This is a genomic window from Streptococcus caecimuris (assembly GCF_943193075.1).
GTDB lineage: Bacteria > Bacillota > Bacilli > Lactobacillales > Streptococcaceae > Streptococcus > Streptococcus caecimuris.
Window position 1 is genome coordinate 1 of sequence record NZ_CALPCT010000019.1, and the last position, 46353, is coordinate 46353.

46 protein-coding genes and 2 tRNA genes are annotated in these 46353 nt (G+C 41.5%); 45 read left to right on the forward strand and 3 right to left on the reverse strand.

What is annotated here, in order from left to right; translation table 11 throughout:
* Positions 1-148: 148 nt before the first annotated feature.
* The 31 genes from NFR56_RS07865 (at position 149) to NFR56_RS08015 (ending at position 25428) form a co-directional block, all read left to right on the forward strand.
* The gene (locus NFR56_RS07865; RefSeq protein ID WP_070674888.1) at positions 149-844 is read left to right on the forward strand and encodes a B3/B4 domain-containing protein; all 696 of its coding nucleotides are present in this window, start codon (positions 149-151) and stop codon (positions 842-844) included.
* A 173-nt stretch (positions 845-1017) separates the two neighbouring features.
* Positions 1018-2631 carry a CTP synthase gene (locus NFR56_RS07870; RefSeq protein ID WP_003004055.1) on the forward strand — a complete coding sequence of 538 codons (1614 nt, stop codon included), beginning with the start codon at positions 1018-1020 and terminating at the stop codon, positions 2629-2631.
* Positions 2632-2755: 124 nt separating this feature from the next.
* A tRNA-Leu gene (locus NFR56_RS07875) sits at positions 2756-2841 on the forward strand.
* 80 nt (positions 2842-2921) lie between these two features.
* Positions 2922-3374, forward strand: coding sequence for a hypothetical protein (locus tag NFR56_RS07880; protein ID WP_251458527.1), 453 nt, complete (start codon positions 2922-2924; stop codon positions 3372-3374).
* A gap of 191 nt (positions 3375-3565) precedes the next feature.
* Complete coding sequence (locus NFR56_RS07885; RefSeq protein ID WP_003004573.1) at positions 3566-4447, forward strand: class II fructose-bisphosphate aldolase; 882 nt, start codon at positions 3566-3568, stop codon at positions 4445-4447.
* 345 nt (positions 4448-4792) lie between these two features.
* A complete protein-coding gene (locus NFR56_RS07890; RefSeq protein ID WP_065426829.1) occupies positions 4793-5578 on the forward strand; it encodes a hypothetical protein in 786 nt (261 codons plus the stop codon).
* A 142-nt stretch (positions 5579-5720) separates the two neighbouring features.
* Complete coding sequence (locus NFR56_RS07895) at positions 5721-6653, forward strand: alpha/beta fold hydrolase (RefSeq protein ID WP_201090165.1); 933 nt, start codon at positions 5721-5723, stop codon at positions 6651-6653.
* Between the two features lie 359 nt (positions 6654-7012).
* Entirely contained in the window at positions 7013-8005 is a 993-nt protein-coding gene (locus NFR56_RS07900; RefSeq protein ID WP_195623693.1) for an ABC transporter ATP-binding protein, read from the forward strand.
* A gap of 1 nt (position 8006) precedes the next feature.
* The gene (locus NFR56_RS07905) at positions 8007-8825 is read left to right on the forward strand and encodes an ABC transporter permease (RefSeq protein WP_049490444.1); all 819 of its coding nucleotides are present in this window, start codon (positions 8007-8009) and stop codon (positions 8823-8825) included.
* A 1-nt stretch (position 8826) separates the two neighbouring features.
* A complete protein-coding gene (locus NFR56_RS07910) occupies positions 8827-9612 on the forward strand; it encodes an ABC transporter permease (RefSeq protein WP_023919332.1) in 786 nt (261 codons plus the stop codon).
* 38 nt (positions 9613-9650) lie between these two features.
* Positions 9651-10112: a GNAT family N-acetyltransferase gene (locus NFR56_RS07915; protein ID WP_251458539.1), complete on the forward strand. Its 462-nt coding sequence runs from the start codon at positions 9651-9653 to the stop codon at positions 10110-10112.
* Between the two features lie 46 nt (positions 10113-10158).
* Positions 10159-10231 (forward strand) — tRNA-Thr (locus NFR56_RS07920).
* 196 nt (positions 10232-10427) lie between these two features.
* A complete protein-coding gene (locus NFR56_RS07925) occupies positions 10428-10739 on the forward strand; it encodes a LiaF transmembrane domain-containing protein (RefSeq protein WP_251458542.1) in 312 nt (103 codons plus the stop codon).
* Positions 10740-11035: 296 nt separating this feature from the next.
* Positions 11036-11482, forward strand: coding sequence for a LytTR family DNA-binding domain-containing protein (locus NFR56_RS07930; protein WP_003004160.1), 447 nt, complete (start codon positions 11036-11038; stop codon positions 11480-11482).
* A 4-nt stretch (positions 11483-11486) separates the two neighbouring features.
* Positions 11487-12182 (forward strand): LiaF transmembrane domain-containing protein, encoded by a 696-nt coding sequence (locus NFR56_RS07935; RefSeq protein WP_013904689.1) that lies wholly within the window; start codon positions 11487-11489, stop codon positions 12180-12182.
* A 118-nt stretch (positions 12183-12300) separates the two neighbouring features.
* Complete coding sequence (gene rpmB, locus NFR56_RS07940; protein WP_001140948.1) at positions 12301-12489, forward strand: 50S ribosomal protein L28; 189 nt, start codon at positions 12301-12303, stop codon at positions 12487-12489.
* Positions 12490-12631: 142 nt separating this feature from the next.
* Positions 12632-12997: an Asp23/Gls24 family envelope stress response protein gene (locus tag NFR56_RS07945; RefSeq protein WP_003004393.1), complete on the forward strand. Its 366-nt coding sequence runs from the start codon at positions 12632-12634 to the stop codon at positions 12995-12997.
* A 2-nt stretch (positions 12998-12999) separates the two neighbouring features.
* On the forward strand, positions 13000-14664 hold the full coding sequence (locus tag NFR56_RS07950) for a DAK2 domain-containing protein (RefSeq protein ID WP_251458530.1): 1665 nt from the start codon (positions 13000-13002) through the stop codon (positions 14662-14664).
* 283 nt (positions 14665-14947) lie between these two features.
* On the forward strand, positions 14948-15502 hold the full coding sequence (locus tag NFR56_RS07955; protein ID WP_023919327.1) for an SP0191 family lipoprotein: 555 nt from the start codon (positions 14948-14950) through the stop codon (positions 15500-15502).
* 135 nt (positions 15503-15637) lie between these two features.
* A complete protein-coding gene (locus tag NFR56_RS07960) occupies positions 15638-15829 on the forward strand; it encodes a hypothetical protein (RefSeq protein WP_014712940.1) in 192 nt (63 codons plus the stop codon).
* Entirely contained in the window at positions 15826-16023 is a 198-nt protein-coding gene (locus tag NFR56_RS07965) for a hypothetical protein (protein WP_118095856.1), read from the forward strand. Before NFR56_RS07960 ends, NFR56_RS07965 begins: the two co-directional genes overlap by 4 nt.
* The gene (locus tag NFR56_RS07970) at positions 16010-16927 is read left to right on the forward strand and encodes an ABC transporter ATP-binding protein (protein WP_118095855.1); all 918 of its coding nucleotides are present in this window, start codon (positions 16010-16012) and stop codon (positions 16925-16927) included. The genes NFR56_RS07965 and NFR56_RS07970 overlap by 14 nt, the downstream gene beginning before the upstream one ends.
* Entirely contained in the window at positions 16896-17636 is a 741-nt protein-coding gene (locus NFR56_RS07975) for an ABC transporter permease (protein WP_118095854.1), read from the forward strand. Before NFR56_RS07970 ends, NFR56_RS07975 begins: the two co-directional genes overlap by 32 nt.
* On the forward strand, positions 17633-18730 hold the full coding sequence (locus NFR56_RS07980) for a sensor histidine kinase (RefSeq protein ID WP_118095853.1): 1098 nt from the start codon (positions 17633-17635) through the stop codon (positions 18728-18730). The genes NFR56_RS07975 and NFR56_RS07980 overlap by 4 nt, the downstream gene beginning before the upstream one ends.
* 1 nt (position 18731) lies before the next feature.
* Positions 18732-19331 carry a response regulator transcription factor gene (locus NFR56_RS07985; RefSeq protein ID WP_118095852.1) on the forward strand — a complete coding sequence of 200 codons (600 nt, stop codon included), beginning with the start codon at positions 18732-18734 and terminating at the stop codon, positions 19329-19331.
* Between the two features lie 187 nt (positions 19332-19518).
* Positions 19519-21219 (forward strand): acetolactate synthase large subunit, encoded by a 1701-nt coding sequence (locus NFR56_RS07990; protein WP_118095851.1) that lies wholly within the window; start codon positions 19519-19521, stop codon positions 21217-21219.
* Positions 21212-21688 carry an acetolactate synthase small subunit gene (gene ilvN / locus NFR56_RS07995; RefSeq protein WP_023919316.1) on the forward strand — a complete coding sequence of 159 codons (477 nt, stop codon included), beginning with the start codon at positions 21212-21214 and terminating at the stop codon, positions 21686-21688. Before NFR56_RS07990 ends, ilvN begins: the two co-directional genes overlap by 8 nt.
* A 68-nt stretch (positions 21689-21756) precedes the next feature.
* Positions 21757-22779 (forward strand): ketol-acid reductoisomerase, encoded by a 1023-nt coding sequence (gene ilvC / locus NFR56_RS08000; protein WP_003010246.1) that lies wholly within the window; start codon positions 21757-21759, stop codon positions 22777-22779.
* A gap of 71 nt (positions 22780-22850) precedes the next feature.
* A complete protein-coding gene (gene ilvA / locus NFR56_RS08005; protein ID WP_070590525.1) occupies positions 22851-24101 on the forward strand; it encodes a threonine ammonia-lyase IlvA in 1251 nt (416 codons plus the stop codon).
* 109 nt (positions 24102-24210) lie between these two features.
* Positions 24211-25104, forward strand: coding sequence for an SPFH domain-containing protein (locus NFR56_RS08010; protein WP_003010253.1), 894 nt, complete (start codon positions 24211-24213; stop codon positions 25102-25104).
* Between the two features lie 108 nt (positions 25105-25212).
* Positions 25213-25428, forward strand: coding sequence for a capsule biosynthesis transcriptional regulator (locus tag NFR56_RS08015; protein WP_003004771.1), 216 nt, complete (start codon positions 25213-25215; stop codon positions 25426-25428).
* Positions 25429-25547: 119 nt separating this feature from the next.
* Here NFR56_RS08015 and NFR56_RS08020 read toward each other — a convergent pair whose 3' ends face one another.
* Both NFR56_RS08020 and NFR56_RS08025 read right to left on the reverse strand, forming a co-directional pair.
* Complete coding sequence (locus tag NFR56_RS08020; RefSeq protein WP_003010256.1) at positions 25548-26288, reverse strand: amino acid ABC transporter ATP-binding protein; 741 nt, start codon at positions 26286-26288, stop codon at positions 25548-25550.
* Complete coding sequence (locus NFR56_RS08025; protein WP_049490465.1) at positions 26288-27850, reverse strand: ABC transporter substrate-binding protein/permease; 1563 nt, start codon at positions 27848-27850, stop codon at positions 26288-26290. The genes NFR56_RS08020 and NFR56_RS08025 overlap by 1 nt, the downstream gene beginning before the upstream one ends.
* Positions 27851-27966: 116 nt before the next feature.
* Here NFR56_RS08025 and NFR56_RS08030 point away from each other — a divergent pair, with 116 nt between their 5' ends.
* The 9 genes from NFR56_RS08030 (at position 27967) to sufB (ending at position 38182) form a co-directional block, all read left to right on the forward strand.
* On the forward strand, positions 27967-29874 hold the full coding sequence (locus NFR56_RS08030) for a DUF2207 domain-containing protein (protein WP_134974733.1): 1908 nt from the start codon (positions 27967-27969) through the stop codon (positions 29872-29874).
* A 108-nt stretch (positions 29875-29982) separates the two neighbouring features.
* Positions 29983-30819, forward strand: a complete 837-nt coding sequence (locus tag NFR56_RS08035; protein WP_251458533.1) for an undecaprenyl-diphosphate phosphatase — start codon at positions 29983-29985, stop codon at positions 30817-30819.
* A 135-nt stretch (positions 30820-30954) separates the two neighbouring features.
* Complete coding sequence (gene mecA, locus NFR56_RS08040) at positions 30955-31692, forward strand: adaptor protein MecA (RefSeq protein ID WP_003013950.1); 738 nt, start codon at positions 30955-30957, stop codon at positions 31690-31692.
* On the forward strand, positions 31689-32846 hold the full coding sequence (locus tag NFR56_RS08045; protein WP_134974734.1) for a glycosyltransferase family 4 protein: 1158 nt from the start codon (positions 31689-31691) through the stop codon (positions 32844-32846). The genes mecA and NFR56_RS08045 overlap by 4 nt, the downstream gene beginning before the upstream one ends.
* 134 nt (positions 32847-32980) lie before the next feature.
* The gene (gene sufC / locus NFR56_RS08050) at positions 32981-33751 is read left to right on the forward strand and encodes a Fe-S cluster assembly ATPase SufC (protein WP_003004238.1); all 771 of its coding nucleotides are present in this window, start codon (positions 32981-32983) and stop codon (positions 33749-33751) included.
* A 66-nt stretch (positions 33752-33817) separates the two neighbouring features.
* A complete protein-coding gene (gene sufD / locus NFR56_RS08055) occupies positions 33818-35080 on the forward strand; it encodes a Fe-S cluster assembly protein SufD (RefSeq protein WP_251458536.1) in 1263 nt (420 codons plus the stop codon).
* 9 nt (positions 35081-35089) lie between these two features.
* Positions 35090-36316 (forward strand): cysteine desulfurase, encoded by a 1227-nt coding sequence (locus NFR56_RS08060; RefSeq protein WP_003010274.1) that lies wholly within the window; start codon positions 35090-35092, stop codon positions 36314-36316.
* Positions 36303-36737, forward strand: coding sequence for a Fe-S cluster assembly sulfur transfer protein SufU (gene sufU / locus NFR56_RS08065; protein WP_003010276.1), 435 nt, complete (start codon positions 36303-36305; stop codon positions 36735-36737). Before NFR56_RS08060 ends, sufU begins: the two co-directional genes overlap by 14 nt.
* A 32-nt stretch (positions 36738-36769) precedes the next feature.
* Entirely contained in the window at positions 36770-38182 is a 1413-nt protein-coding gene (sufB, locus tag NFR56_RS08070; protein ID WP_003010279.1) for a Fe-S cluster assembly protein SufB, read from the forward strand.
* A 56-nt stretch (positions 38183-38238) separates the two neighbouring features.
* Here sufB and NFR56_RS08075 read toward each other — a convergent pair whose 3' ends face one another.
* Positions 38239-39480, reverse strand: coding sequence for a serine hydrolase (locus tag NFR56_RS08075; protein WP_023919305.1), 1242 nt, complete (start codon positions 39478-39480; stop codon positions 38239-38241).
* A 205-nt stretch (positions 39481-39685) separates the two neighbouring features.
* On the opposite strand from NFR56_RS08075, the gene NFR56_RS08080 reads away from it, so the two are divergent.
* From NFR56_RS08080 to NFR56_RS08100, 5 genes are all read left to right on the forward strand, one after another.
* The gene (locus NFR56_RS08080; RefSeq protein WP_023919304.1) at positions 39686-41671 is read left to right on the forward strand and encodes a peptide ABC transporter substrate-binding protein; all 1986 of its coding nucleotides are present in this window, start codon (positions 39686-39688) and stop codon (positions 41669-41671) included.
* A gap of 72 nt (positions 41672-41743) precedes the next feature.
* Positions 41744-43243: an ABC transporter permease gene (locus NFR56_RS08085; protein WP_023919303.1), complete on the forward strand. Its 1500-nt coding sequence runs from the start codon at positions 41744-41746 to the stop codon at positions 43241-43243.
* Positions 43243-44169, forward strand: a complete 927-nt coding sequence (gene oppC, locus NFR56_RS08090) for an oligopeptide ABC transporter permease OppC (protein WP_023919302.1) — start codon at positions 43243-43245, stop codon at positions 44167-44169. Before NFR56_RS08085 ends, oppC begins: the two co-directional genes overlap by 1 nt.
* Positions 44170-44180: 11 nt before the next feature.
* Positions 44181-45248 carry an ABC transporter ATP-binding protein gene (locus NFR56_RS08095; protein ID WP_070665174.1) on the forward strand — a complete coding sequence of 356 codons (1068 nt, stop codon included), beginning with the start codon at positions 44181-44183 and terminating at the stop codon, positions 45246-45248.
* A gap of 10 nt (positions 45249-45258) precedes the next feature.
* On the forward strand, positions 45259-46185 hold the full coding sequence (locus NFR56_RS08100; RefSeq protein ID WP_003010296.1) for an ATP-binding cassette domain-containing protein: 927 nt from the start codon (positions 45259-45261) through the stop codon (positions 46183-46185).
* Positions 46186-46353 lie beyond the last annotated feature (168 nt).

Here is a 46353-nt window from a genome sequence, read left to right on the forward strand (position 1 = left end):
CCCTACTCAACTGTGCGGAGGTGGGACGACGAAATCGAATTCTAACGAATTACCGATTTCTGTCCCACTCTCTTTTTGTTTGCATTGAAAAAAGTGATGAAATGTCGTATGATAAACGTGTAAGGTTTCCCAATAGGAGGTGTTCCAGATGGACTTTCGTTTAGATCAAAGTTTAGTAGCTCTTGGTATTGATACAGTTGTGGTCGGAATTGCTAGAAATGTGGATCCTCAAGCAGTTTTGCTCCCTTCTTTTCTTGAAAAGAAGAAAGAGCTTGAACAATGGGCGCTCCAGTGTCAGACAGAAGAAGTAGGGGCATCTCCTGTCATTAAAGGGTATACAGACCTTTTGCAAAAAGTAGGGCGTAGCATCAAGAAAAATCCACCAACAGTCCTAGCTCTTATCCGAAACATCCAGCATCGAGGAGCTCTTCCTCAGATCAATAGCATCATCGATATCTATAATGTCGAATCGCTGAAGTCTTTTCTCGCGATCGGAGGACATGACCTAGATAAGATTGAGGGACCGATTGAATTTACAGTGAGTCAAAGAGACGATCTCTTTCTCCCTATCCTTTCTAGTGAAAAACATGTCGCACCGACAGATCCTGTCTACCGGGATCAAAAAGGAGTTCTGGCTTGGTTGGATGTACGCGATAGTGACCATTACAAATTTGAGGAGACTACGCAAAACGCCCTCTTTGTCATCCAAGGAAATACCGAGACGTCAGTCGAGATGCGTTTAGAAGCGCTAGAACGAATCCACAAGGACCTTGCTCTTTGCATGCCTCAGCTTCAATTTGAGAAATTTCTCGTCACACAAAATGGAGTGGAAAAGGTCGTGTAAACAGCGAAAATCATTTTCATGAAATTTTCAATTTGACAAAGTAATCCATTTGCGGTAAGATATTGTTCGGGCACCTCATTTTGAGGTCGGAGCTCCCTAAGGATTAGGGAGCTATTTTTGTTTTTTCTGCAAAGAGGAATGGCCTCTACAACAATAGAAGAAGAGGAAAGCACATGTCAACAAAATATATTTTTGTCACGGGTGGTGTCGTATCATCCATCGGGAAAGGGATTGTCGCAGCAAGTCTTGGTCGCTTGCTCAAAAATCGTGGATTGAAAGTGACGATCCAAAAATTTGACCCTTATATCAATATTGACCCAGGGACGATGAGTCCTTACCAACACGGGGAAGTATTTGTCACAGACGATGGCGCAGAGACAGACTTGGACCTTGGTCACTATGAACGCTTCATTGATATCAATCTGAATAAGTACTCAAATGTGACAACAGGGAAAATTTATAGCGAAGTCCTTCGCAAGGAACGTCGTGGAGAATACTTGGGCGCGACTGTACAGGTGATTCCTCATATTACAGATGCCTTGAAAGAAAAGATCAAACGAGCAGCGACGACGACGGATTCAGATGTCATCATCACAGAAGTCGGGGGAACAGTTGGAGACATTGAGTCCCTTCCTTTCCTTGAAGCTCTTCGTCAAATGAAGGCAGATGTTGGTGCTGAAAACGTTATGTACATCCACACCACTCTTCTACCTTACTTGAAGGCTGCGGGAGAAATGAAAACCAAGCCGACCCAACACTCTGTGAAAGAATTGCGTGGTCTTGGAATTCAACCAAATATGTTGGTCATCCGTACAGAAAAACCAGCTGGTCAAGGAATTAAGAACAAGTTGGCTCAATTCTGTGATGTGGCACCAGAAGCTGTCATCGAGTCACTTGATGTGGAACATTTGTACCAAATCCCATTGAACTTGCAAGCACAAAATATGGACCAAATCGTTTGTGACCATTTGAAATTGGATGTTCCTGCAGCAGATATGACAGAATGGTCTGCGATGGTCGACAAGGTCATGAACCTCAAGAAGCAGGTCAAGATTTCCTTGGTTGGAAAATACGTAGAATTGCAAGATGCCTACATTTCTGTCGTTGAGGCCTTGAAGCACTCAGGGTATGCCAATGATGCAGAGGTCAAGATTAATTGGGTCAATGCCAATGATGTGACAGCTGAAAATGTGGCAGAACTCCTTGGAGATGCGGATGGGATCATCGTCCCAGGTGGTTTTGGTCAACGGGGGACAGAAGGAAAAATTCAAGCCATCAAGTATGCGCGTGAACAAGACGTCCCAATGTTGGGTGTCTGCTTGGGTATGCAGTTAACCTGTATCGAATTTGCCCGTCACGTTTTAGGCTTGGAAGGGGCCAATTCATCCGAATTGGATCCAGAAACCAAGTATCCAATTATCGATATCATGCGGGACCAAATTGATGTGGAAGACATGGGAGGAACGCTCCGTCTCGGTCTTTACCCATCTAAACTCAAACGAGGATCAAAAGCAGCCGCTGCCTATGATAATCAAGAAGTGGTACAACGTCGCCACCGTCACCGTTATGAGTTTAACAATGCTTTCCGTGAACAGTTCGAAGAAGCAGGATTTGTCTTCTCAGGCGTTTCACCAGACAACCGTTTGGTCGAAATCGTTGAAATCCCAGAAAACAAATTCTTTGTTGCTTGCCAATACCACCCAGAATTGTCAAGCCGTCCAAACCGCCCAGAAGGACTTTACACAGCCTTTATCACAGCGGCAGTTGAAAACCACGATAGCAAATAAAAATCAAGGGAGCAGGTCGAAGGACCTGCTCCCTTTTTGTGAAAAAATGACAAACTCTGAAAAAAGTTTGAAAAAAATCTTGACAAAAAAGTCGTTGATTGATATACTAGTAAAGTACTCAATCGCGGGGATGGCGGAATTGGCAGACGCGCAGGACTAAGGATCCTGTGACCGCTTTAGGTCGTGAGGGTTCAAGTCCCTCTCTCCGCATCGGATCAAGATAGCTTCGGCTATCTTTTTTTGTTTTCAAATTTCTTTGTGGTAGAATAGGTGTGAGATGAGGTGAGAACATGAAGAAAAAGGATCTGGTATTGGCCGATGGCCTTTTTGCACTATTGGGAAGTGCCATTAATTTTTTCAGTCCTATCCTGATTTTAGCGATGGGGATAGGCGCATACAAGGATACTTTTAGATATTTTATCGCCTTAAACATATGGAATGTTTTCATTTTTTTAGTGGCGATTGCTTCTAAGTATCTGCTCAGAGATGAAAAAAGAATCAAAAAATGGATTCTTCATCTTTTTCTGATAGCAGGCAGTATACTCTTTCTTGCGTCAATCCTTGCAGTGTGTGAGAATATTCCCTTTCTTGAGGGAGTGCTAAACGGACTTCTTGGAAAAATATTTACCGACAGTCAGTTATTTGCTGCTTATTTCTATTCTCAATGGGTTGCAGCGGTATCCCTTGTGATTTGCGGGATTGCCTTTCTCCTTTCACTAAAAAAATTTAAAGAAGAGAATTGAAGGGGGTGTAAGTCCCCTTCTTTTACTTGTTTGCTAGGATGAGAGTCTTAGGAGATAGGAGATTCCGTCCTATTTATCGGAAGAAATCGCTTAAAGCTACAGGAAAAACTAGCAATTTCATCTAAAAAGTGATAAAATAAACAATGTAAGTGGGATTAGCCCCACAAAAATATATAGGAGGCCTATGACTAATGGCAATCGTTTCAGCAGAAAAATTTGTCCAAGCAGCTCGTGACAATGGTTATGCAGTTGGTGGATTTAACACAAACAACCTTGAGTGGACTCAAGCTATCTTGCGTGCAGCAGAAGCTAAGAAAGCTCCAGTACTTATCCAAACTTCTATGGGTGCTGCTAAATACATGGGTGGTTACAAAGTATGTAAAGCCCTTATTGAAAACCTTGTAGAATCAATGGGTATCACTGTACCAGTTGCTATTCACCTTGACCATGGTCACTACGACGATGCTCTTGAATGTATCGAAGCTGGTTACACTTCAATCATGTTTGACGGTTCACACCTTCCAGTTGAAGAAAATCTTAAATTGGCGAAAGATGTCGTTGAAAAAGCTCATGCTAAAGGTATCTCAGTAGAAGCTGAAGTTGGTACTATCGGTGGTGAAGAAGACGGTATCATCGGTGACGGTGAATTGGCACCAATCGAAGATGCTAAAGCAATGGTTGCTACAGGAATCGACTTCTTGGCTGCAGGTATCGGTAACATCCACGGTCCTTACCCAGCAAACTGGAAAGGTCTTCACCTTGACCACTTGCAAAAATTGACTGAAGCTGTTCCAGGATTCCCAATCGTATTGCACGGTGGATCAGGTATCCCTGATGATCAAATCCAAGCAGCGATCAAACTTGGTGTTGCGAAAGTTAACGTGAACACTGAATGCCAAATCGCATTTGCAAATGCTACTCGTCAATTCGTACGTGAATACGATGCAAACGAAGCAGAATACGACAAGAAGAAACTCTTCGACCCACGTAAATTCTTGAAACCAGGTTTCGAAGCAATTACAGCAGCTGTTGAAGAACGTATCGACGTATTCGGTTCAGAAGGCAAAGCTTAATAAAAAACAGGAAAGCAAGGTCCCATGTGGATCTTGTTTTTTTATATGATATGAAGATAGAAATCTGTCAAACGACTTCCTCTAGTAGGTCTAGGATTGAATACCTATTAATAGAATATGCAATAAAGACAGGTTACATATCGAGATGAATTATCTTTTATTTACATTTATATCTATAGTCGATACAATTCATAGCAATCATTATATTCTATAAAAATCTGTTATACAAACTATTAGTTTCTTTTATACTAAATTAATTCGATGAATCCAATTAATTTTTTGCTTTTAGTACTAGGTTGTGATAAAATAAAATTGAAGTTTCAGGGATAGAAAAGGGAGTGTAAAATGAAAAACACTAAATTATTATTAACAGTTTTAATAGCTGGTTCATTACTAACAGCTTGTCGTACAAATAATGAGTCTAAAACAACGGCTTCTTCTGATAAGAATCCTGTAGTAAAGACTAAGTCTCCTTCAAACTCTAATAAATCTACAACGGAAGAAGATCTTAATGATAAGAACTCATTTGTAGTTAAGATGAATAAGTTTGCGAAGTTATCGAAATCTACTGAGGAAATCTATGTCACAGGAGATGTTGTGGTAGGCGAGAGCGGAGATGTAAAACCTGGAATTTATGACTTGGAAATTACAGGAGGAAGTGGCAATATTTTTGGAGACAGGAAGGATTTTTCTTCGCCTTTTATTAATTGGGTAGCAGGAGCTCAAGGAACATCTACAGATTCTCCTTCAAAAATAAGAATGGTTTTATTTGAAGGAGATAAATTAAATTTTAGTAATATTTCCAAGATTAAATTCAATGCAGTACCAGAAAAAGTACAAATGAGTAATGAGTTGGGAATTGGAGAATATGTTGTAGGTCGCGATGTTAAAGCTGGTACATATAGGTTAAGTACTAATATTAATATGAATTCAGAGCTTCAAAATTTGGGCTGGTCGCTCTCTATATATAATATGTTAACAAAAACATCTAAAAACCAAACGTTAGATCCTAGCAATCTAGATGTTGCTGTGAAACTAGAAGAGGGAGAAATTGTCTCGATCAATTTATATAATACTGATGATAATGTATCGAGTGATGATGCTAGATTAATTTTCACTGAATTAAAATAGGTAATGCAATACGAACTAGAGGTTTATCCGTAAGGATAAGCCTTTTTGTAGAGTTGGAGGTTATTATTTATCTCTTTTATTATTGCAATAAAAATATCTCATTCGTATTGCTAAAACACTCTAAAGCTTGTACAATAACACTATGAAAAAATTCAAACAGTTTAGCTGGATCATTTTTGTTGTTCTTATCCTTTTTCTAGGAGGTACATTTGGTTTTCACCAACTTAGTTTGCAAAAAGAAAGTAAGCTTCTCATGCCTATAGGTAAGAAGGTTGTAGTCAATGGACATCAAATGAATGTATACATTAAAGGTGAAGGATCTGAAACGATAGTATTTCTTTCAGGTGCAGGTATTGCTTCACCTATATTAGACTTTAAGAATCTAACAGATTCCCTATCCAAAAAATACAAAGTAGTCATCGTAGAGCGGGCTGGCTATGGTTATAGCGAGGATAGTAACCAATCCAGAGATGTGATGGAAGTTTTGTTTGAGACACGTCAAGCTCTATCACAAGCAAATGTAATAGGTCCTTTTATCATTTTGTCTCATTCAATGGCTAGTCTTGAGAGCCTGGCTTGGCAAGAGAAATATCCGAATGAAGTGAAGGCTTTGATTGGCCTGGATTGGGCCTTGCCAGCGAGTTATGAAGATTTAAAGGATAATCAGGCCTTGCTTACTGTGGCTTATTGGAGCAGTAAGATTGGCTTATTACGCTATTTCCCTGAGTCCTTTTATATAAAAAATCCAACTCTGACTGAAACTGAACGACAACAATATAAATTACTAGCATATAAGCAGTTGATGTCACAAGCCATGCTTCATGAATCCCGTTTGGCAAAGGAAAATGCCAAGAAAGTTCCATCTAGCATTAATCCGAAAATTCCAGCCTTACTAATGGTTTCTAATGGTGATGGTACTAGCTTTAGCCAATCTGAGTGGCAACGTTATGCAGAGAGATTTGCAAGCGACCAGTCTAATGTTCAAGTCGTCTATATGGATGCGCCTCACGACCTCTATCATTATCAAAGCGATGCTATTGTTTCTCGCATTAAAGAATTTTTAGAGAATAATTGAGGGCTTAAAAATCCATTGAGACTGATGATAATAATTAAATGCTGAAGGATTAACAGTAGAATCGTTAATTTTCTCGATTAAAAAAATTCTTTTTCTTAACAAAAAACCTGCCCCTAAGGGCAGGTTTTTTGGTGTCTTAAGGAAACTATTTAACAGAATTTTTGATTAAAAGTTTCATTTTAAGAGAGAAATCTCTAATTTTATAATCAACAAGCAAACGCTTGCATTCCTTTTTTTATTAGATTATAATAGGTTGGTATAAAGCCTTCTGTAATAATATTTAGAAAGTGTAGAAAGTAAGGATTTAGAATATTTGTGGTCAAAAATACAATGTTGCTTCTTACGATAGGGAGATAGATATGGCAATGATAGAAGTGCAACATCTTCGGAAAAATTTTGTGAAGACAGTTAAGGAGCCGGGGTTAAAGGGAGCCTTGCGCTCCTTTATTCATCCTGAAAAGCAGACCTTTGAAGCGGTCAAGGATTTAACTTTTGAAGTTCCAAAAGGGCAGATTTTAGGATTTATCGGGGCAAATGGTGCTGGGAAGTCAACCACCATCAAAATGCTGACAGGAATTTTGAAGCCCACATCTGGCTTTTGTCGGATTAACGGCAAGATTCCCCAGGATAATCGCCAAGATTATGTCAAGGATATTGGAGTCGTTTTCGGACAACGCACCCAGCTATGGTGGGATTTGGCTTTGCAAGAGACCTACACGGTTTTGAAAGAGATCTATGATGTACCGGACTCGCTTTTCCAAAAGCGCATGGACTTTTTGAATGAAGTTTTGGATTTGAAGGAATTTATCAAGGATCCTGTGCGGACTCTTTCACTAGGTCAACGGATGCGGGCGGATATTGCGGCTTCCTTGCTTCACAATCCCAAAGTTCTCTTTTTAGATGAACCGACTATTGGTTTGGATGTGTCGGTCAAGGACAACATTCGTCGGGCCATTACCCAGATTAATCAGGAGGAAGAGACAACTATTCTCTTGACTACTCATGATTTGAGTGATATTGAGCAACTCTGTGATCGGATTTTTATGATTGATAAGGGGCAAGAGATTTTTGATGGAACGGTGAGCCAGCTCAAGGAGACCTTTGGAAAGATGAAGACTCTCTCCTTTGACCTGACGCCAGGTCAAAATCATCTAGTCTCTCATTATGAGGGTTTGCCTGATATGTCCATTGATAGACAAGGAAATACTCTCAATATTGAATTCGATAGTTCCCGCTACCAGTCGGCCGATATTATCAAGCAAACCTTATCTGATTTTGAGGTCCGTGATTTGAAGATGGTAGATACGGATATTGAAGATATTATCCGTCGCTTCTATCGAAAGGAGCTCTAAGATGGTCAAATTGTGGAGACGTTATAAACCCTTTATCAATGCAGGGATTCAGGAGTTGATTAGCTATCGAGTCAACTTTATTCTTTATCGGATTGGCGATGTCATGGGTGCTTTTGTGGCTTTTTATCTATGGAAGGCTGTCTTTGATTCCTCCCAGGAGACTTTGATTCAGGGCTTCAGTATGGCGGATATCACCCTCTACATCATCATGAGTTTTGTGACTAATCTTCTGACTAGGTCGGATTCTTCCTTTATGATTGGTGATGAGGTCAAGGATGGTTCCATTATCATGCGCTTGTTGCGACCAGTGCATTTTGCGGCTTCTTACCTCTTTACGGAGCTTGGTTCCAAGTGGTTGATTTTTATCTCTGTTGGACTGCCATTTTTAAGTGTCATTGTTTTGATGAAAATCTTATCTGGGCAAGGGATTGTAGAAGTGCTGGGACTAACTACCCTTTATCTTTTTAGCTTAACGCTGGCCTATCTGATTAACTTTTTCTTTAATATCTGCTTTGGATTTTCAGCCTTTGTATTTAAAAATCTTTGGGGTTCCAACCTACTTAAGACTTCCATAGTGGCCTTTATGTCTGGGAGTTTGATTCCCTTGGCTTTCTTTCCAAAGGTCATTTCAGATATTCTGTCCTTCTTACCTTTCTCATCCTTAATTTACACTCCGGTCATGATTATTGTTGGGAAATACGATGCTAGTCAGATTCTTCAAGCACTTTTGCTTCAGCTTTTCTGGCTTATAGTGATGGTGGGCTTGTCTCAGTTGATTTGGAAACGAGTCCAGTCATTTATCACCATTCAGGGAGGTTAGTATGAAAAAATATCAACGCATGCATCTGATTTTTATCAGACAGTACATCAAGCAAATCATGGAATACAAGGTAGATTTTGTGGTTGGTGTGTTGGGAGTCTTTCTGACTCAAGGCCTGAACCTCTTGTTTCTCAATGTCATCTTTCAACACATTCCCTCCCTAGAAGGTTGGACTTTTCAAGAAATTGCCTTTATCTATGGATTTTCCTTAATTCCAAAGGGACTAGATCATCTCTTTTTTGACAATCTCTGGGCTTTAGGTCAACGACTAGTTCGAAAAGGGGAGTTTGACAAGTATCTGACTCGTCCTATCAATCCTCTCTTTCACATCCTCGTTGAGACCTTTCAGATTGATGCCTTGGGTGAACTCTTGGTCGGTGGCATTCTATTAGGAACAACAGTAACTAGCATCTCTTGGACTCTTCCAAAATTCCTGATTTTTCTAGTCTGTATTCCTTTTGCGACCTTGATTTACACTTCTTTAAAAATCGCTACAGCCAGCATCGCTTTTTGGACCAAGCAGTCAGGTGCCATGATTTACATTTTCTATATGTTTAATGATTTTGCCAAGTATCCTATTTCTATTTACAATTCGCTCCTTCGTTGGTTAATTAGCTTTATTGTACCTTTCGCCTTTACGGCCTACTATCCTGCCAGCTATTTCTTGCAGGACAAGGATGGACTCTTTAATATTGGTGGTTTGATTCTGATTTCCCTTGTTTTCTTTGTTATTTCCCTCAAACTTTGGGACAGGGGATTGGATGCCTACGAAAGTGCTGGTTCGTAAGAGGTAAAGTAAGACTAAAATCAAGAAAGGAACTTATGATGTTTGTAATTAAAGAAGTCAAGGGTGAAGATCAAAAAATGGCAGTTGTCGCTGAGATTTTAAGGGATTTGCCAGAATGGTTTGGAATACCAGAAAGTACGCGAGCCTACATCGAAGGAGCCAAGGACTTGCAAGTGTGGGCCACCTATCAGGAGGATGATTTGCTTGGCTTTGTAAGCTTGTCCTATTCTAGTGAAGATTGTGCAGAGATTGATTGTCTCGGTGTAAAAAAAGCTCATCAAGGCAGGGGGATTGGAAGTCAGTTGCTTGCTACTTTGGAAAGTGAAGCCTGCAAAAAAGTCGACTATTTACAGGTAAAAACAGTGGCAGAAGGTTCTAATAAGAACTACGATCGAACCAATGTCTTTTATCGTAGTGTTGGATTTAAAAAGTTAGAGATTTTTCCATCTTTATGGGATCCGCAGAATCCATGTCAGATTCTGATAAAAAAGATCAACTAAAAGTGCTTGACATCCGCTATCAGAGTGCTATACTAAGAAGGTAATCGCCGATTTAGCTCAGTTGGTAGAGCAACGCACTCGTAACGCGTAGGTCACAGGTTCGATCCCTGCAATCGGCATAGAAAAAACTGCTTTGAAGGAGCGAGACGACGAATGATGTTAGTCACATATTCGTTCTGTCTCGTTTCTTTTTTTGACCGCATAGGCACCATTTTTGACCGCTTAGTCAAAAGTCCTTGTCGCCGATGGGGCTCTCTGCTATCATAGAATCATCAAAGGAAGAAATACTTCCGAATAATCAAAATGAGGTATATGATGAAAAAATTACTTGGACTTGCATTGATTCTTGCTGCTCTTGCGGTTGTCACAATGGGAATGGTTGGTTTTCCAAAGCTCGATGTGAATATCTGGCCCCTATTCCCCGTTCTCTTATTTGCTTTCTTTACTCTTGAAAATCTCTTGAAAAAAGATTATAAGGCAAGTGTTATCTGTGCCTTGATCGCGCTGACGATCGCAAATGCGATTTACGATCTCTTGCCGGTCTCAAATGGCTTAGTGATCACAGCGGGTGTCCTTGCTTGTGTGGGTCTTAGTTTTCTTTTACCGGATAAGGAAAGCAACAAATAAAGAAAGAGAGTGGGACAGAAATCGGTCATTCGTTAGAATTCGATTTCGTCGTCCCACCTCCGCACAGTTGAGTAGGGCTATAAAAGCTGATGAAATCAGCGTAGTAGAGCCCACTCAACCACTGCGTCTTGCTCGACAATCCAAAGACAATTGAGAGGCTAGGACTTTTGTCCCAGCCTCTTTACTTCTCAAAAACTACCTCTTGATGGGCAAAACGTGCCACTTACTGAAAAGCCCTTGTTTTGTTTTCAACAGCTGTTATAATGGTACTATCAAAACGTTGGGAAAGGAGTTTTATGAAAGTTAGAATCGAATTGGATCCATCAATGGATGAGCCTGAGATCTTGATTCGAGCTCCGCGCTTGACCCCGGAGTTGACCCAGCTGCAAGAGAGAATCCTCGAACAAAAGGTTGCTCCTTTAGCCTTCTACAAGGACCGAAGTGAGTATTTTCTGGATGTAGCATCGATCCTCTTTTTTGAGACGGACGGGGAGAAGATTTTTGGACACACCAAGGATGAGGCCTATGAGGTCAAGCAGAAACTCTATGAGTTGGAGGAGCTGCTTCCCATCGCCTTTTGTCGGATATCCAAATCCACCATTGTCAACGCCAAGCAGATCTACTCTCTGGAAAAGTCTTTTTCAGGAACCAGCACGGTCAATTTCTACCAGACCCATAAGCAGGTTCACGTATCTAGACGCTACTATCAACTCTTAAAAGAACGACTAAATGAAATGAGGTAATATCATGAGAAAAAAATTAATTGGAGTATTCTTAATCCTTTTAGCAGCTTTAATCCTTTTACAAGGCTATTTTGTAAAATGGGACATTAGCATCTGGACCTTAGCTTGGGTTACCTTGCTTGCAGTCCTATCCCTCTCTAGTTTCTTAAAACGCCATTTTGGTTGGGGCTTCATCTATGGACTTTTAGCCCTCTTTTGTCTCAATGGGCAATACCATTTCCTCCCAGTTTCAAATTCAGTTGTCATCCTTTCCTCAATTCTCGCTGTGATTGGGCTCAACATTTTGTTTAAACCCTCTAAGAAAACAAAAGCCCGCCTAGCTTCCTATTCTGCTGGGTCCATGAGTAAGTCGGATGGCAATGACATCGATGTCACTTTTTCAACAGTGACAAAATATCTCAATGACCAACACTTTACCCGCGGAAGTGCAGATGTGAGTATGGGAGAAGCATCGGTTTATTTTGACAATTGCCGCATCGAGGGTCCATCTGCTCAGTTTGTTGTCGATGTTTCCCTTGGAAGTTTGAGTCTCTATGTACCAAGTGATTGGCGTGTCCATGTAAATGTGGATAATTCCCTCTCAGCGATCCAACATCAGGAAAATCCGAGTGCTCTGACAAGCAAGGATTTCTATATTACGGGTGATGTTTCCTTAGGAAATCTGGAAATTATCTATGTCGGAGCGAATTCGTTTTCTTAAGTTGGAAATGAAAAACTTTGGCCAAAAGCTTGCCAAGAGAGATTTTTTTTGGTAATATAGTACGGTATGTGGTGCTAGCACATCCGTTATATTAGATCTAATAGGAGGAAACACAGAAATGGCTAAAGTATGTTATTTCACAGGTCGTAAGACTGTATCAGGTAACAACCGTTCACACGCTATGAACCAAACAAAACGTGCCGTAAAACCAAACCTTCAAAAAGTAACTGTCCTTATCGATGGTAAACCTAAAAAAGTTTGGGCTTCAGCTCGTGCATTGAAATCTGGTAAAGTAGAACGCGTTTAATAAAGAATATAGAACCTCATAGAGGTTCTTTTCTTTTTCTCTAGATACAGCTGTCACAGCGGGAGAAGAATAATCCCTACCCTTTTACAGCTGATCTCTTTTATGGTAAAATAGAATATAAAATACTTTTGAGGTAGAAATTATGACAGTAAAAATCAATACAAAGGACGGTCAAATTGAATTGACTGATGAGGTTATCGCAACTGTTGTAGGCGGTGCCGCTACTGAGATCTTCGGTGTGGTTGGAATGGCCAGCAAAAATGCGATCAAAGATAATTTCCAAGCCCTCCTAGGGAAAGAAAACTTCTCTAAAGGTGTTGTTGTCAAAACAACGGAAGCAGGAACTATCGCAGTTGATGTTTACACTGTTTTGAGCTATGGAACAAAGATTAGCGAAGTCTCAAAAAATATTCAAGAACGTGTGAAATTTAGTTTGGAAAATCAACTTGGAATCACTACGGATACTGTGAATGTCTATATTCAAAATATCAAGATTGTGGGAGAATAATCGTGGCTAATATTACTACAAGTTTATTTCAAGAAATGGTTCAAGCGGGGGCTACGCGCTTAAATAAACAAGCGGAATATGTAAACTCTTTGAACGTCTTTCCTGTACCAGATGGAGATACAGGGACTAATATGGGAATGACCATCGAAAATGGGGCCAAAGAAGTATCTGACCGTTCTGCATCAACTGTTGGAGAAGCAGCAGGGATCTTCGCTAAAGGTCTCTTGATGGGTGCGCGTGGGAACTCAGGAGTCATCACTTCTCAATTGTTCCGCGGATTTTCTCAAAGTGTCAAAGACAAAGAAGAATTGGATGGAGCAGCGCTTGCGGCAGCCTTCCAGTCTGGGGTAGAAGTCGCTTATAAAGCCGTTATGAAGCCGGTTGAAGGAACCATTTTGACGGTTTCTCGTGGGGCAGCCATCGGGGCTAAGAAAAAAGCAGAATCTACCAACGATGCAGTGGAAGTTATGCGTGCAGCTCTTGAAGGAGCTAAAACTGCTCTTGCGAAGACTCCAGATATGTTGCCAGTCTTGAAAGAAGTTGGCGTGGTAGACTCTGGTGGTCAAGGTTTGGTCTTCATCTATGAAGGATTCTTGTCAGCTTTGACAGGTGAATTCATCGCTTCTGAAGAGTTCCAAGCAACACCTGCAACCATGTCAGAAATGATCAATGCAGAACACCACAAGTCAGTTGCTGGCCATGTGGCTACTGAAGACATCAAGTTTGGTTACTGTACAGAAATCATGGTCGCTTTGAAACAAGGTCCAACCTATGTCAAAGACTTCGATTATGATGAATTCCGTAACTATTTGAACAACCTTGGGGATTCCCTATTGGTGGTGAATGACGATGAGATTGTCAAAGTTCACGTCCATACAGAAGATCCAGGTCTTGTCATGCAAGAAGGTCTTAAGTACGGAAGCTTGGTCAAGGTGAAAGTCGACAACATGCGTAACCAACACGAAGCGCAAGTTGAAAAAGAAGAACGTCAAGCCAAACCAGTTGAAGAAAAAGAATATGCCATCATCGCAGTTGTAGCGGGTGATGGATTGGCTGATATCTTTAAAGCGCAAGGAGTTGATTACATTATCTCTGGTGGTCAAACCATGAACCCATCAACTGAAGACTTTGTCAAAGCAGTTGAAGAGTTGAATGCGCGCAACATTATTATCTTGCCAAACAACAAAAATATCTTGATGGCTGCTCAATCTGCAGCAGAAGTGATTGATCAACCTGCAGCAGTTGTTGAGACCAAGACCATCCCTCAAGGATTGACTAGTCTTCTTGCTTTTGATGAAAGCAAGTCGATCGAAGAAAACTACGAACGCATGAGCGCTTCATTGAGCGATGTTGTGTCTGGTAGTGTGACGACAGCAGTTCGCGATACCACTATTGATGGGCTTGAAATCCATGAAAATGATAATCTTGGAATGGTCGATGGCAAAATCGTTGTTTCAAATCCAGATATGCTGGAAACCTTGGAAGAAACATTCGCTCATATGTTGGATGAAGACAGTGAAATTGTGACCATCTATGTCGGTGAAGACGGCAGTGAGGAGTTGGCAAACGAATTAGCCCAAGCCCTTGCTGAGAAGTATGAGGATGTAGAAGTGGAAATCCACCAAGGTGGCCAACCAGTCTACCCATACTTGTTTAGTGTAGAATAATTGAACAGAAGGTTCCTTTCGGAACCTTTTTTGTATATAGAAAAATGAGGAGATTCCCTATGAAATCAGCGTGATTCAGAGGGATTGAGACTGAAGTGAACCCTCCACTGAGGCTTTATTCGTGAGAAAAAGGAGTTTCTGCAAAAAGTCTCACATTCATCAGATTTTTATTCAAATGGAAAAGCTTGAAATGAGGGGGAAATGGTTTGAGCAGTGGAGTTTTTAGACAAGAAAGACGCGATATGTTATACTGGTATCAGTATGTGAAAGGAGAGTTATAAAAATGAAGAAATTTTTTGTAACCCTTGGGCTAGCCATTTTGGTATTGACTGGTTGTTCGCAATCCCAAACGAAGAAAACTACAACCGCTAGCTCATCTAGCAGTTCCTCTGTTAAAAAAGAAGTAAAAAATGAAGAAAAAACCACAACCTTAGTAGGAGATATCAATGGAACAAAACACCGGGATATCATCAAGTCTAAGGGAGATAAGGTTGAAAACCTTCGCATCGAAGTGACGGCCGATCTGCCCCAACAACTTGGGACCATCGCAGCAGAGAAGTCACCTGAAGAGCTCACAGCAGCCATTCAAGCTTTGCTGGAGCAAAATGAAGACTATAAGAAGCTAAAAACCGTTCCCGGTTTTAGTTTGGAATACACAGTCACCCCAGAGAAAAAATTGCTCTCAACCAGTGTGATTGACCTCAACCAAATTGACGCCAAGTCTCTTGAAGAAATTTCTTACTTCAAAGATGCTGGTCTCAATGATTTGAAAAACATGAAGGCAGATGCCTTGGTGAAGGCCTTGAAACTGCATGGCATGAAAGAAGAAGGTCAGTAAGAAGAATAGAAAAAGTCGAGTGAAGTCACTTGGCTTTTTTTAGTGACTTTTGTCATGTGAGCGAGTGACAAAATTATCTAGTGGCTGTTATTTTCTTTCGCTATAATATAGTCAGAAAGTAAGAGGTAAGGAAAAATGAAACAATGGTTCTATAAAGTGTTTACGTTAACAGTGGTGGGGATGGTCGTCTATTTGATCTTTTCAAAGGATGATAGTCTCTATTACCATTTTCCTTGGGAATTATTTGCTGGGATTGGCATCATGAGCTGGGCGGTTCAAGAAGGATTGAAAATGATCAAGGCTGTTAAAAAGGAGATGGAGCAATGAAAAAGAAGTTTGAAATTGGATTGGTAGCTGTTTTGTGTTTGCTCCTTTGGGCAACTGAGATGATGACGGGCTGGTTTTCTGCCTATTTTCCTAGCTGGTTTTTCCAAACAGTTTGGGGAGTGACCTTGGTCGTCTTTGTCATCATTCCAGCTAGCCAAGCCTGCTTGAAAGGAGAGTATCATGAGCGTCATTAGAGTAGAGAACTTGAAAAAAAGCATCAAAGGAAAAGTCATTTTAGAAGATCTTTCTTTTGCGGTTGAACGGGGGGATTGTCTGGCCTTAATCGGGCCAAACGGAGCTGGGAAAACAACCTTGATGAACTGTCTTCTGGGAGATATGAAAGTGACTTCTGGAATCATTGAAGTAGAGGGGAAGGCTCCTGGTCATCCTCGATTAAAGGCTAGTGTCTCCTATCTCCCTCAAGAGAATGCCATCGTTCAAAAGTTAACCGTGCAGGAACTGATCAGTTTCTTTCGCTCCATTTATCCCAACCCTTTAACGGTCAATGACATCGATGATTTATTGCGTTTTACTCCAGAACAAAAAAAGCAATTAGCCAGTAAGCTGTCTGGTGGGCAAAAGCGTCTTTTATCCTTTGTGTTGACCTTGATTGGTCGTCCCAGTCTTCTGTTTCTGGATGAGCCAACTGCTGGAATGGATACATCCACTCGCCAACGCTTTTGGGAAATCGTCGGGCATTTAAAGGAAGAGGGTGTGACTATTGTCTATTCTTCCCATTACATCGAGGAAGTAGAGCATACAGCTGATCGGATCCTAGTCTTACACCAGGGCCATTTGCTTCGGGATACGACACCTCTCGCTATGAGAAGCGAAGAGGTAGAAAAACATTTCACCTTGCCTTTGCGCTACCAAGCTCTAGTAGCAGAGATGGAAGGTATTGGTGAAGTAATCATTAAACCCGATGCTCTTCAGGTTGTGACACGTGATGCCAATCGTTTGTGGACTCGCTTGCAAGAAGAAGGATGTTCGATCCAAGAGATCGAGGTAACCAATAGAAGTTTATTGGATTCTATTTTTGAAAATACAAAGGAAGTAGGTAGAGAAGATGAAACGCATGAAAGCTCTCGGCGTGGTTGAGTGGCATTTGACTAGACGCCAAGCTATTTATTACTTGTTATCAATTGGGATGCCCACGGCCTTTTATCTCTTCTTTTCAGGGATGTACCAGGACACGCCAGGGGCACCCGCTCACTTTATGAGGGATTATCTTTTGTCCATGACGGCTTTTTCCATGATGTCTACGGCTATCTTTTCTTTTCCAACCGTTCTTGAAACCGATCGACTCAATAATTGGCAAAAAGTTTTGCGCCATAGCCCCGTATCTATGGTAGAATATTATCTAATAAAGGTTGTGGGTCTCTTTGTCGATTTTCTCCTATCGATTGGAGTTGTCTTTACCGTGGGCCATGTGGTGCGGCATGTGAATATGTCCTTGCAGGATTGGGTCTTGTCGGCCTTTATTCTCATCCTAGGAAGCCTAGCGTTTGTGGCTCTCGGTCTGGTCTTGACCCTGCTTCCTTCTAGTCAATTGATGTCTGTTGTAGGTAATCTCCTTTACATGGGACTGGCTGTCATGGGTGGCCTTTGGATGCCCATTAGCCTCTTTCCAGAATGGATGCAAGCCATCGGCAAATGCCTTCCAACCTATCAATTGATGGAACTGATTAAGACCTTTTTAAACAAGGGGCAGATCAATGTCTTTGCGAGTGTCTATTTAACCTTGTTTACCCTGGTCTTGTTTGCCCTTGTTATCATCTATCGTCGTCATTCTGAGGTTCGTGCATGATTGAAAAACTCAAGCGTATTCATTATATGTTTTACGCTAGCCTAGTCTTTATGGGATTCCCATTTATCTCTATTTTATTGGGTGAGGTTCCCTACTGGCACTTCTTTTTAGCCCTCTTGTTTATTGCTTCCTATCTAGGAATCTTGATTACTGAAAACAAGAAGCTGATCTGGATTTGTTGGCTGTACCTCCTAGCCTATGTAGCAGGAAATACTCTTTTTATTAACGCCAACTATTTTTGGTTTTATTTCTTCATCAGTAACCTGTTAGTCTATCACTTTGAGATTAGCGATTTTCGCTCTCCTTATCTTTGGACAGTTTTTCTATCGCAATTCCTACTTTTTGGAGTTATCTTTTTCAGACAGAATGCGATGGAGTATGAATGGGTATTTTTAATCATCATTTTCTTCTTTACCCATGCCATGACCTACGGCATGATCCGGATTCGGATGATGGAAGAGTTGAAAGCTGACCATGCCAAGCAAAATGCCCAAATCAATCTTTTGCTGGCAGAAAACGAGCGCCATCGGATTGGCCGTGATCTGCATGACAGTCTAGGACACACCTTTGCCATGCTCAGTGTCAAGGCGGACCTAGCTGATCAATTCTTAGCATTGGGTCAGATTGAGAAGGCCCAGGAGCAGGTGCAAGAGATTCAAGCCATCAGTCAAGAGTCCATGCACCAAGTCCGAGAGATTATCGAGAACTTGAAGCAGCGAACCCTGGCAAGAGAGCTAGAAACCGTCAAGCAAATGCTAGAAGTGGCTCAAATCAAAGTGGAGATTCAAAACGAGCTTGATACTGCTAGCATCTCGCCGATCCTAGAATCTGCTCTGGCTATGGTATCTCTGGAATTAGCTACCAATATGATCAAACATGCCAAAGCGGCGCAAGCTCTTCTCTCTTATCGCTCCACCGAGACAGGTGTGGAAATGGTCGCAGAAGATAATGGCATCGGCTTTGCCACAGTCTCCGATAAAGACCTGCACTCGATTCGCGAACGGATTGCCTTGTTGGGAGGAGAGCTGGAGATCAGTCATCAACACAAGCCGACCCGGATAGAAATACGGATCCCTTATCAAGAAAGGAAATAAGATGCGCTTATTAGTTGCTGAAGACCAAAGTATGTTACGCGATGCGCTCTGCCAGCTCTTGCTCCTACAAGAGGATGTGGAAGATGTCTTGCAGGCTGGCGATGGGCAAGAGGCCATTCGTTTACTCGAAACACATCCAGTCGATATTGCGATTTTAGATATCGAAATGCCCATCAAAACTGGGTTAGAAGTGTTGGAATGGGCTAAAAGTCAACAACCCCAGCTCAAGGTCGTCATCGTTACCACCTTTAAGCGACCGGGCTATTTTGAGCGGGCCCTCAAGGCTGGAGTCGATGCCTATGTCTTAAAAGAACGCCGCATTACGGATTTGATGGCCACTCTGCATACCGTTTTAGCAGGGCAAAAAGAATATTCGCCTGAATTAATGGAAGGGATTTTGACCCATCCCAATCCTCTAAGCCCTCAAGAAAAGGCAGTTTTAAAAGAAGTCGCAAAAGGGGCTTCTAACCAAGAAATTGCTGATCGCTTATTTCTCTCAAACGGGACCATCCGTAATTATATGTCAGCCATTCTGACCAAGTTGGATGCGGAAAACCGGACCGAGGCAGCAAAGATCGCTCAAGAAAAGGGTTGGTTATAAGGAAGAAAAGTTTCTAGGAGTTCCTAGAGACTTTTTTCTGATAGACCTAGCATTTTTAGAACAACTCTCATTCTTCGGATTTGGATAGAAAATTCAGAAAATTTACTATTTTTCCTTGAAATATTTTCTAAAAATGGTATGATAGTAGCATGCTAATTTGATATACAAAGTACTGGAAAGGAGAGACATGGAGAAAATTACCTTAGAAACTGCAAAAACCGGTTCAGAGCTCGTTCTTGAAACCCTGCGTGATTTCGGCATTGACACGATTTTTGGTTATCCTGGTGGAGCGGTTTTGCCTTTATACGATGCCATCTATAGCTTTGAGGGTATCCAGCATATCTTGGGTCGTCATGAACAAGGATGCTTGCATGAGGCTGAAGGCTACGCCAAATCAACTGGAAAGCTGGGTGTCGCAGTCGTCACTAGTGGACCGGGGGCGACCAATGCCATTACAGGGATTGCAGATGCCATGAGCGATAGCGTTCCCTTATTAGTCTTCACTGGTCAAGTCAATCGTGCTGGGATCGGGAAAGACGCCTTCCAAGAAGCAGATATTGTGGGAATTACCATGCCCATCACCAAGTACAACTATCAAGTACGTGAGACGGCAGATATTCCGCGAATTATCACAGAAGCTGTCCATATTGCGACGACCGGCCGTCCTGGCCCTGTGGTAATTGACCTTCCAAAGGATGTGTCTGCTTTAGAGACAGATTTCATCTATGAACCAAGTGTGAAGCTTCCAAGCTACCAGCCTACCATTGAACCCAATGAATTGCAGATCAAAAAGATTTTGAAGCAATTGAGTAAGGCTAAAAAACCAGTTCTTCTTGCTGGTGGTGGGGTGAGTTACGCTGGAGCTGCAAAAGAGTTGATTGCTCTAGCAGAGCGCTATCAGATTCCAGTAGTGACTAGTCTTTTAGGTCAAGGAACGATTGCGACCAGTCATCCTCTTTTCCTAGGGATGGGAGGGATGCATGGATCCTTCGCGGCCAATATCGCTATGACAGAGACGGATTTCATGATCAGTGTTGGTTGTCGATTTGATGACCGTTTGACAGGGAATCCAAAGACTTTCGCTAAAAATGCTAAGGTTGCCCATATCGACATTGATCCTGCAGAGATTGGGAAGATCATTGCTGTAGACATTCCTGTGGTTGGCGATGCGAAGAAGGCCTTGCAGCAGTTGCTAGCAGAGCCGACGGTTCATAACAATACAGAAAAATGGATCGAAAAGGTGACCCAAGATAAGAACCGGGTTCGTTCATACGACAAGAAGGAACGGGTTGTACAGCCACAAGCTGTGATTGAACGCATTGGAGAGTTGACCAAGGGGGACGCTATTGTCGTCACAGACGTTGGACAACACCAAATGTGGGCTGCTCAATACTATCCTTACCAAAATGAGCGCCAATTGGTAACATCTGGTGGTCTAGGAACGATGGGATTCGGTGTTCCTGCAGCTATCGGAGCGAAAATTGCCAATCCAGATAAAGAAGTTGTTCTCTTTGTCGGAGATGGTGGTTTCCAAATGACCAACCAAGAATTGGCGATCTTAAATATTTATAAGGTTCCGATCAAGGTCGTTATGCTCAACAACCACTCGCTTGGGATGGTCCGTCAATGGCAAGAAGCCTTCTATGATGGTCGGACGTCAGAGTCAGTCTTTGATAGCCTTCCGGATTTCCAATTGATGGCGCAAGCTTACGGGATCAAGAATTATAAATTTGATAATCCTGAAACCCTGGAGAAGGATTTGGAAGTCATCACAGAAGATGTACCAATGTTCATCGAAGTAGACATTTCTCGGAAAGAGCATGTGTTGCCGATGGTACCAGCTGGTAAGAGTAATCATGAGATGTTGGGGGTGAAGTTTAATGCGTAGAATGTTAACAGCCAAACTTCAAAACCGATCAGGTGTTCTGAACCGCTTTACTGGAGTCTTGTCGAGACGTCAAGTCAATATCGAAAGTATCTCTGTTGGCGCAACAGAAAACCCTAATGTATCGCGGATTACCATTATCATTGATGTTGCTTCGCATGATGAAGTAGAGCAAATCATCAAACAGCTCAACCGCCAGATTGATGTGATTCGCATTCGTGATATCACTGACAAACCACACTTGGAGCGCGAAGTGATCCTGGTGAAAGTTTCTGCACCAGCTGAGAAGCGGGCAGAAATATTGGCCATTATCCAACCTTTCCGTGCGACCGTGGTCGATGTAGCTCCAAGCTCTATCACCGTTCAAATGACGGGAAATGCAGAAAAGAGCGAAGCCCTCATTCGTGTTATTCGACCTTATGGGATTAAAAACATTGCCCGCACCGGTGCAACCGGATTTACTCGAGATTAATTCTCACCTTAACATTGTCAACTCCGCCTTAAAAAGGCAAATAATAAAATAGAAAAGAGATTTTACTTATGGCAGTTCAAATGGAATACGAAAAAGACGTTAAAGTTGCAGCATTAAACGGTAAGAAAATTGCTGTGATCGGTTATGGTTCACAAGGACATGCGCATGCACAAAACTTGCGTGACTCAGGTCATGATGTCATCATCGGTGTACGTCCAGGTAAATCATTCGATAAAGCAAAAGAAGATGGTTTTGATACCTATACAGTAGCAGAAGCGACTAAATTGGCAGACGTGATCATGATTTTGGCTCCGGATGAAATCCAACAAGAATTGTACGAAACAGAAATTGCGCCAAATCTTGAAGCGGGTAATGCTGTTGGTTTTGCACACGGATTCAATATCCACTTTGAATTCATCAAAGTTCCAGCGGATGTCGATGTCTTTATGTGTGCACCGAAAGGACCAGGTCACTTGGTTCGTCGTACTTATACTGAAGGATTTGGTGTACCAGCACTTTACGCAGTCTATCAAGATGCTACAGGTAATGCGAAAGATATCGCTATGGACTGGTGTAAAGGTGTTGGTGCGGCACGCGTTGGTCTTCTTGAAACAACCTACAAAGAAGAAACGGAAGAAGATTTGTTCGGAGAACAAGCTGTACTTTGTGGTGGTTTGACTGCCCTTATCGAAGCTGGTTTTGAAGTATTGACTGAAGCCGGTTATGCTCCAGAATTGGCATACTTTGAAGTTCTTCACGAAATGAAATTGATTGTGGACTTGATCTACGAAGGTGGCTTCAAGAAAATGCGTCAATCAATCTCTAACACTGCTGAATACGGTGACTATGTATCAGGCCCACGTGTAATCACTGAACAAGTGAAAGAAAATATGAAAGCTGTTCTTGCTGATATTCAAAATGGTAACTTCGCTAACGACTTTGTTAACGACTACAAAGCTGGACGTCCAAAATTAACTGCTTACCGTGAACAAGCTGCTAACCTTGAAATTGAAAAAGTTGGTGCTGAATTGCGTAAAGCAATGCCATTCGTTGGTCAAAACGACGACGACGCATTCAAAATCTACAACTAATTGTCTGTAGAAGACTAAGCAAGTTGGGACACCCTGGCTTGCTTTTTTGATCAATACACAAGAGGTATGAAATGATAACAGCAAAAGATGTGGCTAAGGCCCATAAAATATTAAGAGGAGTCGTTGTTAATACGCCTCTTGAATACGACCACTATTTATCTGAAAAATATGGGGCAAAGATTTATTTGAAAAAAGAAAACGCCCAACGTGTTCGTTCGTTCAAGATTCGTGGAGCGTATTTTGCAATTTCTCAACTCTCAAAAGAAGAGCGTGAGCGTGGGGTAGTGTGTGCATCTGCGGGAAACCACGCGCAAGGAGTTGCTTATACTTGTAATGAAATGAAGATTCCAGCGACCATCTTCATGCCGATTACAACACCGCAACAAAAGATCGGCCAAGTCCGCTTCTTTGGTGGGGATTATGTAACGATTAAGTTGGTCGGGGATACCTTTGATGCGTCAGCGAAGGCGGCCCAAGAATTTACTCTTGCAGAAAAACGGACCTTTATTGACCCGTTTGATGATCCACACGTACAGGCTGGCCAAGGGACAGTAGCCTATGAAATTCTTGAGGAAGCTCGAAAAGAATCGATTGCCTTTGATGCTGTCCTTGTCCCTGTCGGTGGAGGAGGCCTCATTTCAGGTGTTTCTACTTATATCAAAGAAACGGATCCTCGGATTGAAGTCATTGGGGTAGAGGCCGAAGGAGCGCGCTCCATGAAGGCTGCTTTTGAAGCAGGTGGTCCCGTCAAATTGCCAGAAATCGATAAGTTTGCAGACGGGATTGCTGTGCAAAAAGTGGGACAATTGACTTATGAAGTGACCCGTCAACATGTGGAAACTTTGGTTGCGGTCGATGAAGGCTTGATTTCAGAGACTTTGATTGATCTTTATTCCAAACAAGGGATCGTAGCTGAACCAGCAGGAGCGGCCAGTGTAGCATCCCTTGAAATCTTGCGCGAATACATCAAGGGGAAAACCATTTGTTGTATTATCTCAGGTGGGAATAATGATATCAACCGTATGCCTGAGATGGAAGAACGGGCTTTGATTTACGATGGAGTAAAACACTACTTTATCGTCAACTTCCCACAACGTCCGGGAGCTCTTCGCGAATTTGTAAATGATATCCTAGGACCAAATGATGATATCACGCGTTTTGAATACATCAAGCGTGCTAGTAAGGGAACAGGCCCTGTCTTGATTGGGGTTACTTTGGCCAATAAACATGACTATGCAGGCTTGGTTAACCGTATCGAGCGTTTTGATCCGTCTTTCATTAACTTGAACGGCAATGAAACTCTCTATAATATGCTGGTCTGAGTATCATGCAGAAATAATCGACTATTTAAGCAATATATTTTTATGGAATATATTGCTTTTTTATGAAGACTTGTGATATGATATGCGTAAATTAAAAGGAGGAACTTTTATGCCTGGATTTTTTATCTTTATTTTATTCTTGCTAATGGTTGCAGGATTCATTGTGATTAGCTCACTATATGTGGTCAAGCAACAATCAGTTGCCATCATCGAGCGTTTCGGACGTTATCAAAAAATTAGCGATAGTGGCATTCATATGCGAGCGCCTTTTGGCATCGATAAAATTGCCGCACGAGTTCAATTGCGCGTCTTGCAGAGTGAGATCGTGGTTGAAACAAAAACTCAGGATAACGTGTTCGTTACCATGAATGTGGCGACGCAATACCGAGTGAACGAAAGCAACGTAAAGGATGCCTACTACAAACTCATGCGTCCAGAATCACAGATTAAATCATACATTGAAGATGCTCTTCGTTCTTCTGTGCCTAAGTTGACCTTGGATGAATTATTTGAGAAAAAAGATGAAATCGCTCTTGAAGTTCAAAAACAAGTGGCAGAAGAAATGTCAACTTATGGATATATTATTGTTAAAACCTTGATCACCAAAGTTGAGCCAGATGCCGAAGTGAAACAATCCATGAACGAGATCAATGCAGCGCAAAGAAAACGCGTGGCAGCTCAGGAGTTGGCAGAAGCAGATAAGATCAAGATCGTTACTGCTGCCGAAGCAGAGGCGGAAAAAGACCGTTTGCACGGGGTTGGTATTGCCGAGCAACGGAAGGCCATTGTCGATGGATTGGCAGACTCTATTAAAGAGTTAAAAGGTGCGAATGTAGACTTGACCGAAGAACAAATCATGTCTATTCTCTTAACCAACCAGTACTTGGATACCCTAAATAATTTTGCAGATAAAGAAGGGAATAATACGATTTTCCTACCAGCAAACCCTGATGGCGTTGAAAACATTCGTACACAAATATTATCAGCCCTGAAAGCAAAGTAAACTTTTTATCATTTTTTAAAAAAGGTTCGTATTTTCAGCGATTTTAGTTGACAAAATGTGCAAAAAAATTTATATTAGTATTGGAAATAATAATATAGGAGAAAGATCATGGCTAAATCGAACTTTGAGAAAGTAGAATCAGTTGTTGGATGGGTACGTGATAAAAAAATTACAGGGTATCGTATCAGCAAAGAAACAAATGCCCGTGAAATGTCTATCATTGCCTTGGCTCAAGGACGTGCAAAAGTTAAGAACATCTCGTTTGAAACTGCACTTGGATTGATTGATTTTTATGACAAAAATCATCAAAAATTCGAAGATTAATTTGTTGTTCCAATTGAAAACCAGAGAGTTTGCTCTCTGGTTTTTTTCGATGCCTCAAAAGCAGAAGCGATACAAAAAACAGCTTGCTTCCATACTGGTAAGCAAACTGTTTCAAGAGATTAATGTAAGAAGCGTTGAAGGAATTCCTTGGTCCGTTCTTCTTTTGGATTGCTAAAGATTTCTTTTGGATCTCCTTGCTCAGCGATGACACCCTTGTCCATGAAGATGACCCGGCTAGAGACATCGCGGGCAAATTCCATTTCGTGGGTTACGACAATCATGGTGAGTCCTTCTTTTGCCAGGTCCTGCATGATTTTCAAGACTTCCCCAACCATTTCTGGGTCTAGGGCAGAAGTTGGTTCATCGAAGAGAATGGCATCAGGATCCATTGAGAGGGCGCGTGCGATAGCGACCCGTTGCTTTTGACCACCTGAAAGTTGTTTCGGACGGGCAGCCCAATATTGAGATCCCATACCGACTTTTTCAAGGTTTTCTTTGGCAACTTTCTCTGCAGTTTCACGATCGCGCTTGAGGACGGTCGTTTGTGCAACGATCGTATTTTCCAAGACGTTTAAATTTTCGAAGAGATTAAAGCTTTGGAAAACCATCCCTAATTTCTCGCGGTAGTGGGTAAGATCATACTCAGGATCAAGAACATTTTGTCCACGATAGAGAATCTCTCCAGCAGTAGGAGTCTCTAGAAGATTGATGGAGCGAAGGAAGGTTGATTTTCCACTACCAGAGCTCCCGATGATGGAGATCACCTCTCCTTTTTCAACGGTGAGCGAAATATCTTTCAAGACTTCATTTTGACCGTAAGATTTTTTTAAATGTTGGATTTCAAGAATTTTTTCTGCCATTATTTCACCTCTTTGACTTGCATTTGATTTGCACCTGTAGTATAAGTATCAGAATCTAAGCGACGTTCGATGTAGCGAAGGATTCGTGTGATAGTAAAGGTGAGAACGAAGTAAATCACAGCGATGATCGTAAAGGTTGGGAAGTATTGGTAGTTTTGAGTTGCGACCGTATTTCCTGTAAAGTACAGTTCAACTACAGAGATAACATTCAAAACAGATGTATCCTTGATGTTAATAACAAATTCATTCCCTGTTGCTGGCAAGATATTGCGAACAACCTGTGGAAGGACGACCTTGCGCATGGTTTGTCCATGGGTCATTCCTAGAGCAGTCGCTGCTTCAAACTGACCTGGATCCACTGCTAAGATCCCACCACGAACAATCTCACTCATATAAGCTCCGGTATTGATGGATACGATAAAGATGGCGGCCCAGGTACGATCCAAGGAAATGTTAAAGGCTTGGGCGGAACCGTAGAAAATGACCATGGATTGAACGATCATCGGAGTTCCACGGAAGATTTCAATGTAGACATTGAGGAACCAACCAAAGGCAGTTTGGCATCCAGCAAGGAATTTATTTTTAGCCTTCGGAGCTGTCCGGAAGACACCGATTAACAAACCGATAATCAACCCAGCGATAGTTCCAGTCATAGAGATTAAGAGGGTCATTCCAGTTCCCCGTAAGAACTGTGGGCCATTATCCTTTAAAATCTTCATCATTTGGCTAAAGAATGTCTGCTTATCATCACTAGCATCACTGGAAGCTGGTTGCTTCTTAATCATATCATCCATGAGTTTGACTTGGTCTTCAGACGAAATCTTAGCTAGTGCGGCATTGACTTGGTCAATTCTAGTGTCACCCTTCTTCATCCCGATAGCGATGGTCGCATCTTCTTCCCCAACTTCAAATCCTTTTTTGAATTGAATCATTTTAAATTTAGAATTAGCGGACTCGGCGGTTAGGGCTTCGGGACGTTCAGAAACATAGGCATCAATAACACCCGATTCTAAAGCTTGACGCATCTGGGCAAAATCACCCATCGCAGTTTCTTGTTTCACACCCTTGAGTTGGGAAATGAGAGAATAGAGGTAGACCCCTTGTTGAGAGGTGACCTTTGCATCCTTAAAGTCATCTAGACTAGTGGCGTTTGCATAATTTCCATCTTTACGAACGAGCATGACCGGTTCACTGGTATAGTAGCTCTTTGAGAAGGCGACCTCTTTTTTACGTTCAGCGGTTGGACTCATCCCAGCGATAATCATATCGATTTTACCAGAAGTGAGGGCTGGAATTAAACCGTTCCAAGATGTTTTTACGATCAGAGGTTTTTTACCTAACTCCTCAGCAACTTTTTTGGCGATTTGGACATCGTACCCATTGGCATATTGATTGGTACCGTCAATTTTAACAGCTCCATTTGCATCATCTTCTTGGGTCCAGTTGAAAGGAGCGTAGGCCGCTTCCATTCCGATTCGTAAATAGTCATCTGCATGAGCAACCTGTGTGATGCCTAGGCAAATGAAAAGCCCTGTTAAGAGCGCGAATAATGTTTTTTTCATTTTTTCTCCTCTTCCTTATTTTAACTTCTCTATTGTACAGTAAAATAGGCTGCATTTCAAACATGGTCCTCTTTTTATTTAAAAAATGCTATAATAATACAAAGGAGCGTGATCAAATGAAAAAGTATTTGTATGTTTTTTTCGCCTTTCTGGCCTGCCTTTTTGTCAGTCAGAATGTCCATGCATCTAGTCCATCTTATGATGTACTTTACTATGGTGGAACCTTGACCTTGGACACCTGGGACGACGCCACCTATGAGGAAGAACTGGTTTATTATTTCAAAGATTCTTATAGAGGGCAGTATGTTAGCCTAGGAACTGCGGGCAACATGCCACAAGGGTTTGCAATTGAGATACCGCCAAAGGTTGAGGTGGAAGGTCGTGATCTTCAAAGAGAACCCGAGATTACGAATCTAGGTGATGGCTACCGAGTGAAAATTTATAACAGTGGTGTAGCGACAGATACTGTCAAAATTAAAGTTACATGGAAATTAAAAAATCTCCTCTATTCACATAAGGATATCTTGGAGTTGAACTGGAAACCGATCACAGATGGTGATCAGAAGGTGGATGAAGTTCAGTTTCGTGTCATCCCTAAGTTTGCACCAGCTAATGCCCAATCGGAACTGTATATCCATACAGCCTTTATGGGACCGGATGTGACTGTAAAGAAAGAAGATGGAATCTATTCTGCCACCTTCTATAACCTTGGCAAAGGAAAGGCTGTGGAGTTGTATGGTTACTGGTTGAAGTCAGATCTAACTACTTTGTATGATTCTGGTCGAAATACAGGATTAACCAAATTGGATGAATTTCACAAGAACCAAGCTAAAATTGAACAGGAAAAATACTGGACACGCATGTTTTGGAACTGGATCTTGCCAGCCTTCATTATTGCACTCTGGCTTCTTGCTCTCTTGGGTCGCAACCGGTTCAAAAAAATGATTTGGCCTGGTGTGACCTATCCGACTGATACTCGTCTTTATGAGATTCCACAGGATATTGCACCGCTGATTATGAGTTCGGTTGTTTATTCAGCTGAATTAGACGAGGCCTCCCCAACCAATAAAGAGAAGGCAACTCCGCCGGTGTTTACATTTGAAAAAATGCTTCAAGCTACATTGCTGGATTTGATGGATCGTGGAGTGATTGTCTACGAGCAACAAGGAAATGAAGTCGTTTTGACCAGAAAGTCTCATGGACATGTGGATGATTTTGAACGCTCCTTTATGAATATGGCTTTTGGGGATCAAGTTTCCTGTCCTGTTAACCGTCTCTTTGAGAATTATGAATTTAGTGATGATGTATACAAACATGCCAAAAAAGCAGATCAAGATGCGATTCGTTCACTAGGAAGTAAGGCTCAGGCTCGTTTTGATACGGCTGTCAACCAAGTGGCCCGAGATGTTCATCGCAAGGTGGAAGATCTCCATTTGCCAAGCTACTATCGCCCTTTAGAGGCAAATGAAGAAGCACAAGCTAGACGAAGTCTCTTCTTTGGTTGGGCTGCTTGGTTTATCGCCCTTGGAGCAGAAATCTTTGCCATCTTTGGGATGGGTTGGTTCTCTGTTCCTTGTTTGATAGGGATCCTCATACTTTGGTTTATGCCAGTACGCTTCAATGGTGTCTTTAAGGCCTGCCTACGAGATGGGGTTGTCAATCTTGCGGGTGCTGAGCAACGCTATTACTGGGATAGTTTTGGTCGGATGTTGAAAGAGATTGCCCACCTCAACGATGCAGAGTTGCAGTCTCTGGTCCTATGGAATCGCTTATTGGTCTATGCGGCCTTGTATGGTGTAGCTGATCAGGTCACAAAGGTCATGAAGCTTCGGAATATTCATTTAGAAAATCAAGCCTTAAACGCCTTCGTTTACACCCCGTTCTATCATGATGTGACCCACTCAAGTCATGCCATGTCTACTTATGGATCGACAGCATCGACAGCTAGTCATTTCACAGTTTCCTCTGGTAGTGGAGGAGGTTTCTCTGGCGGAGGAGGCGGAGGAGGCTTTGGTGCCTTCTAAGTAGCGCTGAGAATGGTCTTGGTCGCTCTTTCCCTTCTAGTTTAGAAGGCCTAGTCCAGTCCATAGAATTATGATATAATAGAGCAAATGTAAGTTTAGGAGAAAAAGATGTTTCTGATCGAATTAATCAAGGCGGTTCTTTTTGGGATTGTCGAGGGGATTACAGAATGGTTACCGATCTCAAGTACAGGTCACTTGATTCTGTTACAGGATTTTGTGCAGTTTAAAAATCAAGATCCAGCCTTTATGGAGATGTTCAATGTCGTGATCCAATTGGGTGCGATTCTAGCAGTTGTGGTGATTTATTTTGATAAATTGTATCCCTTCAAACCTGGGAAATCTCCACTAGAAGTACGTCGAACTTGGCAATTATGGGCAAAAGTTGCGGTTGCAACCCTCCCGCTTGTCTTTGTTTTTAAATTAGATGATTGGTTTGAGGCGCATTTCCACAATTCGATTTCCGTTGCGATTATGTTGATCACCTACGGGATTGCCTTTATCTATCTGGAAAGACGGGAACAAGTTGAGCCAGCAGTAACGGAATTGCATAAGCTACCTTATCGAACAGCTCTTTATATCGGACTCTTCCAAGTTTTATCGCTATTTCCAGGAACAAGCCGTTCAGGTGCTACGATTGTAGGTGGCTTGATCAATGGTGTTAGCCGCCCAGTGGTGACAGAATTTACCTTTTATTTGGGGATTCCAGCCATGTTTGGGGCTAGCCTCTTAAAGGTTGGAAAATTCGCTCTTGGCGGACATTCACTAGCATTGGGGCAACTCTTTATTCTACTGGTAGCGATGGGAGTGGCCTTTGTGGTCAGCATGTACGCCATCCGCTTCTTGACAGATTATGTGAAAAATCATGATTTCACCGTCTTTGGGAAATACCGGATTGTTCTTGGTTCCATCTTGCTATTGTATGGTCTCTTCCGTATTATTTTCTAAGAGAACGGTTGAACTTGATCAAATTGTTTTCTGAGGTTGGAGACTTTTGTCCCGACCTCTTTTCTATGCATCCTTTTTTTGAATTCTATCCAATTTTTTAGTATAATAGTAAGACTAGAAGTATGAGGTTATGCTATGAAGATGAAGCAAATTAGTGATTCAACAATTAAGATCACGATCCAACTAGAAGACTTAGAAGAACGTGGGATGGAAATTGCTGATTTCCTTGTCCCACAAGAAAAAACAGAAGAATTTTTCTACGCCATTTTGGATGAGCTCGAAATGCCAGAAAGCTTTCTGGATAGCGGGATGCTGAGTTTTCGTGTGACGCCAAAACCAGATAAATTGGATGTTTTTGTTACCAAATCAAAAATTGACCAACAATTGGATTTTGAGGATTTGTCAGATCTTCCTGATATGGAAGAGTTGTCGCGCATGACGCCAGATGAATTTATCAAAACCTTGGAAAAAACAATCTCTGATAAGACAAAAGGGGATGCAGAAGCTATCCACCATTTGGAACAAGAAGAGTTGCGGGACAATCAAGAACAAGATCCGACACCTGAAGCACCAGTAAGTCAGTATATTTATTACATTTTGCGTTTTTCAAATATCCAGCAAGCAGTTGCCTTTTCAAAAACGGTCAGCTTTCCAGTGGATACCTCTGAATTATACAAAATGGGATCTGATTATTATTTAACTGTCTTGATCGATACAGAAGATCAACCAAATCAATATCCAACCTGGTTGCTTGCTATCATTCGGGAGTATGCGGATGATTCAGAAGTGACACGGGCCGTTCTGCAGGAACATGGTCATTTATTAATGGTGTCTGGTGCGATTGAGAATTTGAAGAAAGTTGCTAGCTTATGATGTCCTTTTCCTTGCAATTTGTTCTGGTGCTGATTGGAACTTTTATGATTGCCTTGGTATTGACGCCCTTGGTTCGCTTATTCTCCTTTAAGATTGATGCCGTAGATTATCCGAATGCGCGTCGGATCAATACCAAGCCCATGCCAAGCGCGGGTGGACTGTCTATTGTGATTGCTTTTTCAATTGCGACTCTTGTGTTTATTCCTATGCTGACATCCACCACCTCACCAATCAAAAGTTACCTATCCTATACTTTGCCGGTCGTGGGAGCAGGATGGATTATCGCTCTCACAGGCTTGATCGATGATGTAAAAGAGTTGTCTGCCAAGAAAAAGATGATTGGCATCCTGCTGGCGGCGAGTCTGGTCTGGTTTTTGACAGATTTTCGGCTGAATGATTTTAAGATTCCATTCGGTGGTCCCTTACTTCATTTTGAACCATGGCTATCGTACCTTTTGACGGTGATTTGGATTGTTTCTATTACCAATGCGGTCAATTTGATTGATGGATTAGATGGATTGGTGAGTGGGGTCTCTATTATTTCCTTGGTGACAATGGGGATTGTGTCCTATTTCTTTCTACCAGTACCCAATCTCTTTCTGACCATGACGATCTTTGTATTGGTTGCGTCCATCGCTGGTTTCTTTCCCTTTAACTACCATCCGGCCATTCTCTATTTGGGAGACACCGGTGCCTTGTTTATCGGATTCATGATTTCTGTTTTGTCCTTGCAAGGTTTGAAAAATGCGACAGCTGTTGCAGTAGTCACCCCAATGATTATCCTTGGTGTACCGATTACAGATACCTTTTTAGCCATTATCCGTCGGACCCTATCTGGTCAAAAATTCTATAAACCGGATCGCAATCACTTGCACCACCGACTTCTGTCTCTGGGCTTGACACATCGGGGAACTGTATTGGTGATCTATGGAATTTCGATGATTTTCTCCTTGATTTCTCTCTTGCTCAACATCTCGAGTCGCATTGGGGGCGTCCTACTTGTGATCGGGCTCTTGTTTGGAGTAGAGTTGTTAGCAGAATTGATTGGGGTTCTGGGGCCACATCATAGTCCTTTGTTAAATGTTCTGCGCTATATAGGGAATTCTTCCTATCGGGAGGAAGTTCGTCAAAAACGGAAAGAAAAAACTAAATAAGAATAGTTCTAATCAAAAGAAAAGCCATTTAGGCTTTTTTTTGATATACTTGAAAGGTAAAAAAATACTTTGTGATGAAGGAATCGATGCTTTGAGAACCTTCTAGACTTCAAAGTAAAAAGAAAGGGAATGCAATGTCGACATTAGAAATTAAAGACCTTCACGTTGAAATTGAAGGCAAAGAAATTTTAAAAGGTGTAAACCTGACCCTAAAAACTGGTGAGATCGCAGCCATCATGGGACCAAACGGAACAGGGAAATCTACTCTGTCAGCTGCCATTATGGGAAACCCAAATTATGAAGTAACCAAAGGGGAGATTCTCTTTGATGGTGTCAACATCTTGGAATTGGAAGTAGACGAACGTGCACGGATGGGCTTGTTCCTTGCCATGCAATACCCTTCAGAAATCCCAGGAATTACCAATGCAGAATTTTTACGTGCAGCCATGAATGCTGGTAAAGAAGAGGACGAGAAGATCTCTATTCGTGATTTCATCAAAAAATTGGATGAAAAGATGGAACTGCTCAACATGAAAGAAGAAATGGCAGAACGCTATTTGAACGAAGGCTTCTCAGGTGGTGAGAAAAAACGCAATGAAATCCTTCAATTGTTGATGTTGGAGCCAACATTTGCCCTTTTGGACGAAATTGACTCTGGTTTGGATATCGATGCTCTTAAGGTCGTATCTAAAGGGGTTAATGCAATGCGGGGTGAAGGTTTTGGAGCGATGATCATCACCCACTACCAACGTTTGTTGAACTATATTACTCCTGACGTCGTTCATGTGATGATGGAAGGTCGTGTCGTGCTTTCAGGTGGACCAGAATTGGCTGCACGCTTGGAACGTGAAGGATATGCCCAACTCGCAGAAGAACTCGGTTACGACTATAAAGAAGAACTATAACCTGATGACAAGTGATCTAATGTTGTCATAAAATCAAACAGATAGTATCTTTATTAGGAGAAAAAAATGAGTATTGAAAATATTACCCTCTTTTCGGAACTGCATGCTGAGCCAAGCTGGCTGCAAGATTTACGAAAAAAAGCTTTTGACAAGATCGATCAGTTAGAATTGCCAGCCATTGAACGTGTCAAATTCCACCGCTGGAATCTTGGAGATGGGACGATCACAGAAAGCGAGGCTTCTGCCAATGTTCCCGATTTTACAGACCTCGATTCAAACTTAAAATTGGTCCAAGTTGGAACTCAAACTGTATTTGAACAGGTGCCACAAGCCTTGGCAGACCAAGGAGTTCTTTTTACAGATTTCCATACTGCCCTAGAAGAAATTCCTCAGGTAGTGGAAGACTACTTTATGTCTTCGGTTAAATACGACGATGATAAACTAGCAGCATACCACACGGCTTATTTTAATAGTGGGGCTGTGCTATATGTTCCAGATAACGTCGAAATTTCAGAACCCATCGAAGGTATTTTCTACCAGGATAGCGACAGTGATGTACCTTTTAATAAGCACATTTTGATTATCGCAGGCAAAAACAGCAAGTTTAGCTATTTGGAACGCCTAGAATCAAAAGGTGAAGGCTCAGCAACAGCAACTGCGAATGTGACGGTTGAGGTGATCGCCCGCTCAGGTGCCCAAGTGAAATTTGCGGCGATTGACCGTCTGGGTGAAAATGTCACAGCTTACATCAGTCGACGTGGGAAACTAGGTCAGGATGCCAGCATTGATTGGGCTATCGGTGTTATGAACGAAGGTAACGTGGTTGCAGACTTTGACAGTGACTTGGTTGGAAACGGAAGTCATGCAGATTTGAAAGTCGTTGCTTTATCAAGCGGTCGTCAGGTTCAAGGAATTGACACCCGCGTGACCAACTTTGGTTGCAACTCGATCGGAAATATCTTGCAACACGGGGTTATTCTTGAAAAAGGAACCTTGACCTTCAACGGAATTGGTCATATTATCAAGGGGGCTAAAGGAGCAGATGCTCAGCAAGAAAGCCGTGTCTTGATGTTATCGGATCAAGCACGTTCAGATGCGAACCCAATCCTCTTGATTGATGAAAATGACGTCACAGCAGGCCATGCTGCATCGATCGGTCAAGTGGACCCAGAAGACATGTATTACCTCATGAGTCGTGGTCTGGATCAACACACAGCGGAACGATTAGTGGTGCGTGGTTTCTTGGGATCTGTTATTGTTGAAATCCCAGTTAAAGAAGTACGTGATGAAATGATTGCCACCATTGAAGAAAAGTTATCTCAACGCTAAGGAGAAACAATGCTAGATAAAAATACGATTGCTCAAGATTTTCCCATTCTCGATCAACTAGTTCACGATGAGCCTTTGGTTTATCTAGATAATGCAGCGACGACGCAAAAACCTAAACGTGTTCTTGAAGCAGTTAATCACTATTATTTGCAAGATAACGCCAATGTTCATCGTGGAGTCCATACTTTGGCTGAACGAGCGACAGCAGCCTATGAGGCAACGCGTGAGAAAGTCAGAAAATTTATCAATGCTTCATCAACCAAGGAAGTGCTCTTTACAAGAGGGACAACGACTGGACTCAACTGGGTAGCCCGCTATGCAGAAGAAGTCCTAAGGGAAGGGGATGAAGTCTTGATTTCCATCATGGAACATCACTCCAACATCATTCCTTGGCAGCAAGCCTGCAAGAAGACAGGAGCAAAACTGGTCTATGTCTATCTAAAAGATGGCTTACTGGATATGCAGGACTTAAAGAGCAAGCTTAGTGAGAAGACAAAATTTGTCTCCATCACCCATGCTTCGAACGTCTTAGGGGTGGTCAATCCGATCAAGGAAATTGCTCGATTAGCTCATGAGGTTGGAGCGATCATGGTCGTAGATGGGGCTCAATCAACCCCTCATATGGCCATTGATGTACAAGACTTAGATGCGGATTTCTTTGCTTTTTCTGGCCATAAGATGGCTGCACCAACAGGGATTGGTGTCCTCTATGGGAAGGAAGAAATCTTAGAGCAAATGTCTCCAATCGAGTATGGGGGCGAGATGATTGACTTTGTTTACGAACAATCTGCCTCTTGGAAGGAATTGCCTTGGAAATTTGAAGCTGGAACACCTAATATGGCGGGAGCAATTGGTCTTGGTGCAGCAATCGATTACTTAGAAGAGCTGGGTATGGACCAGGTAGAAGCGCATGAGCAAAAACTGATTGCCTATGTGTTTCCAAAATTACAGGCTATCGAAGGCTTGACCATCTATGGTTCCCAAGACTTAGCCCAACGTTCTGGCGTCATTTCCTTTAATCTAGGAGATCTCCATCCGCATGACTTAGCAACAGCACTAGATTATGAAGGGATTGCCGTTCGTGCAGGTCACCACTGTGCACAACCGCTCCTTCAATACCTACAAGTCCCAGCGACAACGAGAGCAAGTTTTTATATCTACAACACCAAAGCGGACTGTGATAAATTAATTGAGGCATTGATCAAAGCAAAGGAGTTTTTCAATGGCACTTTCTAAATTAGATTCGCTGTACATGGCGGTCGTAGCCGATCATTCAAAACACCCCCACCACCAAGGACAAATTGAAGATGTTGATCAGATCCAACTCAACAATCCAACTTGTGGAGATGTGATCCAGTTAAGTGTGAAATTTGATGAGAATGACAGGGTGGAAGATATTGCCTTTGTGAATTCTGGCTGTACGATCTCAACGGCTTCAGCTAGTATGATGACAGATGCTGTAATGGGAAAAACAAAAGAGGAAGTCGAAGAATTGGCACAGGTCTTTTCAGAAATGGTCCAAGGCCAGTCAGATCCTCGCCAAGAGGAATTAGGAGACGCAGCCTTCTTATCTGGAGTCTCAAAATTCCCACAACGGATTAAATGTGCGACCCTCTCCTGGAATGCTCTCAAAAAAGCGATCGAACGTAGCAAATAATTAAAAGAAGAAACAGAGAAAGAAAGGAAATTATGGCTGAAGAAAGAGTCGAACCGAAACCAATTGATCTCGGTGAATATAAATTTGGATTTCACGATGACGTTCAACCCATTCTCTCTACCGGGAAGGGATTGAATGAAGCGGTTATTCGTGAATTGTCTGCAGCAAAAAATGAACCAGAATGGATGCTCGAATTCCGTTTGAAATCTTTTGAAACCTTCAAAAAGATGCCCATGCAAACCTGGGGAGCCGATCTATCAGAAATTGACTTTGATGATTTGATCTATTATCAAAAACCTTCGGATAAACCTGCCCGTTCATGGGACGAAGTTCCAGAGAAAATCAAGGAAACCTTTGAGCGTATCGGGATTCCTGAAGCAGAACGTGCTTACTTAGCAGGGGCTTCTGCTCAGTATGAATCAGAAGTGGTTTACCACAATATGAAAGAAGAGTTTGAAAAGTTGGGGATTATCTTCACCGATACGGATTCTGCCCTAAAAGAATACCCAGACCTTTTCAAACAGTATTTTGCGAAGTTAGTACCACCAACGGATAACAAATTGGCTGCCCTCAACTCAGCAGTCTGGTCTGGTGGAACCTTCATCTATGTACCAAAAGGCGTAAAAGTAGATGTCCCCCTTCAAACTTACTTCCGTATCAACAATGAAAATACAGGTCAGTTTGAGCGTACCTTAATTATCGTGGATGAGGGAGCAAGTGTTCACTATGTAGAAGGCTGTACAGCACCGACCTATTCAAGCAATAGCCTCCATGCTGCGATTGTTGAGATCTTTGCCTTAGATGGTGCTTATATGCGTTACACGACCATCCAAAACTGGTCTGACAATGTCTACAACTTGGTCACCAAGCGGGCTAAAGCTCAAAAAGATGCCACAGTTGAGTGGATCGATGGGAACTTAGGAGCCAAGACAACCATGAAGTACCCATCTGTTTATCTGGATGGGGAAGGAGCGCGTGGGACCATGTTGTCCATTGCCTTTGCGAATGCAGGTCAACACCAAGATACAGGTGCCAAGATGATCCACAATGCCCCTCACACTAGCTCGTCTATCGTGTCGAAATCCATCGCGAAAGGTGGCGGAAAGGTAGACTACCGTGGACAAGTAACCTTTAACAAAAATTCCAAGAAATCAGTTTCTCACATTGAGTGTGACACCATTATCATGGATGATTTATCTGCATCAGATACCATTCCATTTAATGAAATTCACAACTCACAAGTTGCTTTGGAGCACGAAGCTAAGGTTTCAAAAATCTCAGAAGAACAACTGTATTATTTGATGAGTCGTGGTTTATCTGAATCAGAAGCGACAGAAATGATTGTCATGGGATTTGTAGAGCCCTTTACAAAAGAACTTCCAATGGAATATGCCGTTGAGTTAAACCGACTCATTAGCTACGAAATGGAAGGATCTGTAGGATAATTCATTTTCATCAATCAAAAATCACAATGGATTTGACTCCATTGTGATTTTTTTGCTTATAATTTTTCGTTGACATAACGGACGAATTCATTCCACCAAACTTTTAAGAAGAAGCTTTTCTCAATGGTTCTTCCTGCTACCATATCGACCGTTGGCTCTTGATCTTCTAAGTAGCCACGTCCGATTTTATCTGGATCAGTGTAGTGTAATTTTCCAAGATTAGTGCCTGATTTGACAGGTGCTCGGAATGATTCTTGGTCACTCTTGAATTGAATTTTTGGTTCCGCTTGACTACCTTGTTTTTCGACGATATAGAAGTCTTTTTTTGCAACAGCTAAAACAGTCTCTGACTTCCCATCCATGATAGTTGCCTTACTTTTTCCGTAGGGATCTCCTTCTTTGACGACAATGGAAGAAACAAAGGTCCGTACCACGTAGTTCATCAGAGAAGAAGTAGCCACAAAACGTGCATACGGATCACCGTCAACTGCCTCCACTCCTAGGACAACAGTGATCATATGGATGCCATTTTGCGTCGTTGATGCAGCAAAGGTGATGCCACCTTTGGTAGAGTTGCTGACCCGTAGGCCATCAACTCCAGAACGGTAATTCGGCATGCCTTCTAGCATCAGGTTGGGGTTTTCAATCTGCGTGTTTGAAAAAAGAGCAGTGGGTTTTGAAGTATATTTGGTCACTTCAGGGAAATCCTGAAGTAAGTGCTTGGCAATAACAGCAATATCATAAGCACTCAATTGATTTTCGTCTTCTTTCCCGTCGGAATCTCCGCTGATGGTTTGAGTATTTAATCCGGTAGCATTGATTAAATGAGGAGATTGAATGCCCCATTCAGCAAGTTTTTGCTTCATTTTTTCAACGAAGCTTTTCTCAGAGCCACCTACTTTCTCAGCTAAGGCCAAGGCAGCGGTGCTAGAATTTCCAACTAAAAGAGCAGTCAATAACTGTTCAACCGTATATTGGTTCGCTTCCATAGGAAGAGAACCAGCACCTTCGATATCATTTAAGGCTAGAGCTTTCTCAGACAGTTTGATAGGATCTTTTAGAGAAAGTTTTTTTTCATGAATGGCTTCGAAAATCAGATAAGTGGTCAAGAGTGTAGATAGTCCCCCCACATCTCGCTTTTTCTCTGAATCCTTTTCATATAAGATTTTACCTGTATCAGCTTCAACAGCAATAGCACTTTGAGCAGGAAGTTCTAGCTCGTCTGCTAGAACGACTTGATAAGGTAAACTGCATAACAGCAAGATAAAAGTTAAAAAAGAAAGAAAGAATTTTTTCACAGTTGTTTCCTCGTTGCTTAGTCCTCTCTATTGTATCATACAAATGATTAATGGAAAATCGTAAAATCATCAATTAGGCTAAAAAGTCAGTCATAGCAAGGTTTTTGAATAGTGATAAATCGAATATTCAGAAAATTTAGTTTACTTTTTTTTCTACTTGTGATATAATCTTAAACAAATCTAAAAAAACTATTGGAGAATTCCTATGAAAAAAGGTAAAGTATTTGCAGTTGCCGGAGTAACACTTCTTGCAGCTGGATTGTTGGCTGCATGTTCTAGTTCAAATACTAGCAAAGCAAGCTCAGGCGAAGACAAGAACTATGGTTATGTCTACACAGATGATCCTCAAACTTTGGACTACACTGTATCTTCTAAAGCTGCTACACACGATATTACTACAAACGTCGTAGATGGTTTGATGGCAAATGACAAGTATGGTAATCTCGTACCATCACTTGCAGAAGATTGGTCTGTTTCAAAAGACGGTTTGACTTATACCTACAAAATTCGTAAAGGGGTTAAGTGGTACGATGCAGACGGTGAAGAACATGGCGAAGTGACAGCTAAAGACTTTGTAACAGGTTTGAAACACGCTGCTGATAAAAAATCGGAAACTCTTTCACTAGTTCAAGGCTCAATCAAAGGCTTGGATGATTATGTACAAGGAAAAACTACAGACTTTAGCCAAGTTGGTGTCAAAGCGGTTGATGATTACACACTTCAATACACATTGAACAAACCTGAAACCTTCTGGAACTCTAAAACAACAAACGGAATCTTGTTCCCGATTAGCACAGATTTCTTGAAGAGTAAGGGAGATGATTTTGGTCAACCAAACGATGTGAAGTCAATCCTTGCAAACGGACCTTTCCTTCTTAAATCTATTACGTCAAAATCATCTGTTGTATTTGAAAAGAATGACAACTACTGGGATAAGAAAAACGTTCACCTTAAAGAAGTGAAACTTACCTACTACGATGGATCAGATCAAGATTCATTGGCGCGTGGCTTCTCTGATGGAGCTTATACAGTTGCTCGTCTTTTCCCAGCAAGCTCAAACTTTGCTACAGTAGAGAAAAAATATAAAGACAACATTTACAACACACCGGCTGGTTCAGGTGTAGCAGTCCTTGGTTTCAACATTGATCGTCAATCTTACAAACACACAGCTAAGAAATCAGATGCTGAAAAATCTTCTACTAAGAAAGCAATCTTAAACAAAGATTTCCGTCAAGCTATCACCTTTGCCTTGAATCGTGAAAACTATTCAGCGCAAGTAAATAGTAAAGCATTTGCTAAACCAGCTATCCGTAATACCTATACAGCTCCTGCTTTTGTACAAGTTAATGGGAAAGACTTTGGAGATGTGGTTGCAGATAAGTTGACTACTTATGGAGACCAATGGAAAGGTGTCAACCTTGCAGATGGTCAAGACGGTCTTTACAACAAAGACAAAGCAAAAGCACAACTTGAAAAAGCAAAAGCTGAACTTCAAAAAGATGGCGTTCAATTCCCAATTCATATTGACGTACCAGTAGCACAAAACTCTACAAACTTTGTTTCACGGATGCAATCATTGAAACAAACAGTGGAAGATACTCTTGGTAAAGACAATGTCGTTCTTGACCTTCAAATGATGGACCAAGACGAAGTGTTGAACATCACATTGAATGTTCCATCAGCTGCAGATGCAGATTGGGATCTTCAAGGATTGGTCGGATGGAACCCAGACTACGATGATCCATCAACTTACCTTGATACTCTTCAACCATCATCAGAAGACCAAACAAAAGTTTACCTTGGTTTTGCAGGTGGTGTAGATAATGCTTCAGCCAAAGCAGTTGGCTTGGATGAGTATGCGAAACTTCTTGCAGATGCTAATAGCGAATCACTTGATGTAGCTAAACGTTACGAAAAATATGCTACTGCTCAAGCTTGGTTGAGTGATAGTGCCTTGGTAATCCCAACAATGTCAAGCACAGGCGCAGCAACAGTTGTTTCTAAAGTGGTTCCATTCTCTGGCCCATCAGCTCAAACAGGTAACAAAGGATCTGCTTACTTCAAATATGTAGAAGTTCAAGATGAACCTGTTACTAAGAAACAATACGAACAAGCACGTGAAAAATGGCAAAAAGAAAAAGCTGAGTCAAACAAAAAAGCTCAACAAGATCTTGAAAAACACGTTAAATAATTAATTATTGCTTTTCATTAGAACTTTCTCTTCTAGGGGAGAAAGTTCTTTTGGACATTAAAGGAATGAAATATGAAAAAATATGTTTTTATGCGTATTTTGCGTTCGTTAGTGTCGATATTTCTCGTCACGACATTAACCTACATGATTATCTATACGCTAACACCGAGAAATCTCATCTTTAAAAACGACCCCAACTACAATAAAGTAGCGAAGACAAAAGATTCGAAGATCAACTACGAAAATACTGTCTACGATCGCATGGGTTATTTGGAATACATGGATTCAAAGAGCTTGCAACAAAAAGCAAGTAAAGAAGATTCTTCTGTAACAGTTGATGCGACAACTGCCAATGAAAAGATCTATAAGGAATACATTAACAAATTAGGTCATGGTTGGCAGTTGAAACGTTTCCCAGAAAGTAAGTCTTTCTATGCGGTGCGTGAAATTCCAGTTTTTGAACGTGTCGTCAGCTTCTATGCGAATTTGATTCAATTTGATCATCCAGGTTGGGTGAAAGATGCTTCAAATCCAAACCTCAAACGCTATATCCGTATTGAAAATGATCCGTCTATTGGTTGGTCAGTTGTAGGTTCTGGTACGAAACACAAATACCTCTTGTACTTTAATGGTCAATTCCCATATGTACACCAAAACTTTGTGACCTTAAACCTTGGAAATTCATATCCAACTTATTCAAATACCCCTGTTCTTCAAGTTATTACACAAGGACAAGGAACAACTAAGAAGAGTGAAGTGAACTTCCCAACAGGTAAAAAGACATCTTCCATCGATATCTACTCACGTACCTACAAATCACCAAGTAAGGCAGACTCACAAGATATCAGTCGATTTGGTAAAGGGGACGCTTATACAGCAACGTTGAGCAACTATGAGAATCCATCCATGATTGCATCTTCTTCAATCATTGGTTTGATTGGTATTGCAATTTCTTATTTGATTGCGATCCCATTAGGATCTTACATGGCTCTGTTCAAGAACTCATGGTTTGATAGCATCTCAACAGCTGCTTTGACATTTATGATGTCTCTTCCAACCATTGCTTCGGTCTACATTGTCCGTTTAGCAGGTTCATTCTTTGGGCTTCCAGACTCATTCCCAGTTCTTGGAGCACAGGACTGGCGTTCATATGTATTGCCGTCTCTGATTCTTGGTTTATTGAGTGCACCATTTAACGCCGTTTGGATTCGTCGTTACATGATCGATATCCATTCACAAGATTTCGTCCGTTTTGCTCGTTCAAAAGGATTGTCAGAACGTGAGATTTCAAAAAAACACATCTTCAAAAATGCGATGGTTCCATTGGTATCTGGTATTCCGACATCTATTATTGGAGTTATCTCAGGTGCGACACTTACTGAAACAGTCTTCGCTTTCCCAGGTATGGGTAAAATGTTGATTGACTCTATTAAAGCATCAAACAACACCATGGTTATCGGACTTGTCTTCATCTTCACATCGCTTGGTATCTTTGCTGCCATGTTAGGTGATATCTTGATGACAGTGCTTGATCCACGGATTAAATTAACGAATACGAAAGGAGGCAAATAATGGCTACAATCGATAAAAATAAATTTCAGTTTGTAAAACGCGATGACTTTGCCTCTGAAGTAATCGATGCTCCAGCGTATTCATACTGGAAATCTGTATTCAGACAATTCTTTAAAAAAAGAACCACGATCATTATGCTTGCTGTTTTGATTGGGATTCTCTTGATGAGTTTTATCTACCCGATGTTTTCAAATTTTGATTACAACGACGTAAGTAAGGTAAATGACTTTTCAGCACGTTTGAATCCACCAAGTGCCAAAGCTTTCTTTGGTACAGATAACAACGGTAAATCCCTCTTTGATGGAGTTTGGTTTGGTGCTCGAAATTCGATTATCATTTCCTTTATCGCAACTGTTATTAACGTGGTGGTCGGAGTCATCGTTGGTGGAATTTGGGGAATCTCAAAATCCATCGACCGTATCATGATGGAAGTTTATAACGTTATTTCAAACATTCCATTTATGTTGATCGTTATCGTCTTGACTTACTCAATGGGATCTGGTTTCTGGAATTTGATTCTTGCCATGTCCTTAACAGGATGGATCGGAATTGCCTACATGATTCGTGTTCAAATCATGCGTTACCGTGATTTGGAGTACAACTTGGCCAGTCGAACATTAGGAACACCAACGTTGAAAATTGTTACGAAAAATATTTTACCTCAATTGGTATCTGTAATCGTGACCCAGACATCACAAATGTTACCAAGTTTTATTTCTTACGAAGCTTTCCTTTCCTTCTTCGGACTTGGTCTTCCAATCACAGTTCCAAGTTTGGGACGGTTGATTTCTGACTATTCTCAAAACGTAACTACAAATGCCTACCTATTCTGGATTCCACTTACTGTTTTGATTTTAGTATCCTTGTCATTCTTTATCGTCGGACAAAACTTGGCCGATGCCAGCGACCCACGTACACATAGATAGGAGGAGTAGATATGACATCAAATAACAATATTATTTTATCTGCTCAAGATATCGTAGTGGAATTTGACGTGCGCGATCGCGTACTGACAGCGATTCGTGGCGTATCGCTTGAGCTAGTAGAAGGTGAAGTTCTTGCCTTGGTTGGTGAGTCAGGTTCAGGGAAATCAGTTTTGACAAAGACGTTCACCGGAATGTTAGAAGATAATGGCCGTATTGCCCAAGGTTCGATTAAATACCGTGGTCAAGAATTGACAGATTTGAAATCGAATAAAGATTGGGAAAATATTCGTGGATCTAAGATCGCTACAATTTTCCAAGACCCAATGACAAGTTTGGACCCAATCAACACAATTGGTTCACAAATTACGGAAGTCATTATCAAACACCAAGGGAAAACAGCTAAAGAAGCTAAAGAAATGGCTTTGGACTATATGGAGAAAGTTGGAATTCCAGATGCGGAACGTCGTTTTGATGAGTATCCATTCCAATATTCAGGTGGGATGCGTCAACGGATCGTTATTGCCATCGCCTTGGCCTGCCGTCCAGATATCTTAATCTGTGACGAACCAACAACAGCCCTAGACGTAACCATTCAAGCGCAAATCATTGATTTGTTGAAATCCCTTCAAAAAGAATACCAATTTACAGTTATCTTTATCACCCACGACTTAGGTGTGGTTGCAAGTATTGCAGATAAAGTAGCCGTTATGTATGCTGGAGAAATTGTTGAGTTTGGTAAAGTAGAAGAAATTTTCTACGATCCAAAACATCCATACACATGGAGCTTGCTTTCAAGCTTGCCTCAATTGTCAACCTCAGATGGTGATCTTTACTCTATTCCAGGAACTCCGCCATCATTGTATGCTCCAATCAAAGGAGATGCTTTCGCACTTCGTTCAGACTATGCAATGCAGATTGATTTTGAAGAAGAGGCACCTGCTTTCAAAGTAACCGATACTCACTGGGCTAAGACATGGTTGCTCCATCCAGATGCACCAACAGTTCATAAACCAGAAGTAATCGAAAACCTTCACGAAAAGATTGGCTCAAAAATGGGCTTCACTCAAATTACAGAATAGGAGGAAGGAAATGACTGAAAAATTAGTTGAAATTAAAGATTTAGAAATTTCCTTCGGTGAAGGAAGTAAAAAATTCGTTGCTGTAAAGAACGCCAACTTTTTCATTAATAAGGGAGAAACTTTCTCTCTTGTTGGTGAATCAGGAAGTGGTAAGACAACAATTGGGCGTGCGATCATCGGTTTGAATGATACAAGTGCTGGAGAAATTATTTATGACGGTCGCAAGATCAACGGAAAAAACTCTCATAGTGAAAAATCAGAGTTGATCCGTAAAATTCAAATGATCTTCCAAGACCCAGCAGCAAGTTTGAATGAACGTGCAACAGTTGATTATATTATCTCTGAAGGTTTGATCAACCACCATTTGTTTAACAGCGAAGAAGAACGTCAGGAAAAAGTAAAAAATATTATGCATGAAGTTGGGCTTCTAGCAGAACATTTGACACGTTATCCTCACGAATTCTCAGGTGGTCAACGTCAACGGATCGGTATTGCCCGTGCACTTGTCATGGAACCAGAATTTGTCATTGCAGATGAACCAATCTCAGCCCTTGACGTTTCAGTACGTGCGCAGGTCTTGAACCTTTTGAAAAAATTCCAAAGAGAATTAGGCTTGACCTACCTCTTTATCGCCCATGACTTGTCAGTTGTGCGCTTTATTTCTGACCGTATTGCAGTTATCTATAAAGGGGTTATTGTAGAAGTAGCAGAAACTGAAGAGCTATTTAACCACCCAATCCATCCGTACACGCAATCGCTTCTTTCAGCGGTCCCAATTCCAGATCCAATTCTAGAACGTAAAAAAGTTCTAAAAATCTACGATCCAGAACAACATGATTACTCGGAAGATAAACCACAAATGGTTGAAATTAAACCAGGTCATTATGTATGGGCTAACAAAGCTGAAGAAAACAAATACAGACAAGAATATAAATAGAGAGGATTCCCTCTCTATTTTCTTTATTACTTTCAAAAAAACATTCAAAAAAAAATAAAAAATTTTTTAAAAAAGTGTTGACAGTAAGGAGAGGTCATGATATACTAATATAGTTGTCGCGCGAGAGCGACAAAGACCTTTGAAAACTGAACAAGACGAACCAATGTG

Coding starts and splice junctions, on each gene's coding strand:
- NFR56_RS07960 (WP_014712940.1), top strand. CDS start 15,638: ATGAAACAATGGTTCTATAAAGTGTTTACGTTAACAGTGGTGGGGATG.
- NFR56_RS07890 (WP_065426829.1), top strand. CDS start 4,793: ATGAAAAACACTAAATTATTATTAACAGTTTTAATAGCTGGTTCATTA.
- ilvN (WP_023919316.1), top strand. CDS start 21,212: ATGCGTAGAATGTTAACAGCCAAACTTCAAAACCGATCAGGTGTTCTG.
- NFR56_RS08030 (WP_134974733.1), top strand. CDS start 27,967: ATGAAAAAGTATTTGTATGTTTTTTTCGCCTTTCTGGCCTGCCTTTTT.
- sufU (WP_003010276.1), top strand. CDS start 36,303: ATGGCACTTTCTAAATTAGATTCGCTGTACATGGCGGTCGTAGCCGAT.
- NFR56_RS08060 (WP_003010274.1), top strand. CDS start 35,090: ATGCTAGATAAAAATACGATTGCTCAAGATTTTCCCATTCTCGATCAA.
- NFR56_RS07895 (WP_201090165.1), top strand. CDS start 5,721: ATGAAAAAATTCAAACAGTTTAGCTGGATCATTTTTGTTGTTCTTATC.
- mecA (WP_003013950.1), top strand. CDS start 30,955: ATGAAGATGAAGCAAATTAGTGATTCAACAATTAAGATCACGATCCAA.
- oppC (WP_023919302.1), top strand. CDS start 43,243: ATGGCTACAATCGATAAAAATAAATTTCAGTTTGTAAAACGCGATGAC.
- NFR56_RS08085 (WP_023919303.1), top strand. CDS start 41,744: ATGAAAAAATATGTTTTTATGCGTATTTTGCGTTCGTTAGTGTCGATA.
- NFR56_RS07900 (WP_195623693.1), top strand. CDS start 7,013: ATGGCAATGATAGAAGTGCAACATCTTCGGAAAAATTTTGTGAAGACA.
- NFR56_RS07880 (WP_251458527.1), top strand. CDS start 2,922: ATGAAGAAAAAGGATCTGGTATTGGCCGATGGCCTTTTTGCACTATTG.
- NFR56_RS07910 (WP_023919332.1), top strand. CDS start 8,827: ATGAAAAAATATCAACGCATGCATCTGATTTTTATCAGACAGTACATC.
- NFR56_RS07865 (WP_070674888.1), top strand. CDS start 149: ATGGACTTTCGTTTAGATCAAAGTTTAGTAGCTCTTGGTATTGATACA.
- sufB (WP_003010279.1), top strand. CDS start 36,770: ATGGCTGAAGAAAGAGTCGAACCGAAACCAATTGATCTCGGTGAATAT.
- sufC (WP_003004238.1), top strand. CDS start 32,981: ATGTCGACATTAGAAATTAAAGACCTTCACGTTGAAATTGAAGGCAAA.
- NFR56_RS07975 (WP_118095854.1), top strand. CDS start 16,896: ATGAAACGCATGAAAGCTCTCGGCGTGGTTGAGTGGCATTTGACTAGA.
- NFR56_RS07915 (WP_251458539.1), top strand. CDS start 9,651: ATGTTTGTAATTAAAGAAGTCAAGGGTGAAGATCAAAAAATGGCAGTT.
- NFR56_RS07990 (WP_118095851.1), top strand. CDS start 19,519: ATGGAGAAAATTACCTTAGAAACTGCAAAAACCGGTTCAGAGCTCGTT.
- NFR56_RS07965 (WP_118095856.1), top strand. CDS start 15,826: ATGAAAAAGAAGTTTGAAATTGGATTGGTAGCTGTTTTGTGTTTGCTC.
- NFR56_RS07980 (WP_118095853.1), top strand. CDS start 17,633: ATGATTGAAAAACTCAAGCGTATTCATTATATGTTTTACGCTAGCCTA.
- NFR56_RS07945 (WP_003004393.1), top strand. CDS start 12,632: ATGACAGTAAAAATCAATACAAAGGACGGTCAAATTGAATTGACTGAT.
- NFR56_RS08025 (WP_049490465.1), bottom strand. CDS start 27,850: ATGAAAAAAACATTATTCGCGCTCTTAACAGGGCTTTTCATTTGCCTA.
- NFR56_RS07935 (WP_013904689.1), top strand. CDS start 11,487: ATGAGAAAAAAATTAATTGGAGTATTCTTAATCCTTTTAGCAGCTTTA.
- NFR56_RS07970 (WP_118095855.1), top strand. CDS start 16,010: ATGAGCGTCATTAGAGTAGAGAACTTGAAAAAAAGCATCAAAGGAAAA.
- NFR56_RS07885 (WP_003004573.1), top strand. CDS start 3,566: ATGGCAATCGTTTCAGCAGAAAAATTTGTCCAAGCAGCTCGTGACAAT.
- NFR56_RS07905 (WP_049490444.1), top strand. CDS start 8,007: ATGGTCAAATTGTGGAGACGTTATAAACCCTTTATCAATGCAGGGATT.
- NFR56_RS08045 (WP_134974734.1), top strand. CDS start 31,689: ATGATGTCCTTTTCCTTGCAATTTGTTCTGGTGCTGATTGGAACTTTT.
- ilvA (WP_070590525.1), top strand. CDS start 22,851: ATGATAACAGCAAAAGATGTGGCTAAGGCCCATAAAATATTAAGAGGA.
- NFR56_RS08020 (WP_003010256.1), bottom strand. CDS start 26,288: ATGGCAGAAAAAATTCTTGAAATCCAACATTTAAAAAAATCTTACGGT.
- rpmB (WP_001140948.1), top strand. CDS start 12,301: ATGGCTAAAGTATGTTATTTCACAGGTCGTAAGACTGTATCAGGTAAC.
- sufD (WP_251458536.1), top strand. CDS start 33,818: ATGAGTATTGAAAATATTACCCTCTTTTCGGAACTGCATGCTGAGCCA.
- NFR56_RS08010 (WP_003010253.1), top strand. CDS start 24,211: ATGCCTGGATTTTTTATCTTTATTTTATTCTTGCTAATGGTTGCAGGA.
- ilvC (WP_003010246.1), top strand. CDS start 21,757: ATGGCAGTTCAAATGGAATACGAAAAAGACGTTAAAGTTGCAGCATTA.
- NFR56_RS07930 (WP_003004160.1), top strand. CDS start 11,036: ATGAAAGTTAGAATCGAATTGGATCCATCAATGGATGAGCCTGAGATC.
- NFR56_RS08035 (WP_251458533.1), top strand. CDS start 29,983: ATGTTTCTGATCGAATTAATCAAGGCGGTTCTTTTTGGGATTGTCGAG.
- NFR56_RS07985 (WP_118095852.1), top strand. CDS start 18,732: ATGCGCTTATTAGTTGCTGAAGACCAAAGTATGTTACGCGATGCGCTC.
- NFR56_RS07870 (WP_003004055.1), top strand. CDS start 1,018: ATGTCAACAAAATATATTTTTGTCACGGGTGGTGTCGTATCATCCATC.
- NFR56_RS07925 (WP_251458542.1), top strand. CDS start 10,428: ATGAAAAAATTACTTGGACTTGCATTGATTCTTGCTGCTCTTGCGGTT.
- NFR56_RS08080 (WP_023919304.1), top strand. CDS start 39,686: ATGAAAAAAGGTAAAGTATTTGCAGTTGCCGGAGTAACACTTCTTGCA.
- NFR56_RS08100 (WP_003010296.1), top strand. CDS start 45,259: ATGACTGAAAAATTAGTTGAAATTAAAGATTTAGAAATTTCCTTCGGT.
- NFR56_RS08015 (WP_003004771.1), top strand. CDS start 25,213: ATGGCTAAATCGAACTTTGAGAAAGTAGAATCAGTTGTTGGATGGGTA.
- NFR56_RS07955 (WP_023919327.1), top strand. CDS start 14,948: ATGAAGAAATTTTTTGTAACCCTTGGGCTAGCCATTTTGGTATTGACT.
- NFR56_RS08095 (WP_070665174.1), top strand. CDS start 44,181: ATGACATCAAATAACAATATTATTTTATCTGCTCAAGATATCGTAGTG.